Here is a 57,671-nt window from a genome sequence, read left to right as displayed (position 1 = left end):
TTTTCATCCAGTGACTCTTCTTTCAGTAATTCAGAAATTCGCTTTAAGTTTGCGGCACATTCCTTTCTTTTATCCTCAAATTCCTCAATTTCCTGTTTAACTGATTGACGTTCTGCCTGTTCCACTGAAACAGACTCAATGTCCTGCGGTATATGAAAAGGAGAGGATTCTGCTTCTTTTTCCCATGATGTTTCTGCTTCTTGTTTTCGCTTGTTCGCCTCTTGAAGCTGACGCTCACTGCTTGAAAAATGGCTTTGCGCCTCACTAAACAACTGCTGCGCGTGCTGCAATTGCTTGTACGATTGTTGCTCTTTTTCATTAAGAAGAGAAAGGGTGTGTTCAACCTCAATAAGTTCATCAGAAATAGAGGCAGCTTTTAATGGATATCGGCCTAAATCTGTTTCATATTGTTGGATAAGTTGCTGCTGACTTTCTAGCTGATGCGCTAGTTTATCAAGTTCTTTCTCGACATTGTATATCGCTGTCTGCAGCTGCTCTTTTGCTAGCTGTTTTTCTTCCAAAAATGAAATGCTTTTCTCAATACGTTCTTTATAGCCTTCCGCTTGTTGGTCCTTTTCATCGATTTGCTTTTGCATGTCTTGTACTTGATTCAATGTAAGGTGCGGGAAGGTCTGTTCAAATTGAGTCGTTTGCTCTGATAGCTCAGCATGTAGCTCTTTGATCAGCACCTCTAATTCTTTGATGCGCTGCTGTTCAAAAGTCATTTGCTCTTTGATCTTGTTCATCTCTGTTGCTTGATTATGCGTTTCATCCATTAAACGAGCTCGTTTCTGTTCAACTTCTTGAATATCTTGCTTTACGCCTTTCCATTCTTGCATCAAACCCTGCAAAGAGTGCGAATTTTGTACCGTTTCTACTGCTGCAGCGACTTCCGCCCCAGGGGCTTTTTGAGATAAGAAAGAAAATTGTTTCACTAATTGATTGGCATGCGTTTCGAGGAGCTGCTTTGCGGCATATATATCTCTTCCATACGCCTCTGCCTGCTTCAGCTCTTGGTCCATCCGTTGAATGATTTCATCGACTTGTGCCACGGTTTCGTCATGGTTATTGGATTCCAAAGCCTTTGGATCGTGATGAATCGACCCACAAACCGGACATGGCTCACCATCTACTAGCTCTGCCGCTAATTCTTTTCTTAATTCTGCCGCCCTTACCGCATCACGCTGTTTTAATTTTTCAAGTTTCTGATGTTGTACTTTTTGATTCCATTCTGTTAGAGCTCGTTCGAGTTCACATACATAAAAATAGAGGTGTTCAATTGCTTGAAACGACTGGTCTATTTTTTCATGATGGTCGTTTTGCTGCTTTTGAAGCTTTTCATATGCTTCTGAAGTCTGTAAGGCTTGCTTGTTCAGCTCGTCCAGCTTTTGCTTTTCCTTTTGAACGCTGAGGTTTATTCTTTCCACATTTTCACTTAAACGTAAAGCATCCTGTACACTTTTGCGTTCTTTCACTGAAACTTGTAACTGCTCCAGCTCATGCTTCAGCTGTGTTTGTTTCGTTAGTGCACGCTCTAATAGAGATTGGAGATTCTCCGCTTCTTTCTTCTTTTGGAGGAGCTGCTGCGATTTTTCATTTTTTTGGCGCTCTATGCCCGTCTTTTCATGAAGAACTGCCTCTTTTTTACGTTCAATTTCTTTTAGCTGAATCAACTGTTCTTTCTTTTGGAGAAGGTCTGGCTCTGTCTCTATTTTCTTTTGCCGGGCTTGCTCATACTCCCGAGCCATTTGATCATAGATCGTTCGTTGATGCAGCAGCTGCTTTTCTGCTTCCTGTTTCTCTTGCGATGCTTGTGAAAGCTGTTTTTCAGCTTTTGTCAATGCATCCGCATAGGGCTTTAGCGTCTCTACCTGCTCTGCGATATGGAGCTTCTTCTTTTTCTCTTCTATTGAAGGTGCCAGTAAATTCAGCTTGTTTTGTTCAGTCTCGTAAGCTTCTTGTTCCTTTTGATACTGCCAGATCGCTTGCGCCTTTGTAAAAGCAGTGAACGCTTCGTCCCGCGCTTGTTTTTTCTCATGAAAAATGGCCTTGGCCTGCTCAGCTGCTTCCTTTGCTTTCGCCAGCGCCTCTGGACCAGCTTCTCCTAAACCATTCAGTTCAGCCAGCAGTTCATTTTTTTGCCCATAATGTTTTTGAGCCTTTGCACGTAAACGCTTGACGAGTTGATCCCCATACTTTTCCAAATTGAACAAACGCTGAAGCATTTGACGTCTGTCTGCCCCTTTTAAGGAGAGAAATTCTGCAAACTTCCCTTGTGGTAAAACAACCGCACGGGTAAAATCATCAATGGTTAATCCAAGTAGTTCTTCTACTTTACGATTCACCTCACTCGCTTTATCTGCGAGAACTGTCTGCGTATCACCGATTTCAATTAGGCGGCATAAAGTCGTTCTGACTTTCATTTCATCCGCTCGTTTGAAAGCACGTTCGACTTTATAAGAAATGTGGTGTTCCTTTTGCAAAGCAAATGTAAAGGAAACCGACAGCTTTTCTTCCGCTTGGTTCAAAATACCATGTGTATTATTTAACGCACGCTCCACTTTTCCATAGAGTGCTAGGGTCATGGCGTCTAAAATGGACGACTTTCCACTTCCAGTCGGTCCAAATATACCAAACACACCCGCATCACATAAAGAGCTAAAATCGATTGTTTGTTCTTCTCTGAAGCTATGAAGTCCTTTAATGGTCAGCGTAATCGGCTTCAAGTCGCTTCCTCCTCTTGCATATCATTGGCTAGCTCTAAAAACAGTTTGACTGTTTTTTCATCAGGCAAACCGCCACCTGTCTGGCGCTCATAAAACTTCACGAACCTCTCTTCGATCGAGAGTTTTTCCACTTGCTTTTGCTCTTCTATTTGCTGTAGTTCTTTGAATTTTGGACGAATATGAACAAACCCACTATGCTGCTTTCGGAGCTGATGGATTTCTTCAATAGAGAGCTGATCTGTTAAATGAATCTCTAGATCAATCCATGCCTGAAGATCCCGTTTTTCATCCAACCACTCGTACACTTGACTCAGTCCCTCAGTCGCCTTCCATTTCATAAGTGGCTTTCCGCTCGATAAAAACACTTCTTTCCAGCTTGCTTTTTCATTCGGTTTTGCCTCTACAATTGTGACTGATTTGGCATAGCCTGATTCAGAAAAGCTATAAGCAAGTGGTGATCCAGAATAACGAGCAATCGTTTTGGCACGTTTGATCGTTTGCGGCCTGTGCAAATGACCAAGTGCAACATAGCAAGCGGATTCTGGCAGACTTTCAGCCGCAACGGTATATGCGCCGCCTACTTCAATCGGTCTTTCTGAATCTGTTTGACTTCCTCCAGCCACATAAATGTGGCTTGTTGCGATATTCACCGTATCCGGTTGAAATTGAGTACTTAAATGTTGAAACGCTTGTTGAATCTTTAAATTGTAATGATCACGAAGCAATTTCTCTTCAAATGTTTCAGCCAGTACCTCATTCAGCCTCGCCTCAGACGGATAAGCGAGTGCCGCAATGGATAAACGTTCATCCGCAGAAGGAACATCGACTCGAATGATGTCATTAGTCGGATATCCAATTAAATGAATCCCTTGATCATTTGTTAAAGGCGATGCAGCTGATAAGCGATCCGGATTATCGTGGTTTCCTGAAATGACTACTACCTGTCGTTTTCCTTTATCAGATAAGGCAGATAGGCTTTCATAAAAAAGCTGCTCTGCTCTAGCAGGCGGATTCACTGTATCAAAGGCATCACCAGCCATCACAATGACATCAATGTGCTCGTCTTTCACGATTTGATACAGTTCATCTAAAAACTGTGCTTGCTCATCAAGCCGGCTTCGGCCTTCAAGGGTTTTCCCTAAATGCCAATCCGCTGTATGCAGAATCCTCATGTGATTCACCTCTCATTCCGATACATTTATAAAGATATCTCTACATTTCCATCGAAGAAATAAAGAATTTTCTCCTCTAATGTTCTGTTTGTCAAACGCTCTACCGCTTTTGCATATAACGCGATTTGGGTTTCATAACGCTTTTTCAAGATTGGTACAGCAGCGTCAATTCCACCTGTATATCTGCCTTGAACTCTATCAGTTTTATAATCTAGTAAATATAGCTTTCCATCTGTTTCAAATAAACAGTCAATCATTCCTTGAATTAAAACAGGCTCTCCCTCAGTATCAATATGACTGTATACCTCTTTAACAGGTAAGACCATACTAAATGACACCTCTCGTTTCACCCAGTCCGCTTTTAGCAGTTTTTGACCAATTGAAGTAGAGAAGAAAGCAGCGATTCCCTCTTGATTAATTGACTGAACCTGCTCATCTGTTAGCAAGTCTCGCTGTTGTAAAGATTCGAGCAAGTGACCTATACGTGACTCATCATAGGGCTCCTCAGAAGGAAGCGGGATATGCTGCATCACTGTATGCATGGCGGTGCCTTGTTCTGCGGCAGTGAGTGTTTTTTTCTTCATGAAAGCCGGCCGGTCATACAACGTTGCACGAGCTTTTCGAATAGAAGAAGGAACACTGTACTCATCCTGTATTTCTCTCATTCTTTTTATCTCGGAAACAGACTGCTTTGTGCCGACTTGTGAGGCCGCTAGATACGGATATTTCCACGAGAGCCTCTCTGCCACCTTCTCATCAGCATCGCCATATCCTTCAACAGGTAGACCAACCATCAATGCTTGTACAATCTCGTCTTGCTCCTTCTTTTCAAGTGACAGATCTTCCTTTAAAAGATCAGAAGCTTGCGTAAATGAGATAGTGAATGTAGACGGATGCGAAAGAACAACATCTCCTGTTTCTTCTAGAACAGATGACATCGCTTGATGACGTATGAGGGCAGGTCCAATGAAATCTAAGTATGTTTTCGATTGATACCGTTCAAAATCTGGGAGCAGCCACTCTTCTCCGGTTGCGGCATTTTGCCATTTGCTTAATGCTTTTACCTGATTTTTGACAGAGCCGACGAGAAATAATTTTTCTTTAGCCCTTGTGAGTGCCACATATAGAACCCTCAACTCTTCAGATAACAACTCTTTTCTCATCTTTTTTTTCATCGCCACAAGCGGTAATGTCGCATAACTAATTCTCAGCTCAGGATGGATATACTTACTTCCAAAGCCTAGCTCTTTATCAAGTAAATAAGACTGGTTTAAGTCCATCATATTAAAGTTCCTGCCAAGTCCTGCGGTAAAGACGACTGGGAATTCTAATCCTTTACTACTATGAATCGTCATCATGCGCACAACGTCCTCTGTTTCACTGAACGTTTTTGCCGCACCAAGATCGTCCCCACGCTCCTGCATTCTTTCAATAAAACGAAGGAATCGGAATAGCCCTCTAAAGGCAGCTTTTTCGTACTGCTTGGCCCGGTCATAAAGGGCACGAAGATTCGCTTGCCGCTGCTTACCTCCAGGCATTCCCCCAACATAATCAAGATACTGTGTATCGCGGTAGACTTCCCAAATTAATTCTGCCACCGAATGATTGATGGAGAAATCACGCCATTTGCGCAGTAATTGGAAAAATCGCTCTAGTTTTTTGCATGTAGGATGATCAGAATGAGTCACACTCATAAAGGCCTTTACAGCATCATAATACGTGCCCTTTTTATCACTCGTCCGAATCAGCGCCAACTCATTTTCATCTAAATGAACAAGAGGTGATCTTAAAACAGCAGCAAGCGGAATATCCTGATATGGATTATCAATGACTTTTAACAAAGAAAGGATGACAGACACCTCTGTTGCTTCAAAATAACCAGAGGAAAGATTCGCATATACGGGGATTCCCTGCTTCTTTAATTCCTCCATCATTTGCGGAGCCCACGGCATAGACCGAAGTAAAATGACAATGTCTCGATACTGCAAGTTCCGGGTCATTTGCTGCTTTGCATCGTACACTTGAAATGGCTGCTCCACTAATTCTTTTATTTTTTTAGCAATGATTCTCGCTTCAAATTGGACGGTCTCGAGCTCTTCTCGCTCTTCGTCAGTTTCCGTTTCCTGCTGATTTAAGTGGACAAGAAGCATTTCTGTCGTTGTATCTTTGCTTTCTGGATAACTCGCTCCAAGCTTTAATTCAGCTTGTTCATCATATTCAATTTCTCCAACTGTTTCCCCCATCAGCTGCTTGAACAAAAAGTTCGTACTATCTAAAACATCTGAACGGCTGCGGAAGTTTTTATTTAAATCGATTCTCTTCCCTGTTTCTTTGCCGTCTGGTTGAAAGTGTTTATATTTGTTTAAAAAGAGCATGGGCTCAGCCAGTCTAAAACGATAAATAGACTGCTTGACATCACCAACCATAAACAGATTACCCTCTGAAGAATGTTCTCCTTTAGATACAAGTTTTAAAATTGTTTCTTGTACAAGGTTTGTATCCTGGTATTCATCAACGAGCACTTCTTCAAACTGCTGTTGATAGTACTTAGCAGCTTCTGTTTCGATCAAATGTCCTTCTGCATCCTGCTCAGCTAAAATACGTAAGCAATAGTGCTCTAAATCGGAAAAGTCGACAATAGACTTTTCCTGCTTCGCTCTTTCGAAACGCTCACCAAATTGGATCACAAGCTCTACAAGCGTCTCGACAACTGGCTTCATTTCAGCTAAGCTTTTTAAATGCTGGGCAGGACTGCGCATGAAGTATTCATCTTTTAGTTTTTCTAATTGTTTTTTTGCTTGATTACGTGCATCAGTGGCTTTCTCTAATAAAGCAGGATCATATTCGTCCCCTTTGCACGTTTTGAGCCTTTTAAAATTGACGTTCGGCAAAAGCTCATAAAGTTTCTCAAAATCATCTTGATGACGGATTAATTCATTGACTTGCTCTAAATCGTCTATAAAATTCTCTGCTCTCGGTGCTGGACCGCCGGGCTCTTTTGATAGCGAAAGAGCTCGTTCAAGCAGCTCCTGGCAGCTCCGGAGAACGAGCGAAAGATCTTCTTTGATATAGGGGTAAAATGGTAATTCTTCCACTTTTGTTTGCGCATCTACATCATATAGTGAAAGGAACGCCCGCATCCATTGCTCCGGAGATGGATGCGATCTTGAAAACTCATAGATTCTCTTCACGAGCCATTGCAAATCTAAGTCATGACGGTCAGATGTGTAACGATCAACTAGTTCAAAGAATGATGGCTTTCCAGCCTTATATTCATCCTCAAACAGTTCATCTAACACTTCATCTCCTAATAGTTCTCCTTCTGTTTGATCAGCCAAACGGAAGCCTGGATCAAGATCAATTTCATAGTAAAAGGTGCGTAAAACCTGTAAGCAAAAGGAGTGCAAGGTTGAAATATTGGCTCGATTCATGAGGGACAGCTGCCTTCTCATATGAAGAGACCCAGGATTTTTGGCTAATTCTTTTTCAAGTGCTTCTGTGATCCGATGCTTCATCTCTGCTGCAGATGCGTTTGTGAAAGTCACAACGAGCAGACGATCGACATCAACTGGATGTTCAGACCGGGTCATCTTTCGAATCAGGCGTTCAACCAAAACAGCTGTTTTACCTGAACCTGCCGCCGCCGCAACTAAGATATCTTGTCCTTCTGAAACGATGGCTTCCCACTGGTCATCCGTCCACGTACTGTTATTCGGTTTTGGTATTTGCATACTGATCCCCTTCTTTTTTGATCCGTTCTATCACAACATCATCCTTTTCAGAGGTGAGCACCCTAAAATCATTATCTTCTATCGATTCATCGAATTGGCAAATAGACTTGAAAGAACAAAAGCGGCAAGGTGTTTGATCCTTTAATTTATATGGATTAATTGCGACCTCTCCATTTGTAATTCTTTCACCTGCTTCTTCAAATGTGCGCCGAACGTGTTGTGTGAGTATATGGAAATGATCTTCACTTAAAACCGCCGAATCAGAACGGAAAGACCCATCCTTTTTCAAGCCGGCTTGAATGACTTGTGATCTACCTGACTCAAGCGTTTGATCCATTAGCTTGACTGCTTCCACATCTTCAAGTAATAAGCCCTTCATTTTAAATTTCTTGAATATTTCCTGCTCAATTTCATCCTCTGCAAGTGGAATCGGTGCTTGAATGAGCGGGTCATGAATATGGAAATATAAAATGCCAGCAGGCGTTGCTTCTATGCCTAGCCACTCCTTCGAATACGTAATGGTGAGGTCTAAGTATGTGAGCATTTGCAAGGCAAGACCATAGTATACTTCTGCTAGGTCAAGACCTTTCTCACTGGATTTGTAATCGACGATTCTTAAAAGCAGCCCTTTTGAACCTTCTGCTTTATCTACCCTGTCAATTCTTCCGACTAGCTCCATCGTGCAGCCATTCTTTAATTGAAAAGTAAACGGCGGCAAAGGTCCTTGACCTCCAAAACCTAACTCAAGCCCTACTGGAGAAAATCCACTCACTTTGGCATGTTCACTTAATATAGAAGAGACTCGAATTAAGATTTTCTGAAGCTTTTCTTTAATATAAGCATGCCGATTAGAGCTTAATAGAATTTCCTTTTGAAGACGCGGCGCAAGCTGTTCGATTGCATGTCTTGAATAGGTGACACAATCTTCCTTCGTTAAGTTTTTCCAATCCTTTTTTTGTTCAACTAGCGTATCTGAAATATGCTTCAAAGCCGAGTGAAACAACTGGCCGATATCAGGTGCTTCCAATTTGTAAAATTGCCGATCCTTTAGTTTTAAACCGTGGGAAGCAAAGTGAGAAAATGCACACGCATTGAACTTCTCCATTCTTGAAACACTGCCCTGAATATGATCACCGTAAAGCTCTTTTGTGACATTAGGCTTTAATGGCTTCGCTCGATTTGTAAAGAACAAACTTGACATGATATTTTTTGATACATCCCGATTAGGAGATGTCATTAAGTAGTTATAGACACTCCACCATACACCGCTAATGGGATATTGATTGAGCCATTGCTGGAGCTGTGAGACGGTATAAGACAACGAAACATGCTCATTCGCTACAAATTTTAATTGCTCATCGTCTTCCAGCAGTTCTGGATCTAACACATAAAGAGCCTGCTGATGATTTGGCATAAGCTCTTGGCAATACTTGATAAGTGGCGAAGGCAATAGAGAACGTCCTTCTGCATCAGAAGCCGCATAGGATAGATATAAATGATGGGATGGACTTGATAACGCTTGGTAAATTAAAAATTGCTCATCTAGCAGCCGTTCCTTTCCTGTCTCTGCCAGCTCTGCTCCTGCTCGCTTTAACCATTCTCGGTCATCTTCAGACAATACACTCTCATCAGAAGGACGTGCGGGAATAACGCCATCATTTACACCAATGATAAACATACACTTCACTTGATACATTCTGGATAAATCCATACTTCCGATAAATACTTGGTCGAGTGATGGCGGAATTAAAGCGAATTTTAGAGAAGCTAACCCTGTATCTATCATCTGTTGAAATAAAGGAAATGAGAGCTCTTCGTCACCTAGCATGTCAACAAATTCATCCATTAATTGAATGACCGCATCCCATACTTGCCCGTGCTGCATTGCTTCAGCTAATCGACCTGCTTCTTCAGCTTCTAGCCTCGCTTTTTCAAGCTTATCTGGTACTTGTATCTCTTCTAAAAAGACATAGACAGCCTCTACCATATCTCTTACCTTTTGCGTCTTTTTGAGCCTTTTCTGCAACTGGTAAAGCGGAGGCGCGATCCATTCTTTGACGTCATTCAGCATTTGTTCCATTTCAATTTCTTGATCCGTTTGTCTGAAATCCTCATCTAATGATTGGAAGCGCCTGTAATGAAACCGGGAACCGTTTGTCCAGCGCTCTCCTTTTACACCGTAAGCAATACAATAGTTTTCGAGCTGATCTGCCTGCTCTCGTGCTTTGTTCTTAGTGATTTCAAGCGGAAATAAGAACTCTGTTTTTACGCAGCGAAATACCGCTTCATACCGCCAATTTCCTTTTATGACATCCAAGCTCGAACGAATCAATTCGATGAGCGGATGATACTGCATCGATTCATTTCCATCAATAAAAAATGGAATATCGTAATCTCGAAAAACCTCTTTTAACGTATCTTTATAGTCGTCTACATGCCGCGCTACAATCGAGATATCTCGCAGTCTAAGTCCTTTTTCTCTCACTAAATCAAGGATGTCTCTCGCTACTCCTTCAATTTCAGCTCGTTTACTTGCACTTTTAGACACTGTGAGATGAGGGGTATTTTCCTGGTATGGTTGCACTGGCCGCTGCTCATATTGGTGTTCTAAATAAGCAAGATCTGGTGTATAAAGGTGCCGATGATTTCTTTCAAAAATGGTTTCAGAAATGTCAGCTCCGCACTCTTTAGCAAGCTGATAGAGTTGGAAATACGTTTTACCTGTCATACGAAATAAATCAAGTTCATTTGGCTGCCTATCATGATAGGATTGATCTACTGTAAAAGCCGCCGTTACTCTTGCTGCATGCAGCAAGAGCTGTTCGATGACAAGAAGCTGCTGCGGTGTAAATTGATAAAAACCATCGATATAAATATGTGCTCCTTTTATTTCTTCTGCTGAAGGAATTTGCTGGGCAAGTAGATTCAAATAGTCTTCTGAGTGCACATATTCATCTTGTAAATGCTCCTCCATCTGCTGATAAAGAACATGGAGGTCATGCAATTTTTCGGCTGCCCGTCTTTCTTCTGTATACTCTGAAAGCATGCTCTCCACTGAAATTTTCTCAATTTCCTCAGGCAGCATACAGTATCTTTTGAATTCAGCCATCGTTTTTTCGATTTGCTCTACAAACCCCGGCTTATCACTCGCTTTTTTGAATACTTTAAACTTGTCTTTCTGCTCTTCAATCACTTTTCTTAAAAGCATTTGAATTCCTGTGCTTGTCACAAATTGCCGGTTCGCTCCACCAGTCTGCTGTAAAATAGACCAAGCAAGACGAGTGAAACTAAATACTTTAGCTCTGATCATTCCACCAGCTTCAGACGTTTTCGCAAGCTCATATTCCATTAAAAATGTCATTTGATCCGGGACTAAAAAAATGATTGGCGGACCCAACGGATCAAGCCGAAGCTGTTCTTTGATTTCCTCTAAGATTGCAGTCGTTTTTCCACTCCCCGATCTGCCTGCTAAAAACTGAATCTCCACGTTCCACAACACCTTTCTTATGTACTCATATTCTAGCGAAAATAAAGGGAAATAGCTATTTTCCTATCACATTCCTATTCTCCTTTCTGAAAAAGACATAGGCACCTTTCCTCACTCTTTTCATATCATAAACCATCATGAACTAAAAGGAGGCTGGCAATATCATGTATTATGGTTACTATGACTACTCGCCTTATGACATACGACAAAATACAAGGATCATTTCAGATCTTGAGAAAGCGATCAATGGTGAGTATTCTGCGATTCAATGCTACGAAAAACTTGCCCAAAAGGCAAAAAATCCTGAAGCAAAGAAGATCATTCAAGAAATACGCCAGGATGAAGTCAGACACTATCAACTATTTTCAAAGCTATATTATTCTTTAACAGGTAAAAACCACAAACCAAGCGTAACAGAACCTTGTCCAGATCAATTCAGAGAAGGGCTTCTTTTCGCATTTAAAGATGAACAAAAAACGGTCGATTTTTACTTAACGGTATCAGATTATGTCCGGGATCAAGGAACAAAAGAGATGATGAAACGTATTGCTCAAGATGAACAGCAGCATGCTGTATGGTTTTTATATCTTTTAACGCACCATGTGTCTTAGATAGTCCTATTTTAATAGGAGATCGTATGTTCCGTCAAAAAATGAAATCGTCTTTTTGTTCATTCAATCTATAAAATAAAGGACTATTTTCAGCAAACCTCTCACCTCTTTCCCTTTTTCAAACGCGAAAACGACAATTTGATAAATAAAAAAACTCCTCTGCCACAAATAGCAGAAGGAGTTTTTTCATGATCATTTAATGAAATTTTGCTTCATTGCTTTGCTGCTGATGTTTCAGCATCCCATCAATGGACAGCATCTTACTGCCGCTAAGTGTTAAATAAAGCGCCATGACGAGCAGCGATAGTTCAAATTCATAACCGCCAACAAATCCTTTAGAAAAACCAACCGTAATAATCGCCACAGCCATAATTGGTACAAATAATGCTGCGAAAATACGTGTTCCTAGACCTAAAATCAAGGCGATACCACCGACCAGCTCAATCGTCTTCACAATATAGGCCATAAATTCCGGTATACCGATTTGTCCAAAGAATGCCGCTGTTCCTCCCAGACCTCCTTGATATGCCTGAAGTCCGTGTAGAAAGAAGATAATACCTAAAATAACACGTACGAAAAGTGTTCCTATTTCTTGATTTGTTTTCATATAGTGATTTCCTCCTGTTTTTACACTACACAATGTAATGTTAATAAGTAAAAAAATTAGTAATTAAGGTTGAGCATAATCATTAAAGCTACCATCAGAATGGCTGAAGTGACGATTGGAATCATTGGCACATTAAAAGGAATATTGTAAGTTGGATTTAAAATTTTTTGTATTCTTAAATTCAATGCCCGATCCCCAAAGGACACCGCAAACTTTGTTTGTTTTTGAAACTGGGTTCTCTTTTTAATCAGCTTCAAAAGGGCCTGCCCTACTCCAAGCTCAGTGCCTGTCTGCTGAATGGCATAGTCATCTGCAATCACTTCACGAAAAACAGAGTAGCTTTGTCTCATATGCTTTAACACTGGAATGTACCAAATGACTTTTGTAAGCATTGAGAACATGAAAGCCTTTAAAGGATCATAGCTGTATTTGTGATGCAATTCGTGATGAACAACAGCATCAATCTCTTCTTCATCCAGCATGTCCATGAGAGCTGTTGATAAATAAACCTTTGGGTGAAACATCCCCATTGCAAAAGCAAGTGGTTCAAGGCAATGAAACACAATGATATCATTTTGATATGTCTCTGACAGAGATTCGGTTGACGGCTGATCGACTGCCAACATCAAATGCCGTTTGAATTGAATATACTTTCTGATTTGCTTTGCCATATAGAAAATCGCAAAACCCAATGTGTAAAGGACCAAGGCATCCAAAAAGTATTTTAAAGGAGTGAATCCATAGAATTCGAGCACAGACTGGCATACATGGATCAGGTTATATGCTTGATTCCAGCCAAAAAAGCTTGAAAGCACGTAATACCCCATCTGATAAAAAATGGCTAAACCAATCAATATACCGCCTGAAAACAGCATACTCGACTTCATTTTATTCATTTTGCTGCTCCTCTTTTTTAGATGCTAGCCGTGCTTCTAGCACTTTGAGTAATTCAGGATCAGCACTTTCAATCGCATCCACCATATGGTTCACTGCCAGTGGACCGAAATCGTCCATCAGTCCTTGTGTAATCCATTTTGTTTGCTCATTGAGAAATTCTTCTTTTGTTAAAACAGGATTATAAATAGATGAGCGCCCTTTTATTTTTTTCTCCACAATTCCTTTTTCGGTTAAGCGGTTCAGCACAGTCATCACTGTGTTGAAATTAATCGGCTTCTCATCTGACAGCTTTTGCTGCACCTCTTTAATCGGCATATCCTCACCTTCATAAAGGATCTCCATAATTCTTCCCTCTAAAGGACCAAAAAAACGATTCAATCCCTTTTCATTATATTTAAAAGAAGGAATTTTCATGTTATCACCTCACACTAAGCATTGTAGTGTAATTGAAAATGATAGTCAACTGATAACAAAAATAGGGGAAAATCGTTGTATATTGATTTTGTTTTTGGTAAAAATGGTATCTTTCTTTATAAAAATGTACCAATCATTTAGTGATAAGATAATCTTATGAAAATGGTGAAAAAATTCGTATTTTATTTATAGAGACTTTTGTATTATAGTGAAGTTAACAACATTTCACTTACTGAACAAACATATAGGAAGAAGGTTTACATGTGATGAAACAAGGAAACAGCCTTCGAACCGATCTCATTCTCATTGCGATAAGCGGTTTAGGTGGATTTCTTTTGTCTTTAACAGGTATGTCTATTGGCTGGATGGTAGGTACATTAATGACAGCAGCTTTTATTGCGATGCGCCGCCCCACCCTGTTTCAGCGTAAAGGAACCAGCACCTTACGTATTCACAGCAGATGGCTGCTCCTTGGGCAATTCATTCTCGGAATCGAACTCGGACAGAAAATGAATATGAAGGTCCTTCACATCTTCACTGAAAATTGGCTCCCTGTGAGTTTCATGCTCGTCTTTTCTATTCTACTGGCGATGCTCTCAGGCTTTGTCTTATGGAAGCTGAGCAAAACAGATATGCTGACAAGCTTTGTCGGAACTGCCCCCGGCGGTTTATCCGCTATGCCGGGGATTGCCCAAGAGGTGGGAGCCAATACAGCTGTTGTGAGTCTCGTGCAAACGATACGCGTATTAATGGTTGTACTCACTATCCCATTTACAGTGTTTTACTTAAATACAAAAAACCAAGCAGATGCGGCTGTCGTTACACAAGGGAGCGCTTTTTCTTCAGGCGTTTTCACCCTTTCAAACATCTCTTGGACCGCTGCGCTTATTTTAGGTGCCTGGCTTATGTCACGCCTAGCAGTTCGTCTTCATTTCCCTGCTCCTTGGCTGATCGGCAGCATGCTAGGCGTCGCAGCTCTTCAAGTTAGTGCGGGGGCACTCATAGGGTATGATTTGATTCCTTATTGGCCAGCACAAGCGAACATTGCGTCTCAAATATTTCTAGGTGCAACCATCGGTTCTAAAATGAATAAAGAGATGTTTGTCGGACTAAAAAACACTCTCATTGTAGCTGTCGTCAGTTCAGCTGGGCTAATTGCTGCCACTGTCCTCAGCTCAATTGCGATTGCTGAAATCACTGGTATTTCTGTCATTACAGCCATCCTTGCTTTTTCGCCTGGCGGTATTGCAGAGATGGCAACAACAGCGGTCACACTGCACGAGGATTCTACCTTTGTTGTAGCTGTACAAGTCGTCAGAATTATTCTCGTCATTGCAATGCTGCCACCGTTTTTCCGGTTCTTACATCATGTATGGGCAAAAAGGCATCCTGATTATAAAGCCGCAAAATAAAAAATAGACGCTTTGCATGTGCAGAGCGCCTTTTTTTATTCGCTGGTATTTCTTTTGACACCGACAACTTGATCCTTTGAGATGGTGCCAAAATGCCGGCTGTCGAAACTATGTATTCGGTTATCTCCGACCACAAAGTAATGATTGTTTTTGATTTTATCGTCTCCTGTGATGGCTTTCAGCTGAAAATCCCCTGTTAGGACGTTCCCCATTTTATGTTGTTTCTGCTCTTTTAAATAAGGTTCTTTCTTTTTTTCACCATCGACAAATAACTGATCATCTTCATACTTGATCGTTTCTCCTGGGAGTCCAATGACCCGCTTGATCAAGATTTGATTTTTAGGTCCGTGAAATAACACATAATCAAACCGGCTAATTTTCGTGAGTTTTGGCGAGAACTTATTGATTAATAATTCTGTCCCATCTGTAAAAGTTGGGTCCATACTGACCCCTTCTACTTTGTACGTGACAAACATGAAATTCTTTACTTGGAACAATAAGACGATGCCTGTAATAATCATCAACCATAGCAATGGCTTCTTTTTCATTAAGAGCCTCCTTTGTCCTCACGTTTACTCATTCGAATGTTTAACCTATTTTCTACTCTCTTTCCAACATACCATAATATCGCAATAACTAGAACCGCAAAAATACTTCTTAACGGATTCTTAACTAAAGCAGAAAGATCATAACCAATAAAACTAATGATAAAGAGCATGACACACTTACCAGATAAAGTAGCTAATGAGAATTGCCAAAAGCTAATTCTTGATAAACCTGCTACAACATTGACGGCAGCAGAGGGTGTGAAAGGAAAACAAAGTAAAATAAATAATGGACCGAAACCCCGTTTCTCCACCCAAAGCATCAATTTTTTTATAGAAGGATGCCTGCTGATAAAGTTGAGCATTCTCATCTGTCCAAATTTTCTGATCAGTAAAAAGACAAGAATAGACCCTGCACTTGCACCAATCCAGGTCAATAAAAAGCCTTCCCAAAGGCCGAATGCATTTGCATTCGCTACAGCAAACGCAACAAGTGGTAAAAACGGAAGAAATGCTTCTATTAAAGGGAGCAATATCGCCACAATCGGTCCAAAGGCCTTGTAGCTCTCAAAAAATGATGTGATATTTTCATGAGTAAATAGGGAAAGAAATGATGTCAACTTGTTTGACTCCTTCAACATTTGTCTACTTTTCATTTTACATGGAAAACATAAAAATATACAAATGAATCCCTCCCCTTGAGATTATTAGATCCATTCGATATAATAAATAAGAACATGTGTTCTATCAAGAGAGAAAGCAGGCTTGGACATGACGAGACTATCAAGAATACAGCTTCAAATGATGGAACAGGCCATCTTTCTTCCAATGGTCGTCTCCATCCTCAATCGTGATTTGACTCACTTAAAACAACATCAAACATTTAAACTAAATGAACCATACATTCAGCTAGTGACCTCTGTCTTAAAGGAAGCACAAAAGGCACTTTATGAACTAAAGCAGCATTTACGTAAAGAAAAAATGAAGGTGCAGCAAATTGAACACGATGAAGGATTTACAACGTATCTATTTATCATGGATGGCTATGAAGAAAAACATAAATACTTTAATCCACGTATACGTCACCGGGTAGAGGAACTGCTGACTCGTTATTTTCTTCATCAAGCGAATTGAATTGGCTTCATTGTCGCGCTTCTCCATTCAAAACAAAAAGCCTGCCACAGCGGCAGGCTAATGCTTTTTTATGATAATTCAAGCTGTTCTCTCAGCTCTGTTCTCACTTCTTCTAATCCAGCGCCATCTAACTCAAAGTAATACACATTCCCAGGCTGATAATCATGGCCCTTTAGCTGAATGGTATCCACTGATTTCAATGAGCTCAATAACGGGAAAAGGCCGATAAACTGCTTCATGGACAAATTGGTTGAAACATTATCACCAAGTGTATCAATGATGTTGTCATAGGATGGGATCGAAGAAATGGATTTAGATTTTTCAAAGATGGCTTGAAGTGCTTCCATTTGGCGCTTCCCGCGCATAAGGTCACTGTCTGCCTTTCTTGTTCTTACAAAGGCTAATGCTTCTTCACCATTTAACGTATGAGTTCCTGTTTGCACATGAACCTTCCCTTTTGAATCCTTTTCCATTTGTTTTGCGATACCTTCATCTTTTATCGTTACGTCAATTCCGTTTAGCTCATCTACAATGTCTTGAAACGCCTTAAAGTTCCCTGAAATCACATAGTCTACAGGGATATTCAACAAATTTTCGACCGTTTTGACTGACAAATCTGCACTCCCAAATGCATGGGCGTGGGCGATTTTATCATATCCTCTTCCCGGTATATCAACATAAGAATCACGAGGAATACTAAGGAGCTTTATCGTTTTCTCTGTTCGGTTCACCGCCGCCAGTAAGACCGCATCACTTCTTGCTTCGTCTACCGTTTCACCTGGACGACTGTCAATTCCGAGCAAGAGCACCGAGAAGCTGTCCTTTCCTGGATCAAAAGCTTTCACACGCTTTTGCGAGGTCTCTCCTCTTTCTAATGACACTTGCGCCTTATCCGACGCTTTTGAAATTTTATAGTAAGCATATCCTGTGACGGATACTGCCATCACCATGACAAAAGCCATGATAAACAGCACAGCTTTCACCCAAGGTCTCAGCCTTCTTTTGGATCTTGTTTTTGATCTCGTTTTTTCCTTCATCCTTTCCGAACCCTCACTCTATCTTAGTCTATCAATGTAGATTCCACTATAACATATTTTGATGAAAGTTTCCTGCATGCAACATATTTTTATGAATCCACAATAAAAAAGCCGCTCAAGATGAGCAGCTTTTCGTCCATTATTTTTGGTCAATCCCTTGTTTTACTTCATCAATCATGGCAGTCAATGATTCAAGGCCACCGCCAGATAAATACCACATGTCAGAGTTCAAATACACTACATGGTTGTTTTTGACCGCTTTGACTGATTTCACATAATCATTTTCAACAAGCTGTTTCGCAGAAGTTTCTTCTCCGATCGCTGCGCCTCGATCAACGACAAATAGATAATCTGGGTTCGTTTTGACCATGTATTCATACGAAATGCTTTGACCGTGTTTATCAGATGGCTCAAGCTTTTGATCTGCTGGTATGATCCCAAACACATCGTGGATAAGACCGTATCTTGACTTAGGACCAAAGGCTGTCATTTTGCTGTCGTTCGCCATGATCACCAGCCCATTTTTCTTTATTTCTTTTGCTTGTTTCTTTAAAGCATCCACTTTTTGATCAATAGCTGCAAGCTCTTCTTTGACTTTGTCTTCTTTATCAAAAATTTTGCCTAATGTCGTAGCATTCTTTTTAAATGATTCCATGTAGTTGGCATTGTCTACATCCATATAAATCGTCGGGGCAATTTCGGAAAATTCATCGAATGCATCTGCTTGACGATGCTGGATAATGATTAGATCCGGCTTGATTTCTGCAATTTTTTCAAAGTTCGGCTCTTTTAATCCACCGACATTTTCATATTTGTCCCCTTCATATTTCGATAAATATTTAGGTACGACTTGTTTCGGTAGAGCTGTCACGTTCACACCTAGTTTGTCTAGCGTATCAAGACTTCCCATATCAAACACGACTACTTTTTTCGGGTTTTTCTTAACCTTCACACCATCTTTATTGAGCATATCTTTTACCGTGACGGTTTCCTCTTTTGTTCCTTCTGTTTTCCCTTGGTGCCCGCAAGCAGCGAGTACGACGATTGCGGTTAACACAGTCATCATCCAAATCCATTTTTTCATATGTCATCACCTCTTCATTTTTTTAAGAAAAATATAAGCAAATGCGCTCACCGCGAATGACTTCAATCGGTATACGCATGTCATAAATTTGTTCAAGTGCTTCTGTTTGAATCACTTCATCCACTCCGCCTTCTGTGATGACCTTTCCATCTTTTAAAGCGACGATATGATCGGAATACACAGAAGCAAAGTTAATATCATGGAGCACTACAACAATGGTTTTCCCAAGATCTTTGACGAGCTGCTGAAAGAGCTTCATCATCTCGACAGAATGGTTCATATCCAAATTGTTTAAAGGCTCATCTAAGAAAATATAATCTGTATCCTGCGCCAGCACCATTGCAATAAAGGCTCTTTGTCTTTGTCCGCCGCTCAGTTCATCAACATATTGATGCTGGATATTGATTAGCTTCATGTACTGAAGGGACACATCGATCATTTTCTCATCCTCTTTTGTCAAATGGCCCTGTGAGTAAGGAAAACGGCCAAAGCTGACAAGCTCCCGAACGGTCAGACGCACACTCATATGATTGGCCTGCTTTAAAATGCTCATCTTTTTCGCTAGTTCCTGTGGTGGGTACGCGCTATATGGCTTGTCTTCTAAATAAGCTGCACCTGAGTCTGGCTGAATCAGGCGGCTCATGATGGATAAAAGTGTGCTTTTTCCCGCACCATTCGGACCAATGAGAGAGGTCAGCTGTCCTTTTTTCACACTGATTGTTGTGTCGTGAAGCACTGTTTTTCCGTTATACGCCTTACTGACGCCCTTCATCAAGACCATGAACGACTCTCCTTTAACAGTAAATAAATAAAATACAGTCCGCCGACTAAATCAATTAATACACTAAGCGGCGTTTGAAAAGTAAATACCTTTTCTACAAGAAACTCTCCGCCTACAAGGGCAATCACACTGATGAAAAAAGAGCCAAGTAGCAAGTATGTATGCCGGTATGTCCGAAAAAGCTCTCGTGCAACATTTACGACGAGTAAGCCGAGGAACGTAATCGGTCCGACAAGTGCTGTTGCGATAGACACAAGGACAGCAATCACGATCAGCATCTTTTTTGTGATGCTGTCATAGTCAATCCCTAGATTCACCGCATGCTCTTTCCCAAGTGACATGACATCTAATTTGGAGCGGAATGTCCAAATGTAAAGGCACAGCGCCGCAAATAAAATAGAAGCAATGAGTAAGATATCTGTGTTCATGTGATTAAAGCTCGCAAAGGATTTGTCTTGTACGACCTGATATTCATTTGGATCAATTAGCATTTCCATAAAAGAAGAAAGGCTTTTGAACAATGTCCCAAACACAATTCCGACAAGCAGAAGCAAGAAAATGTGCTTATTTTTGCGTTTGAACATGACTGTATATAGCAGGACAGAAAATAGAATCATCAGCCCAACACAAAGGAAAAAATTCAGGTTTTTATTGACGATCATGAAATTGGTCGAACCAAATAGATAAATAATCGCTGTTTGCAAAAACAAGTAAAGTGCATCTAAACCTAGTATGCTCGGCGTTAAGATTCGATTGTTGGTCAAGGTTTGGAAGACAACAGATGAAAAGGCAATCGCGCCTCCTGTCAATGTCATCGCCAGCACTTTCTTTAATCGACTTGGTACTGTGTACGGCCAGTACCCCATTTGATAGGTAATGAAAATCACGATCAGCACTGCTGCAATGGCTGCAATCAGGTATAATGTCCGTTTCTTATGCAAAGCGTTTCCTCCTTAATAACATGTACAGGAAGATCGCACTCCCGATGATGCCGACCATAAGCCCAACTGAAATTTCATATGGATAAATGATCACCCTTCCGAGCACATCACAAATTAGAACAAAAATGGCTCCTAGTAAGGCTGTATGCGGAAGGCTCTTTTTCAAGTGATCACCGCGGTAGATCGATACAATATTCGGAATGATTAAGCCTAGGAATGGCAGCATTCCAACAGTTAATATGGTGACAGATGTAATCATCGAAACAATCACCAAACCAACCGCCATCACACGTTTATACGTTAAACCTAAGTTAACAGCAAAGCTCTCGCCCATACCTGCTACTGTAAAGCGGTCAGCATATAAATACGCAATGATCAATAGTGGAACACTCAGATAGAGCAGTTCATAACGTCCCTGAACAATAAGAGAAAAATCCCCTTGAAGCCATGCGGATACGTTTTGGATCAGATCATATTTATAGGCTATAAACGTAGATATTGAACTGACAATCCCGCCAAACATTAAGCCGACTAACGGTACATAGATCGTATCGTTCACCTTAATATGACGCAAAATTTTTAAGAATAGAAGGTTCCCAGCTAAAGTAAATAGAAACGCGATTCCCATTTTCATGAGCGGGCTCGCATTCGTAAAAACAAGCATTGCGACTAAAATACCAAGCTTCGCCCAATCCATCGTTCCTGCAGTGGTGGGGGAAACAAATTTATTCCTCGTCATGCTTTGCATGATAAAGCCGCATAAACTAAGGCTCATGCCAGCAAGCACAATACTCATGAGACGCGGGATGCGACTTGAAACTAACGTATGCACTTGTTCATCTGTTAAATGAAACAGCTGTAAAATGGACACATCCTGTACACCAACAAACAGTGATACACATGCCAAACATACAAATAATAAACTTAATTGATACAACTTCATCCTAGTTTCTCACTTTCTATCAAACTCTTTCCGCTACAAATGATTATCATTATCAATTAAACGACAGTTCATATATTATCACATTTAGTGAAATATTCAATACCAGAATGGGAAAGACAGAAATTCATAAAAAAACAGCCTGCGGCAGCGGCTGCTTTTTCAACGTTATTGAATACTCACTTGGAATTGTCCCTTTAATTCCTCTTCTGCTTCTTTAAATAATTGCTTTACGCTTTCAGCATACTCTCCAAGAGCGTCCTTACTCGTGTCAAAATTCACCCATGTCAGCTCTACTGGCAGATTTACTTCTCCTGTCAAACAGTCCCATAGAGCATCAAGATTTTTCCCGTAATAGTCAGGAAGGTGTAAAACTGCTTTTAGTTGGTCATGAAGCTCTTCTTGCGATCTGCATAATGAGCCATCCAGCTGCACTTTTTTCATGTCATCTTCCCCTCTCCTGCCTTTATTTTAAACGAATGGAAGAAAAAAGAGAAAGCAAGACTTCTTCACTTTTGTTTCTGTCTGACACTTGACGTCAAAAGGATGAGACAAGCTGCCAAAACGACCAAGAAAAAGACGGTTAACACCATCTGGGTTCCGTACAGATCAGCGAAAAGCCCGACGAAAACACTTGGAAGTCCCAGACCTAAGTAGGCAAACAAATAAAAACCTGCGACAGCTCTAGCTGCCTCCTTTTTACCCCGCTCGACAATAAGCTGCAGACCACCTAAATAAGTGAATCCATAGCAGGCAGTACCCGCAATCATCGTTCCGGCAAGCACAAGAAAGATGGACCCGCTATTTGCTCCAAATAGCAAGAGGCCATATCCGCATGGAAGGCAGATAAACCCGGTAAGGAGGGCGGCTGTACTATTCATTTTGCGAACAAAAGGCTGCATCAGGACACCTGCCATATTAATCAAAAATAGTGCCGGCCCTACCCATAATTCATATCCATTCAATTTAAGCTGTGCTGGCAAAACTGAAATCACAAGACCGCACACCGACCATGCGACAGCAATCGCTGCATTCACTGGCATGGTTCCTTTTGGAAATGTTGGCATGTTCATCATCGGTTTACCTGTATCTCCTTGTACAGGCGGAACGAAAAAGAAGACACCCACGATCGTTAGGATTAAAAAGCCCAGCACAATCCAATAGCTAAGCGGCGCAAGCGACACATGCTCAAAAGAAAGAAGTGCTGTAAAAAGAGCACCGCCCCCAAAGCCAACCGAACTGCATAGCGCAATAAAAGTTGGAATCCAGCTTGATTTTTCTGGATATAAAGCAATCAAATAAGCGGTGCATGTGCCAACACTCAGGCCAAGCCCCACCCCTTGCAGCAGCCGCGCCAAAAAGAGCATCTGAATGGTAGGATGTACGATCATCAATAAGGTAGCACACAACGAAAAACCAAGTGCGACCAATAAAACCGGTTTGCGTCCAGCCCGGTCAGATATTCCGCCAAGAAAAAGCAAGACTGGAATCAGTCCGAAGACATATGCAGCAAATACAAGGGCTGTCGCCGCTTTTCCGTACCCTGCTTGTTCGGCATACAACGTATAAAGGGGCACCTGCAGATTCACTGCGGTTGTAATCATAAAAAGACCAAATAAAACGAATATAAATGGAATGATGGATAGGTGTTCGGTTTCTTCTTTAGATGCAGGAATCATTTCACTCTCTCCTCTAGTCATAAGCATATGAGAACAGTGTACACACCTTTTGGCTTACTTCCCACATCCAAAAATGATACTATTGACCACTCCATATTTCCATGTCATCATCATGTTATATGTGACAATGAGAGAAGGTGCCTGATGTATATTTATTTAGACCGCTCAAGTACGACCCCGCTTTGGCAGCAAATCGTGACTGGGATCATTCAACAAATTCATTCCAAAAAACTGAATCCTCATGATCAGTTAACACCGACACGCGTATTAGCACAGGAGCTCAATGTATCAAGATCCACAATACAGCTTGCTTATGATGAACTGCTGGCAAGAGGATATGTCAGCACATCTAGAAGAGGCGGTACGAGGGTCATTTCGAGTGACCACTATGCGGCCTCCGCTCCCCATCAAGGTGAGCCACCTTTTCCTCTTCCGGTAAGACCACACTTTCAAGAGGCAGAGAAACAAATGAACCACTGGCTGTCGGCCAATCAATTTCATGAGAAGCTTGATATTGATTTTCGTCATCAGGAACCAGCCATCGACGAACATTTCCAAAACATATGGAAACGCTCGCTTATGAAAGCTTTACAGCGATTAGAGATGAAAGATTGGGGCTATTCCTCCCCGCATGGTTTATGGGAAGTACGTTCAGAAATACGCCAATACTTATCTGTAGAACGCGGCATCGATGTAGAAGAGGATCAAATCGTGTTAACAGGAGGTACGCAGCAAGCCATTGATTTGATTTCACAGGTATTGCTTAAAAAAGGCGATACAGTAGCTGTTGAAGATCCAGGCTTTCCTGGAGCAAGACTTTCATTTATGCATCGTGAAATGAACATTTATCCCGCGCCTGTCGATGAAGAAGGGATTATGGTGGATACATTACCACGAAGAACAAAGCTGATTGCGGTGACGCCCTCCCATCAGCGTCCAACCGGTGTATGTATGAGCGTGAGCAGAAGGCAGCAACTGCTAAAATTTGCTGTCAGTCATCAGTCTTATATACTAGAGGATGATTTTGATGGAGATTATCGTTATCATGGCGGACCGCTTCCTTCCTTATTTTCAGAAGCAGCAGGCCATGTGATTTATATCTTAAGCTTCTCCAAAGTGCTGGCACCCGGCATCCGCCTTGCTGCCATAATCGGCTCCAAAGCCGTCATAAAAGAAATCGCTTCCTTGCAATCACTCATTCAAAGACAGCTGCCCATTATGGAACAGATCACACTCGCCTCTTTTTTCAGAGAAGGAGAATTCACGCGATATGTCAGGCGAATGAGACAGCTATATAAAAAAAGACAGGCTACCATGATGGATGCCCTTTTAACACATCAATTTGACAAGCACTTTCATATTTATGGAACAGATACAGGTCTTCATGTCTTTTTAGAAGGTGCACCAGACTTTGACGAAAAAGGCAGTATTGAGGCAGCAAAAGCAGCAGGTATTGGCATTTATCCATTAAGTCCTTATTGTTTTGAGAGCAATCGAAAAGGATTACTACTAGGCTTCGCCTGTACGGATGAAGACATGATCCAAGAAGGTGTGCGCCGCTTAAAGCAAATACTTTATATGTAAAAAGATTGGAAGTCCGCCTTCCAAGCTTTTTTACGTTGATTGCTGAATGCGGCCTACTTCTTCAATGAATGCAGCTGTCCTCTGCAATCCATCTTGCAGATGATGTGTAGCGGAAATAAACAGCTTTTCTTGATCTGGACGCTTTAATAGCTGCTCCACCTGACTAATTCCTTTTTCAAATGAATGAAGACCTGTCTTTAATTGTTTATCCGCCTTTTGATAAGCGGCTGGAACTTCTTGATGAGTAAGCCCCTTTTGAATCACACGATCAAAGGCTTTCGTCGCCTTTTTCAGTTTTTTATTTGCTTGGATCTTTCCCTGTCCATCTGAAATAAATTGGTCGGTCATGTTCTCATAAGCTTCATTTAACTCATCCATATAACGCTGAACCCATTGTTCATACTCAGCTTCTTTAGTGTCTTGTTTTGAAGGCGATTGACCTGCTTGCTGACAGGCTGCTAGTAAGGTCACTATCAAGGTGAATAGTAGCAGCAATTGCGATTGTTTTTTCATACAGAGCCTCCATTTCTTATTCCCATTCGTTCATATCGGTCAAAATAGGAGGATCCTTTACCACATACGAACACTTTGCAAGAAATGATTTCTTTTATTGTAACAGACGGCTCGTGTCACTTCTGTGATTTATGAGGAATTGCTTGAAAATACGTCTAAGGATCCACATTTCCCTGTCATTTGGAGGGCAAGTCTACCAATACACTCTTTAGACGACTGGATATATAGATTTAGTTTCAACAAATTCATGTTCATGGTGAATGTTTTCGTATCATCATGATGATAGCAAACGAAGTCGCCTTGTCCTGTTGGTTTATTGAAGTTTACCTTTACAAGCAATATCAAGCTCTTCAACTACTTCATCACCTTGGATGAGATAAGCCTTTTCATGAAGATTGACAGCGGGACAAATATGATTTGGAATGATTTGAACCTTCTCACCGATCTGGACAGTCTGACGGAAACCTTCGTGATAAATGATGGCATGCTCATCAAATACACTGGAAACAAATACATCTTCATAGTCTTTTACCTTGCCTAGTCCTTTTGTTTGTGTCAGCCCTTTTGTACGGGTTTGAGCCGTGAGCCCTTTGGCTCCAACATCTGTAATGACACGAGTCTTTGTTGGCTTACTAATTACTGTCGTCAGCACTGTTGCTGCGCAATGTGAAAAAGTGCCGATCACATTGGACTGAGAGGCATCCATGAAGATGTAAGTGCCAGGGCGAATTTCGGTCACTCCCTTTGGAATATCAAATTGAAATAAAAACGGCGGTGTTGATCCTATGCTCACTACGTCTAGCATCATGCCTGCTTCTGTTGCAATCTGTGCAAATCGAAGCGTTCGATTCACAGCGTCTTCATATAATGTCTGACAATGCGCTTTGCTTTCCGCCTTGTAAGTATGACCATCATGAGAAAAAATCCCCTTTAAATGAACGAAGTCACATGTCTTTATCGCCTGCAAGATTTGACGGAAATCACTCTCTTCAATGACACCAGACCTCTCTTCTCCAACCTCTATCTCAATTAAAACCTCTGCTTTTTTCTCTGCTCCACGAAAGACATCTTCAATTTGATGCACATGCTCTACACAATCTATTCCAAATGAAATGTGTATCGACTCTGCCAGCTTTCGAATTCGCTTCAGCTTTGTCTCACCTACAATTTGATTGGCAATAAAGATATCTGTCAGCCCATGCGCTGCCATTACTTCCGCTTCCCCTACTTTCGCTACGGTTAAGCCAGATGCGCCCATCTCTTCCTGCATTTTCGCAAGACCAGGTGTCTTATGTGTTTTCGTATGAGGACGCAGTTTGACTTGCTGACGGTCCGCATATTGCTGCATAGCAATTAGATTCTCCATCATCACCTGTTTATCAATTAATAGCGCCGGTGTATCTAGTTCATCATAAGTCATCATCAAATCCCCCTTCTCTGCCATTCATTATATAAAATTTTATACATTATATTTAAATTATATAATTTATTATACAATTATCAATCTTTTTTTCTTCGAGAAAGGAAGGCGATATGCGAAACATAAGGAGTCCAGCGGCTGTACTGCCGCTGGTTTTCGTTAATATCTGTTCCGTAGCTCCCTTAATATAAAATCGTATACAAGGTTGAGCTGTTGTTCCTTTGGATACAGCATAAATTCTTGTTTTTTAGGAAGACCACCATCAAGACGATCTTGAAATTTTGTTCGGAGATACGCTGTTCTGTGCACCTGACTCTCAAATGATTTATATGAGACATCAAGTTTGACGGTTTGCTCATTTGTAAAGATGACCACCGTGTCTCCGAGGGATGATTCCTGGAAGGTATGAATGTATTTGTGGGAGATCCAGCCGCACTGAGGACGATTGGATGAATAGGTTGGGAAGAAATACAGATGATTGGATGAGTCAATCACAATGGGAGGCTTGTGAGAAATACCTGTTACTTCATATGTTCCCGCTTTTCTGCCTGCATAGCTTGAGCCGAAGAATCGGCAGCTGCGTTCAATAATTTGCAGAGGTTTTAATTCAACATAAAAGCTTGTCTCTCTTTCTATGACTTTTGAATATACTCTTTTTCCTTCTTCAACCGGAAGGACCGCCATTGTTGCTTGATTAATGACGTATGAATCTAAAGGTGTTTCACTAATTCCTGACACTTCATTTCCTCCTGTGTTAATTTTTGGTTATTTTAGATACTATTAATCTATCACCAACATATAAGAAACGACAGGATTTTTTCAAAATTTATTAAAAATCATTTTTTTATCGTATTATTTAGTCCATTCGATCTATCGAAAAGCCTTTTTTTCAGATATATCACATCATGTCGATTGGACAAGAGGTGTCGATTTCGCTCAAAAATAAATTGTCTAAAAATTATAAATTCTTGTTGATTTTTTCTTCGCCAATCCATATACTATAAAAAAGGCATCGGGGGGATTCTTTATGAAAGAGAAAAAAACGTATGCTGAGCTCATGAAGTCCCGCAACACCCAAAAAACCGAAGAAAACGGCGTGACGATTTTAGACATCTATATTCAAATGGTTTTAGATGAGGCGCTTTATAAACAGCGCTTAACCTTCCTTAGAGAAGAGATTGATAAGGCACTGGATCAGCGTGATGAAAAGCGATTCAACGACCTGTCAGCTCAATATGCAGAACACTGCTTACATTAATCATGATGATTTTACTTGCGGCAAAGAGACAGCAACTCGTCTCTTTACCGCAAGTTTTTTGTTTATCCATTTAAAATGGTTCCGCCATTTACATGAAGCATTTGTCCATTTATATAAGAGGAGTCTTCGCTCGCTAAAAATAAATAACTCGGCGCAAGCTCTACTGGCTCACCAGGACGCTCCATTGGAACATCTCCGCCAAATTCAGAGACCTCCTTTTCCGTAAAGGTCGACGGAATAAGCGGTGTCCAAATGGGGCCTGGTGCTACCCCATTTACTCTGATTCCCTGTTTAATGAGCGATAAAGATAATGATCTCGTAAATGTCACGACTGCCCCTTTTGTAGATGAATAGTCGATCAAGGTTTCATGCCCTTTATAGGCTGTGACAGATGCGGTATTAATGATACTACTTCCTTTCTTCAAATGAGGAAGTACCGCTTTTGTTAAATAAAACATGGCAAAAATATTCGTTTGAAATGTTCGAAGAAGCTGATGTGAGGTAATCTGTTCAATGCCTTTTTGCGGATGCTGTTCCCCGGCATTGTTCACCAAAATATCAATGGAACCGAAAGCATCTTTCGTTTTTTTAACAACCTCATTCGAAAATGCCTCATCTCCTAAATCACCTGCAATTAAAATGACTTGGCCTCCCGCCCTTTCAATATAGTCCTTCGTTTCCTCTGCATCTCGGTGCTCACTCAAGTAAACAATGGCGACATTGGCGCCTTCCTTCGCAAATAAAACCGACACCGCTCTTCCAATCCCGCTGTCTCCACCTGTCACTATGGCTGTTTTTCCTGCTAACTTTTTATCCGGCACCTCTCGATCAAAAACAGGCCTTGGATTCATTTTATATTCAAGACCTGGACGCTCACTTTGATGCTGAGGCGGCAATGTTTTCTTCGGCTGCTTTGTTGACACGTCTGATCACTCCTTCCTTTTATCTTGTTTATTTTTATGTGTTGGCTATTTTTTTATGTATGTCGAACTAGTTTCCTTTCGAATGTATGATTTTCTTCATTGTGGAAAAATTATACACAACAAGTGACTAACTGGAGGCGACAATATGGAACAAGAACATAAAGGATTGGAACAGGCAAAATCGTTATGGATAGCGGATAGTCAAAAGCATTCTTTTCCTGCTGTTCATGAGGATCTCACAGCAGATGTCATCATTGTTGGCGGCGGTATTACCGGTATCGCTACCGCGTTTGAAATGACAGAACGCGGGCTGGATGTCATCATCATTGATGCTGATCAACTGCTACAAGGTACGACTGGACATACGACAGCTAAGATTACCTCACAGCACGATGTGTACTACCATGAGCTGATCCAGCAAATTGGTATGCCCAAAGCCCGGTTGTATGTAGAAGCGAATGAGAATGCAAAAGAGCTGATTCAAGCTCGCGTCAAAAAGTACGACATTGATTGTCAGCTAGAAGTCAAAGATGCATACCTCTATACAAAGGAAGAAAGTGGTGTCAAAAAATTAAAAAAGGAATTAGATGCCTACAAACAGCTTGGGATTGATCGGGAATGGAAAACATCGCTTCCTTTTGCTGCTGACATCAAGGCTGCCCTAGCAATGACGCAGCAGGCACAGTTCCATCCCCTTCATTACCTCAATGCACTCATTGACCAGCTTGTAGAGCGAGGTGTACGTATTTATGAACAGACGACTGCTGTTGACGTGAAAGAAGGAAACCGCCCTGCTGTCATCACAAAAGACGGCCATCATCTGACAGGCCGCTATATCATCTCCTGTTCACACTTTCCTTTTTATGATGGAAAAGGACTTTATTTCACGCGTATTCACCCAGAGCAATCGTATGTAGTAGCAGCCAAAACAACAAAACCACTCCCAGACGGAATGTACTTAGGGATCGATCAGCCTGCTCATTCTTTAAGAACGGCAGAATGGCATGGTGAGGAAGTGGTGCTTATCGGAGGAGAAGGTCATAAAACTGGACAAGGTGGGGATGAATCGGCTCACTATGAAGGATTAGAACGTTTTGGAGACGCTACCCTTGGAATTGAAGAGGTGCTGTATCGCTGGTCGACACACGATATGGTCACAATGGATCAAATCCCTTACATTGGCCGCCTAACCAAACACCATCAAAATATCTTTGGTGCGACCGGTTTTAGAAAATGGGGCATGACGACAAGCCATGTCGCAGCTACTCTTATCGGGGATTTGATTGAAGGAAAATCGAATCCATACGAATCCATTTTCACGCCATCAAGACCTGTTTCTGATTCTTTCGTCAAAGATTTCGTTAAAGAAAACAGCAATGTCGCTGCCAATCTGATCAGTGGTAAATTAAAACGAACCGATCAAACCATTGATGATTTAAAGCCAGGAGAAGGCGGCATTGTTTCTTATGAACATAAAAAATGTGGCGCCTTTAAATCAGAGGACGGGAACATCTTTCTTGTTGATACAACGTGTACTCACCTAGGCTGTGAAGTCGCATGGAATAATAGTGACCGCACTTGGGATTGTCCTTGTCACGGTTCACGGTTCTCCATTACTGGAGAAGTAGTAGAAGGTCCAGCAAAGAAACCACTAAAAAGGTCTTATAAAGAACAGTAAAATTTTACTGATTCCCTTTAAAAAATCCAATATTATCCGATAAATAATATAAAGTCTGATAATTTGTGATGATTATGGGGGGACAAAAACATTGTTATTTAAAAAAGAGACGAAAAGAAAAAACACTGCTTTTTTCACTAAGCAGGATGATGGAATAAAACGTATCAATTTTTCTGACAATACGGATATCGCTAAACAAATCAAAATGATTGACCTGACGCAGAATGACTTATTGATTCTAAATCAGCTCAATTCAATTGTTCAGGAAGATATTGCACATATCGTTGATAAATTTTATAAAAATTTAGAAGTCGAGTCTTCTTTGATGCATATCATTCAAGATAATAGTTCTGTCGAGCGTCTGAAAAAAACACTTCGCATCCATATTAGTGAAATGTTTGCAGGTGTGGTTGATGAAGCCTATGTGGCAAAACGAATTAAAATTGCACAAGTTCATCTGCGGATTGGCCTCCAGCCTAAGTGGTATATGGCCGCATTCCAGGATCTTCTGCTATCGATTATGGACTTATTTGCTCAGCATATCCAAGATTTCAAAGAATATCAGACAGCAGTGAAAGCGACGACGAAAATTTTAAATTTAGAGCAGCAGCTTGTTTTGGATACATTCCAAAATGAATATTCTAAAATTCGTGATGAAGCAGAACTGCAGCAACAGGAGCTTCATACAAAAATCACAGAAACATCAAACTCGCTTGCTTCGCTCTTCTCAAACACAACAAATGCTGTGGACAAGCTTGTATCAAAATCTGATGAAATGGCAGATATGTCGCAAGCTGGCACACAAATTTCAGCACAAGTCGAGGAAAAATCAATCGGTGGTAAAAAAGAATTAGAGATTCAACAAACTCAAATGAACCAAATTGATGGCAGCATGACAAAGATTGAAACAGAAATTAAGCGTTTAGAAGAAATCGCCAAACAGATTGAACAAATCTTTGGGATTGTCACAGGCATTGCAGAACAGACGAATTTATTATCTTTAAACGCGTCAATCGAATCTGCACGAGCAGGTGAACACGGAAAAGGCTTTGCTGTCGTCGCAAATGAGGTTCGTAAATTATCAGAGGACACAAAGAAAACGGTTTCAACCGTGTCTGAACTCGTCAACAATACCAATTCCCAAATCTCCATTGTGTCTCAGCACATTGGGGACGTGAATTTACTCGTGACAGATAGTAAAGAAAAAATGACACAAATCAATTCACTCTTCGATGATATCGTCAGCAGCATGAACTTAAGCAAAAATCAAAATGGAAAAATTGAAATAGACCTTCAAACCTTCCTGAACGAATTGAAGGAAGTCAAACAAACGGTCTCCCAAGTTGCCAGCTCAGTCGAATCCTTAACAAATCTCACAAATCGCTAATCCAGTCTTTTTTCTTCTGCTTTAGTATAATAGAAGAAAAGAGAGAAAAGGCGGGATTTGATTGACAACAATTTGCCTAGTCAGACACGGAGAAACAGATTGGAATGCAGCGAAACGAATTCAAGGACGAACAGATATCCCTTTAAATAATACTGGTAAATGGCAGGCTGAACAAACGGGCCTTTATTTAAAAGATGCCCATTGGGATGTTGTCATTTCCAGTCCACTTACAAGGGCAAAAGAAACAGCACACTTGATTTTAAAACATATAGATGCGCCACTTGTCATCATGGACGATTTCATTGAGCGTGATTTTGGCGATGCTGAAGGCATGTCATTTGAGGAGCGCCAAAAGCTGTTTCCAAATAAACAGTATCCAAATATGGAGCCGCTGGAAACAATTCAAGATCGAATGGTAGAAGGCATTGAGAAAGTGAGAGTAGCCTATCCAAATCAACAAGTCCTGATTGTAGCACACGGCGCTGCCATCCATGCTTTGCTCACTACCTTAGCTGATGAACATTTGGGTCTTGAGAACACGAGACTCGTCAATGCTTGCTTAAATTATGTGGAATGGAAAGATTGTAAATGGAAGGTGCTTGATTACAATGTGGTCAGCCATTTAACTCAATCCTCCCCTTCTTAAAGAACCTGTTATAGAAACAGGTTCTTTTTAAATGGCAAAAACAATGATAAAATAATATTTTTTTATATCGAAATTCGAAATAGCTGCTAGACGTTTCTACCTATTTTAAGGCTTTTCGGGTATCGAATATTTCTCCGATAATGGATCATAAGAAAAATAGCATACTTCCTTTTTAATAGATAATCGCTGAAACAGCAGAATAAACATATTTTACCACTATTTCCAAGTGACTTAATTCCCCAATTTTCGCTAGGACTTTCACAAAAATTCAGGTCTACTCTTATTTGCCTACTTCCCTTAAACTGAATATACAGAATAATCAAACGTCTCATTCTTATAGACTACGGATGATTATTCTGAAATAAGAAAAAAGGGATGTGGATTGTGCGTGAAAAAGAAAAATGTGATGACAAGTGTTTTATTGGCTGTCCCTCTTCTGTTTTCAGCAGGTTTTGGAGGCTCCATGGCAAATGCCGAGACGGTCTCAAAGTCAGATAGTGAAAAGAGCTATATTGTTGGCTTTAAAGCCTCCGCCACCACAAACAGCTCTAAGAAACAAGCCGTCACTCAAAATGGTGGAAAACTAGAAAAGCAATATCGTCTCATTAATGCCGCACAAGTAAAGATGTCAGAACAAGCCGCGAAAAAACTTGAACATGACCCTAGCATTGCTTACGTAGAAGAAGACCACAAAGCAGAAGCATATGCACAAACCGTCCCTTATGGAATCCCTCAAATCAAAGCTCCAGCTGTACACGCTCAAGGTTATAAAGGTGCTAATGTCAAAGTAGCTGTCCTTGATACTGGCATCCACGCTGCACACCCTGACTTAAATGTTGCAGGCGGTGCCAGCTTCGTCCCTTCAGAGCCAAATGCCACCCAAGACTTTCAATCACATGGAACTCACGTAGCCGGAACGATCGCTGCCCTTGATAACACAATTGGTGTTCTTGGGGTCGCTCCAAGTGCCTCCCTATATGCTGTGAAAGTATTAGACCGCTATGGCGACGGACAATATAGCTGGATCATTAGCGGTATTGAATGGGCAGTAGCCAATAATATGGATGTCATCAACATGAGCTTAGGCGGACCAAACGGTTCAACAGCACTTAAAAATGCCGTTGATACAGCGAATAACCGCGGAGTCGTTGTTGTGGCGGCTGCAGGTAACTCAGGTTCTACTGGTTCTACAAGTACAGTTGGCTATCCAGCAAAATATGATTCTACCATTGCCGTTGCTAATGTGAACAGCAGTAATGTCAGAAACTCGTCTTCCAGCGCAGGTCCTGAATTAGATGTTTCTGCACCTGGTACTTCTATTTTAAGTACAGTACCAAGCAGTGGATACACATCTTATACTGGAACATCTATGGCGTCTCCTCATGTAGCAGGAGCAGCAGCGCTTATTCTTTCTAAGTACCCGAATCTATCAACTACTCAGGTTCGCCAGCGCTTAGAAAACACAGCAACACCGCTTGGTAACTCCTTCTATTACGGAAAAGGGTTAATCAACGTTCAAGCGGCTTCTAACTAAACAAGAACAAAAAAATCCGGCTGATGCAGCCGGATTTTATTTATTGCTTCATCGACGTTTCCTCTTTTTCCGCAGCTTCCATCTCCATGATTCTCTCCATCATCGTTGGGTGCCCGTAGCGGAAGACCTTCACTAAAAGTGGTGGATTCACCTGAGATAGCCCTGATTTTGCAAGCTTTTTAAAAGACGTCACCCCTGCCTCTCCGTCTTTTGTCAGGTTTATCGCATACTCATCAGCTGCACGTTCTTGATGTCTTGAAACTGCATTTGTAAAAGGTGAAGCTGTAAATGAAAGCACTGATACAATCATGAGAAGAAGCGGAAGAGCAGCGATGTCGCGCGGCTCCCTCAGCCGAAATAAAACTGCTCCCTTACGATAGAAATAAAAATAGAGACGGTCGATCGCAAAAAATCCCGCAAGCGACAATACTAGATATCCTGCTAATCCTATATAGACATGCTTCATGACGTAATGTCCCATTTCATGTGCCATGATAAATAAAATTTCGCGATCTTTCAGCTTTTGCAGTGTCGTATCCCATAACACAATACGCTTATTCTCACCAATCCCTGTGACATAAGCATTCATCGTGTTCGTTTTTTCAGACATATTGACCTCATATACATGATCCGCTGGGATATGAGCTTTGTCTGCAAGTGTTAAGATCTTGTTCTCAAGAGCTTGATCCTTTAGTGGATAAAAATGATTATATAACGGATCAATGACGACCGGCTGTATAAAGAAGAGAAATAGTGTGAATGGGACTGTCAGACACCAAGCATACAGCCACCAGCGTTTTCTTCTTTTTTGAATAAGCCAAAAGAATACAATTGCACATAGGGCAAGAAGCGGATATTGAATCCAGAAATCTAGAATTTGATCTTTCAACCAGCTTGCCGTACTTTGAGCAGATACTCCGTAGTGCAAAGACAGCTGATAGCCAATCCATTTAATAGGAAATGAAATCAGCATTGTCAAAAATGACAGCACAAACACATATACAAGTTTGCTTAAAAATGTGAAGCGAGCTGCTGTCAGGCTCCAGTCTGCTAATTTTCGTGAGAACCCTGAAATGAGCAGAAGAAAAAAGACATACCAATCTAAGGGAATTGTCATGAAAAACAGCAAGTTACGTATGTTCGAGAAATGCTCGCTGATGACAAGCTCATGGCTTGTCATAAAGGTATGCGGATCTGCACTTGTTCCTTTTACACTGTCAGGAACCGATGCATCCCCAAATAGAAACAAATAAGAATAAATAAAAAGACCGTACAATATGTATGCTACCGTTGCAAGAGCTACCCATTTACGTACTCGCACAGGTCAGCCTCCTTTCCATCCCTCTCTCTATTCTAATCATCCAGTATTTTGTTTAGAACCTGTCTCATGTGGCTCCATCATAGCATGCCCTAACTGAAAAAGCTTTCTCGAAAAAAATGATTATGCTACTCGAAAATCGGAGATGCTACATATAAAATAGAGTGTTGGAGGATCGAAATGAAGAAAATCCTTGCAGGAATTGTGATCTTTGGACTTTTACTTATTACCTTCTTTTATGTATTCAGTCGGACAGGCGAAATCTTTGATGAGAATCGAGCAGAAAAATTACTCCTTTCATCTAAAAGAGAATCCATTTCTTATGAAATAGACGATAAGGACACAGCAGAAGATTTAATAGAAGAATTAAATAAATGCAAACAAACAAGTAATCATCTCAAGAAAAATCTAAAAGAACCAGATTATATCGCCAAGGTGATGTACGGCCGAACAAACGGCACCACCTTTCAGCTTTGGACAAACCGTTCGCAGGTTGTTTTTTTAGTAGATGGGACTTATTATGAGCTGAATCAAAAACAGTCTCAATCTTTTCAGAAACAGTTAAAAGAAGCCATTCAAAAGAGCTGAAATTTTATCTCATTGTCTTTTTAACAGCGTGATATACCTCAACAAACTAAGGGAGCCTCTTCATAAGAGACTCCCTTTTCTTATTTACTTTCCTCTGCTTGATACTTTTCCTTTAGTGCTCTTCTTAAAATTTTACCTGTTGTGTTCTTTGGAATATCATCTATGAAATGGATCGTTTGGGGCTGCTTATATTTCGCTAAAAAGCGTGAACAATGTGTGATGATGTCTTCTTGATCGATGTGAGCATGTTTCTTAGGGGAAATGTAACAGACGACAGCCTCTCCGGTGTTCTGATCTGGCACACCGATGACAACAGCTTCTGCTACAGCTTCATGTTGATAAAGCACTTCTTCTACTTCTCTTGGATACACATTATAACCGCCAACAAGAATCATATCCTTTTTCCGATCGACAATATAAATGTATCCTTCTTCATCTCTTCTCGCTAAATCGCCAGTGTACAGCCACCCGTCTCTTAGTGCAACTTCAGTATCTTCTGGCATTTGATAATAGCCTTTCATAATGTTGGGTCCTTTTGCTATGAGCTCTCCGACTTCATTTGGACCGACTTCTTCTCCTAGTTCATTCACAATCTTATTCTTCACATTCATAATGTCGGTCCCGACTGAACCGGGTTTTCTTTTTCCATCAAGAGGATTGAATGCAGTTACTGGAGAAGCTTCTGATAATCCGTAACCCTCCAGCACCGTAACACCAAATTTTTTCTCAAAACCGTGAAGTAAAGCAACAGGCATTGAGGCACCGCCTGATATACAAATCCTCACAGAGGACATCGCATCCTCATGCCCTTCCTGGCGGTACAAATAGTTATACATGGTCGGAACACCAACAAATAACGTTGGTTTCTCTTTTTCCATCATACGCAAAAGCTCTGATGGGCTGAAATGCGGCAGAACATAGATGGTCGCGCCATGAATCAATGGTGCATTCATACAAACCGTTAAACAAAATACGTGGAACATCGGCAATGCAGCAATGACCTTGTCCTTTTCATCAATGGATAGATACTCAGCAACATCTCTCGCATTTGAATACAGGTTGAAATGAGTCAGCATCGCACCCTTTGGTTTTCCTGTCGTGCCAGATGTAAATAATATAACTGCCGTATCGTCCTGATGAATAGATGGATGCACGTTCTCTTTCGCATGACCAGACACAAGCTTTCCAAAGAAGACAAGTTGATCTGCTACTTCCTTAAAACTTGATCTGCACGCAGATTCATTTTCTGCACAAATAATCACCCGTTCAATAGACGGAAGTTGTTCGTACACCTGCTCGTACACTGGCAGTAGCTGTGCAGGGGCAACAATCCCTTTTACATCACCTGTAATCAACATATACCCAATTTCACTAGGCGTGTATGTTGGATTGATTGGTACTACGACAAGCCCTGCCTTTAAGGCACCAAAAAAAGAAATGACAAAATGCGGTGAATTTCCTAAAATAAGCGCAAGATGATCCCCAGCTTGAAACCCTTCGCTCACTAAACCATCTGCAAAGCGCTCGATACTTGTCATGAGCTCTCGATAGGTCATCTGATTTCCTTCAAAGATCAGCGCGATATCTTCTCCCTTCGTCATCGCCGTCTGCTCTAGGTTTTTGATCAAATCCATTCTCCCACCCCTTACATGTCATCAATGAATGAATGACCATTCATTTTATGGCCAAACATTCCTCCTTTCTATTATAATAGACAATCGAAAAAATTCACAAGATCAAATGTAAATCGCTTTCATTTCTTTCAATCAAAAAAAGCACCGCTATCTCTAGCAGTGCTTGTCTCTCTTAATAAATCAAATCAAGAAAATCCTCTTTTGATACGTTGCCAAAGTAGTGGCGCATGTCCATATCTTCTAATACGTCGCTGATCGTTTTGCGATCGTATTGCTGCCCAATGAGTCTTTTTTCAATATCAGCAATATCCCCTACACCAAAGAAATCACCAAAGATTTTACAATCCTGGATCATCCCTTTTTTCACTTCTAATCGAAGATCAATGGAGCCTGCTGAAAATCTCTTAGAATGCTGCAAATTAAATTTCGGTGAACGGCCGTAGTTCCATTCCCATTTTTGATATCGTTCCAGGGAAATCTCGTGAATCTTTTCCCAATCTTTCTCAGTCAATTGATATTGAGGGACATCCCCATTTGTGTCGAAAATGTAGCTTAACAGAATTTTTCTAAATTCTTCTGTTGTCATTTTTTGATCCATTAATTCACTAATATTGGCAACCCTGCTTCTAATGGATTTAATACCTTTTGATTCAATCTTTTCCTTTTTCACATTTAAAGCCGAAACAACATGTTCAATTTCTGAATCAAATAGCAGTGTACCATGGCTGAAAATACGTCCTCTTGTCGCGAACTGGGCATTTCCTGAAATTTTCCGACCATCTGCCATGATGTCATTTCTACCACTTAATTCAGCTTTGACGCCTAGTTTTTCTAGCGCCTGAATGACTGGCTCCGTGAACTTTTTAAAATTATGGAAGCTGTCCCCATCGTCTTTTGTGATAAAACTGAAGTTTAAGTTTCCTTTGTCATGGTAAACTGCGCCACCACCGGACAGGCGGCGGACAACTTTGATGCCGTTGTCTTCCACATACTTTGTGTTGATTTCTTCTATTGTATTTTGGTTCTTTCCAATGATAATCGACGGCTGGTTAATATAGAACAGCAAGTACGTTTCTTCTGGGTCTAAATATTTTAAGCAATATTCTTCAATTGCCAAATTAATCATTGGATCATAATGTTGTTCGTTATCGATAAACAGCATCTCTATCTTCCTTCCTTGTTCCATCTAAGCCCTGAATGGGCAAGCTGTATATTGCCAGTATATAACGCCTGTGCTTCATTGACTAGGTCTTTATGACGGCCAAAATGGGGCAGGTGGGTGATGATCAGTTCCCCAACATTTACTTCCATTGCAAGCTTGCCAACCTCTGTACTATTCATATGTCCTGCACTCGATCCGTCCTGTCCAGCGTAGAAGTTACTTTCAGCAATGAGTAAATCTGCATCCTTGCTAAAAGGGACAAATGCCTCCTGATAACTTGAGTCTGCTGTATACACCACCACAGCATCCTTTGCCTGAATTCTCATCGCATAGCAATCTGCTGGATGAACCGTTTTCAAAAAATTGATTTGAAATGGACCAATTTGAATACCCTCTTCTGGCTGATAAGCCTTGGCCTTAGTATGTACATCATCCGCAATCCGCCCAAATGCTTCTTGATTACCCGTATGTCCATAGATCGGAAGCGGACCGCTGCTTTTTCCTAAATGATATCCCACTAGCTTCGCATATTGGAGTGGTCCGATATCTGCAATATGATCGTGGTGATAATGAGAAAGGAGAACAGCATCAAGTTCTTCTATATCAATGTATTGCTGCAGTTTGGAAAGAACACCGCTTCCGCAGTCTACAAGCAGACGAAAGCCATCTGAATCAAAAAGATACCCTGACGTTGCTTCACCAGCGGCAGGAAACCCTCCGTAGCATCCAATGACAGTTAATTTCATCGTCATTTTTCCCTCCTTTTCTAAAAGTCCCCATCTTACAATATACCCATTTTTCATGGAAAAAGCATTCTTCTTGCCTATTGTTACAAAACAGATTGACAATTATTAATCTGTTATAATACAATGATAACAACAAAACGTATTGGAGGATGACAAATGCTAGGAAAAATCACAGAGTTTTTTAGAAATTTGCCCTCAAAAAAATGCACAAAATGTGGAAATGATTTAATGGAACAACATGAGTGTTACGGTAATGAATGTGAGGAATGCTCACAAGTAAGTTATCTTAAATAAGGTAAAAAATTGAATTAAAAAGCACTTTTTTCCTCCTTCATCAGTTGGAGTCAAAAGTGCTTTTTTATTTTTTCTGAAAAATAGGTAAAAAGGTAAAACCCTTGTCACAAAAGGGTTTTTTAGTATTTTCATCTGATGAGTTTTAGTTCTGAAGGCACTTTTTATTGACTTGAATCAATAATGGAGGTTCTAAGTGTTCATTTTTTCAAACAATTTTGTATTTTCTCAATATAATTTAATCGTGGACGAAACTCTTTAATTTTAGTTATACTTTAATTCATATATTAAAACTTAATATAATGGGAATATTCCTTTAATGAATATGTTAGGGAGGAAATCTATGAAAAAATTAAAATTTGGATTAGCTACACAAATCCTAATCGGTCTTATTCTCGGTGTCGTTGTTGGGGCAATCTTTTTCGGTAACCCAGGCGTTGAGACTTATTTAAAACCAATTGGAGACTTCTTCTTAAGACTCATTAAGATGATTGTGATACCAATTGTCGTATCTAGCTTAATTTTAGGTGTTGCAGGTGCCGGTGATGGTAAAAAGGTAGGGAAACTTGGTTTTAGAACCATTCTTTATTTTGAAATTATCACAACATTTGCGATTATTCTTGGTCTTGTGCTTGCAAACTTTGTTCAACCTGGTGCAGGCGTTGACTTTGGTCATACGGAAAAACAAGATATTAGCCAGTATGTTGAAACGGAAAAAGAACAAAGCGGCAAATCAATTGCTGATACGTTCCTACATATCGTTCCAACGAACTTCTTCCAATCATTGGCGGAAGGTGATTTGCTTGCGATTATTTTCTTTACTGTGTTATTTGCACTTGGCGTTTCAGCCATTGGTGAACGCGGCAAACCAGTGCTCGCCTTCTTTGAAGGTGTGTCACACGCCATGTTCCATGTCGTCAATGTTGTAATGAAAGCTGCACCATTTGGTGTCTTCGCACTCATTGGTGTGACTGTCTCAAAATTTGGTCTTGAATCTCTTATTTCATTAGGTAAGCTTGTGGGTCTTGTTTATTTTGCGCTCGCTCTCTTCCTTATCGTTGTATTCGGAATTATTGGAAAGATGATTGGCGTTAATATTTTCAGATTTCTTGCTTACATGAAAGACGAAATGCTTCTTGCCTTTAGTACATCCAGCTCTGAAACAGTTTTACCAAGAGTCATGGATAAAATGGAGCGCATTGGATGTCCGAAGGGAATTGTTTCTTTCGTTATCCCAATCGGTTATACATTTAACCTGGACGGCTCCGTCTTGTATCAAGCGATCGCTGCGCTTTTCCTTGCACAGGTATACGGCATTGACCTTACGATTGTCCAGCAGCTCACACTTATCCTTGTGCTGATGGTGACATCTAAAGGAATGGCTGCCGTTCCTGGTACGTCCTTTGTTGTATTACTTGCCACATTAGGCACAATCGGTGTACCTGCCGAAGGTCTAGCATTTATTGCAGGTGTAGATCGAATCATGGATATGGCACGTACAGTTGTTAACTTAACAGGAAATGCACTTGCAGCAGTTGTGATGTCTAAATGGGAAGGGCAATATGACCCTGAAAAAGGACATCGCGTGATGACTGGACAAGATGTACCTGAACCAACACAGCTTTCAAGCTAATGAAAAAGAACCCCGATAAATGGGGTTCTTTCAGATTGTGGACAAAGTGCTAAAATGATCTTGATTTTAGCACTTTGTCTCCTTTTCAGCGCGATAGAAAACCTTTGCAGTCTAGGAAGGACGAGTACTGGCGCGGAGCGAATTTGACATTCGTGAGCACCAGCACGCAGGACTGACAACGAATGCGAGGGTTTGTCTACACGCTGAAAGAACCCCGATAAATGGGGTTCTTTTTTTATGCTGTAATTAATGATGATTGCACGTAGTGATAAAGAAGATCCGCTGTATGGACAAGAGAATCTTCATGCGTTCGTTCAAATGCATGCGAGGAATCGATCCCAGGACCAATCAATCCATGGATGATATCATGCCCTGCTCGAATCGCTGCTGATGCATCAGAGCCGTAATAAGGGTAAATATCTAGACGATAATCAATGTTGTTCTCTTCAGCTAATGCGGCTAAATGCTTGCGTAATCCATAATGATAAGGACCGCTTGAGTCCTTCACACAAATAGACACGCTATATTCATCTGTTGATTGACCATCGCCGATCGCTCCCATATCAACAGCGAGGTATTCCACCGTTTCTTCTGGAATATTGGAGTTTCCACCGTAGCCAATCTCTTCATTATTAGAAATTAAGAAGTGCGTCGTATGCGGCAGTGTGATGTTTTCCTTTTGGATGCGATGGATGAGTCGCAGCAAAAGCGCTACACTTGCCTTGTCATCAAGGTGTCTGGATTTAATAAAACCTGATGACGTCACTTCCACTCTCGGATCAAATGAGATAAAGTCCCCTACTTGAATGCCAAGTGCTTTGACATCGTCTGCATTTTGCACCTTTTCATCAAGACGAACTTCCATATTCTCTTGGTTACGTTTTGCTTTTCCCGCATCTGCATAGACATGAACGGACGTTTGATGCATAAGAATGGTACCTGTGTATGTATGACCTGAAGCAGTTTCAATTTCACAGTACTCACCTTCGATTGAGTTATACTGAAAGCCTCCAATGAGTGCAAGACGAAGCCGTCCATTTGATTTAATTTCCTTTACCATCGCACCGAGCGTATCGACATGTGCTGTCAGCATGCGGTGTTCCTTGTCATCAGTTCCTTTAATAGTGGCAATTAAGCCGCCCTTACGATTTCGTTTTGTCTCAATATTTACATCTTGTAGAAAGCGTTCAACAAAGCCGATCACCTTTTCTGTATTCCCTGACGGACTTGGGATCGATACGAGCTTTTGAATCAGCTGAACGGTTTCGTTTACTTCCGTTGTCATTCGGCATTTCCTCCTTTGTGTGAAAGCAATTCCTTCCATGAATGCCTTTTATAGCATCTCTTCTTAAAATATATCGCTTCGGGTTCAAGATGTCTAATTTCAAATCAAAAATCCTTCCTCTATTAAGAGAAAGGATTCATTGATTAAGCTTCGTCTTGTTTCATTTTTCTTACGTTCCAAGCAAAGTATGCAGTTGTTGCGGCCATCATGATGATCGCAACTGTACCAAGAATCGCTGCTTGGTGCCATAAATAGCTATCATCACCGCTTGCAATGATCGTTCTAAATCCGTTGATCGTATACGTCATTGGAAGCAGACTATGAATGACTTGGAAGAATTTTGGTACAAGCTCAAGCGGGAATGTGCCAGCACTTGCTGCGAGCTGAAGAACTAAGATAATGACGGCAATGAAGCGTCCTGGGTTCCCCATTGTTGTCGCTAGCAGCTGAATAATCGCTAAGAATGTCAGACTGACGACGATCGCAAAGAGATAGAAGCGCCAGAGGCTTTCCACCTCAAGACCAAGCCCAAAGATGAGCATTGTACTTGCAATGACTGCTTGAAGGATACCAACAAGCAGAAGCACACTATATTTGCTGACAAACCATTCAAACGCATTTCTAGGGCGGCCAGCAGGGTCTTTCATTGGGAATACAACGGTGAGCATGAGAGCCCCAACAAAGAGTCCCATCGATAAAATATAAGGCGTGAGCCCTGTTCCATAATTATCAATCTTTTTCGCTGTATCGTTTTCTGTTTTAACAGGGCTTGCAATCATGTTGTAATTGTCTTGATTTGCATCAATTTCACCTGTTTCATCAGCAGCGCTTTTCAATTTATTGGATAATTTACCTGTACCGCTCTTTAAATCTCCTAATCCTTTATCAAGTGATTTTGAGCCTTCGGCAAGCTTAGATGTATTGCTTTGGATATTTGTTGAACCACTTTCTAGCTTATTTAACGCTGCGCTAAGCTGACTTGATCCATTGGCAAGCTTATCCGCTCCGCTTTTCGCCGTATCAAGTTTTCCATTTGCTGTTTCGAGACCATCTTGTAATTGACCTTGACCTGTTTGAAGCTTCAGTGCACCTTGATACAATTTATTCGTACCAGATGTCATTTGGTCGATCGCATTTTGTATCGCGACTGTAGACGTGTACAGCTGTTCTGTTTTCTCAGGCAGCTGTTTGACTTGCTGCAGCTGCGCTTTTGCAGATGCAACTGCTGATTGAACCTCACTTGCATCAGGCAGTTCCTGCAAGGCCGCTAAGCTTTGTTCGAGTCCAGACAGATCAGGCAGTTCGATTTTAGGCAGACTGTTTAGCTGATCGGTTGCCGCCTTTTTCTCTTCATCTGTCATAGAGCTGTTTTGGATAATGCTTTTTACTTTCGCATCTCGATTTGATAATGCTTCTTTTAATGAAGCAAGTTTTGTACTGAACGTTTTTGCGTCTTTTTTCACCTGATCGAGTTTAGGCGCCATCTTTTCAAGATTCGCTAATTCTGGTGACGATAAGACTTTTTCTACTGCTGCAATTTTTTCTGAAAAAGATTGTGCTTTGTTGTTCAGCTGCTCAATGCCTGCTGTGAATTGCGGCATTTTAGAAGCGAGCTGCTGATGTCCTTCTCGGCTCGTGTTTAACCCTTCGGTTAATGTATCAATTCCTGAACCAAGCTCTCCAAATTTCTGATCAATGGTTTGATAGCCTGTTAAAAGCTGACCAAGCCCACTGTCTAGAGACTGTATGCCTGTGTTCAGTTCACCCATTTTCCCTGCGAACTGATGAACCCCTTCGCTATAGGTTAGTGTACCCTCAGCTAATTTGGCTAAGTTGTCTTTTAACTTCGTACTGCCATCTTTTGCGCTTTTTGTTCCGTCATCAATTTTCTTCGCGCCATCGCTTGCTTGATCTAATCCTTTTGCAATGGTTTTGAAGTTATCAAAGATGACCTCGGCGTAATTTTTTGTGACTTCCTTTGAAACCGAATCTTTTAATTTGATAATGGCATTATTCGCAATTTGTGACGCCGCATAGTTGGCGCCCGGATTCGTATAATATTTCAGATTCGATTTTTTCGGATGTTTCTCTAGCACTGTACTTGCATTTTTCGAGAAGTCCTTTGGTATTTCCACAACGAGATAATAGTCCTCGTTATTTAATCCTTTTAACGCCTTGTCATGACTATCGACAAAATTCCATTTGAAATTGTCGTTTTTCTTTAATTCCTTTACTAAATCATCGCCGACTTGAAGGGTTTTCCCGTCGTAATGACTGCCTTCATCCAAGTTGACAACCGCCACAGGCAATTGATCAACTGTACCATAAGGGTCCCAGTACGCTTTTAAAAATACACCACTGTAAATCAGCGGAATAAATAAGACAGCTAAAATCGGGATCAGTAGTTTTTTGCTCGTTACAATGTCTTTCCATTGATTCCGAATTAAATTCATTGCTGTTTTCCTCCCATAGATGAATGACTAAATATACAATTTGGTCATTTGAACTCAAAAAAAATTATGTTGTTGCAGATAGTCCTTTTAAGACGTAAAGCTCCAGCGATTCAGCTACCTCTTCTTTTGTTAAAGGCTCGTATCGCTTTTCCCAATCAAAAATCAGTGCAATATATAGTTTCACCATCACAAATGCAGTCAGTTCAGGATCACAAGGCTTAATGTCGCCTTTATCCATCGCTTCTTGTACTTTCGTTTTGATATAGCGAATGATCATCTGCTCCATTTTCTCGATCATTTCCTTGACCGCTGACGTGCCAAGCTCCGCATTTTCCTGAAAAATCTTAATTGTGAGCTGGTGGTTTTTTCGAAATTCTAAAATTGCAAAGAGTGCTAAGTGAAGGTTTTCTGAGAAACTATTCTTCTCATCAATTGCTTCATCCGCAATTTTCCTCATCTCTAGTAAAAGGGATGTGAAAATTTCATCGAACAACTCTTCTTTGTTTTTGAAAAATGTATAAATGGTTCCTTTTCCGACATTGGCAAGCTTTGCCACAAGGTCCATTGTGGTCGCTTTATACCCGAATTGAGTAAATGCTTTCGTCGCACCATCTAAAATCATTTGTCTCCTATCAACACTCATGATCTCACTCCCGAAATGACTATTTGAACGTTTTGGTCATTAAGTACAGAAAGTAATATACCATATCCCTTTACCTCGATGCAACAACTTTGTTCACATTTATGATTCCCAACTCTTTTTGAATGATCCGCACATGAAAAACTCCCTTTCCATGACAGAAAAGGGAGTTGTTTTTTATGAAAATAGATACGATACAGCCTCTGAGATGGCGGCTTTTCCTTGATCAATACAATCGGGAATTCCGACACCTTCAAAAGCAGCACCTGTAATATAAACACCAGGATATGATTGCTTAAACGTTTCTCGCATGTTCGAAATAGCTTTCTGATGACCGACGTGATATTGCGGCATACTTGTCTTCCAGCGAGTCACTGTCGTCAATTCTGGATCTGCTTTAATATCCATGATTTTCTTTAAATCTTCAAGCACAATGCTGACGATTTGACTGTCTGACTGCTCGACAATTGATTCGTCGCCAGCCTTCCCTACATACGCACGCAATAGCGTTTTTCCTTTCGGAGCAGTATGCGGCCATTTTTTGTTTGTCCATGTACAGGCCGTAATAGAGAAATCACTGTTTCTTGAGATGACAAAACCAGTGCCATCATATTCATTATGAACATCCTCATCTTTAAAACCGAGTGCTACTGTTGCAACAGAAGTTGAGGTCATGTCATGCAAATACTCTAGCCCTGCTTCTTTAGGAAACATGGAATAAATCGATTGATGCGGAGTCGTGACAATGGCTGAATCGGCAAAAAGCGTTTGACCGCTGTCTAATTGCAACCCATAGCCTCCATCCGTTTTTTCAATTTGTTTGACTTTTGTCCCTTTATAGACCGTTGTCAGCTTGAGCTTACTTTCTACTGCTTCCACAAGCGACTGCAATCCTTGATTGATCGTTTGGAACTGTCCTTGTTTTTTCGCAGTCACTTGCTGCGCTTTCGCATGCTGCTGTGATTTTTTCATCCCAAGAATCAAACTTCGATGCTGCTGTTCTGTTTGATAAAATTGCGGGAAGGTCGACATTAAGCTCAGACGGTCAATATCCCCTGCATAAATGCCTGATAGAAGCGGCTCAATTAAATTCTCAACGACCTCATCACCCACACGTCTTCTAAAAAATTCACCAAGCGACTGGTCTTCCGTCTGCTTGCTTTTTGGCAACACGAAATCCATCGCCGCTCTTGCTTTTCCCGCAACTGAAAAAAGACCAGTTGTAATAAATGGGCTGATTTGAGTTGGAATCCCCATAACAGCACCTTTTGGCATCGGGTGAAGCTTTTCATTGACCAGTACATACGCTTGCCCAGTTTCATTATTGACGAGCTGATCGGACAGACCGACATCTTTTGCAAGCTGCGGCCCACTGACCTTTCTTTCTAAAAATGAATCAGGTCCACGTTCAATGATGTAGCCGTCTTTATATAATGTTTGTATTTTTCCACCTAGCCTAGGGCTCGCTTCAATAAGTGATATTTGAATCGGAAGACCTTTTTCCTCGACTTCCTTTTCCAAATAGAAGGCGGCGGCTAAACCAGTGATGCCACCGCCAATGATGACAAGGTGTTTTTGATTGTCATGCATAGGATCGCCTTCTTTTATATGATTACTTGCTTTCGTCAAGCTTCTTTAATACGACGGTTGCCAGAGCATCAATAAATGCTGGTTTCGCATTTGGCATTTCTGGACGATAGTAGGCTGCACCGATTTCATCTGTCACGACTTTACATTCATAATCGTTGTCATATAAGACTTCAAGATGATCAGCGACAAACCCAACAGGCACATACACGAATGTTTGATAGCCTTTTTGTTCAAATAAGTCCCGCGTTAAGTCTTGTACGTCTGGTCCAAGCCATGGGTCCGGTGTATTGCCTTCACTTTGCCAGCCAATTTCATAGTGTTCAATTCCTGCGCCTTCTGCAATCATTTTGGCAGATTGTGCGAGCTGATCAGGATATGGATCTCCTGCTGCAATAATTTTTTCAGGCAGGCTGTGTGCAGATACAATAAGTACTGCGGAATCTCTTTCCTCTTGACTCATTGATGCATACGTATCCTTCACTTGCTTCACCCAATAATCCACAAACTTAGGCTCATCGTACCAGCTTTCAACAGATGTAATCTGTAGATTGCCGAGCTTGTCTGCCTCATCTTGTGCACGTTTGTTATATGATTTCACACTAAATGTGGAGAAATGCGGCGCTAAAACGATACTCACAGCTTCTGTAATGCCGTCCTTGTGCATGTCAGCAACTGCATCCTCGATGAAAGGCTCGATATGTTTTAAGCCAATGTAAACATGAAATTCAATGTCGTCTTGAATATCATTCAAGTGCTCACATAAACCATGTGCCTGCTGCTCTGTAATTTTTGATAAAGGAGAAATACCGCCGATTGCCTTGTAGCGATCCTTTAAATCTTGCAGCATTTCCGGCTCCGGCTTTCTGCCTCTACGAATATGTGTATAATAACGCTCAATGTCTTCTTCTTTATACGGGGTGCCATATGCCATGACAAGAAGCCCCATTTTCTTTTTCTCCACAACCAACACTCCTTCAGATCATTCGAAATAGTTTAGATGGATGATTTTTTATGTTTAGCTGAATAATCGTGAATAAAATCGGTCAGCTTCTTTAACGTATCTGGTGAAACATCTGGAAATACCCCATGACCTAGGTTAAAGATGAAGTGATCTGATTTCATCCCTTGATCTAATATGTCTTTTGCTCTTTCTTCAATGACTTCCCAAGGAGAAAGTAAGATTGTTGGATCAAGATTTCCTTGTAACGTTTTTGTGAGCCCTTCTTTTCGTGCTTCATCTACACTCATACGCCAATCAAGTCCAACGACGTCTAGCGGCAAATCATGCCAATCTTTCACGAGATGGCTTGCACCAACTCCGTACATGATCATTGGTACATTTTCACTCTTCAACTCTGTGAAAATTCGCTGCATGACAGGTTTAATGAATGTCCGGTAGTCCGCTGCATTTAATGCGCCCACCCATGAGTCGAAGATTTGAAACGCACTGACCCCTGCTTTTACCTGGGCACGTATGTACGTGATCGTCATATCCGCTAATTTGTTCATGAGCAGCATCCATGTCTCTGGCTCACTGTACATGAGCGCTTTTGTTTTATGATAGTTTTTAGATGGACCGCCTTCAATCATATAGCTCGCCATCGTAAATGGTGCACCAGCAAAACCGATAAGCGGTACATTTAGCTGCTCCTTCGTTAAAAGCTGAATGGTGTCAAGCACATATGGCAGGTCTTCTTCTGGATGAAGTTCCCCAAGACGTTCGATATCTGCTTTTGTGCGAATCGGTGAATCGATGACAGGTCCAATGCCATTTTTAATTTCAACGTCCACTCCAATAGCTGGAAGCGGGGTCATAATATCTTTATATAAAATCGCGGCATCTACACCATATTGTTCTACAGGAAGTCGTGTTACATAAGCACATAGCTCTGGCTGATGCGTAATTTCAAATAGCCCGTACTTTTCTTTAAGGGCACGATATTCAGGCTGTGAGCGTCCTGCCTGCCTCATATACCAAGCTGGTACATGGTCTGTTTTTTCCCCTTTGCACGCCTTTAAGAACGTGTCATTAAAAGCCTTCGTTTTTCCCATTACCTTTCATTCCACCTTTCGCCTTACACTCTCTTTGTATAAGGCTCAAACACTGCTTTTACTATACCGCTTTTTCAAGGCACGGTATACTAAACCGGCTCATTGTTCAAAAAATCGCCGAATATTAACGTCCAAAAGCCTCTGGCTTGACATATGGACTGCCTTCTCCTTCTTCTTCCGTTTGGGTATTATATGGAACCACCTTATATTCCGCATCTGAAAACACATTAGCATACGGCATTGTGTAGTTATTTGCGCCTGTCACTGAATCGATCAGCGTCTCGTTTCCATTCCTCTTTTCATAAATACGGTATTCAACCCGTTTATCCTCTTGCTTCTCCCAAGACAGCTCTAATGTAAACAATCCTTTGATTTTAAACACATAGCGGGCTTCAAATCCAGAAAACCCTTCTAATTGAATTGGTGCTTGAAGTTCTTTAATGCCCTCTGGTTTTTTAAACGTTTCATTCGTCATTTGGGCTGCCGTTAATATATCCTTAAACAGCTGCACTGGGAATTGACTTCCGCCAGTTAAGTAGTGACTGTTATCGGTTTTGTCATACCCCATCCAGATCGCACCCGTTGTACTTGGTGTATAGCCGGCAAACCAAGCATCCTTTGTTGCACCCTTCACACCTGAATATGTGGTGGTGCCTGTTTTCCCTGCTAAGTCTCCAGCATATGAACCGCTCTGGGCTGTTCCGCCTTTGACAACTTGCTGCAGCATTCTTGTCATATTCCAAGCATTCTGCACGCTAAACACTCGTTCTGACTTACTGCGATTTTTCTCTACCGTTTCTCCTTCATCATTGGTGATTTTCTGAATGAAGAAAGGCTTTTTATATACACCTTCGTTTGCAAATGTGTGGTAAGCTCCCGCAATTTGAAGTGGAGAAACCCCTTTTTCTAAACCACCAAGGGCTATCGCAAGTCCTTGATCCGAAATATCGATTCCCATTTTCTCGAGATACGTTTTCGAAGTATCAATACCAAGCTGGCTTAATGTCCACACCGCTGCTGTATTTTTACTTTTCATGAGGGCCTCCACCATCGTGACCTTGCCTTCATACTGCCCATCGTAATTCTTTGGTGAATAGCCGTCATAGCTTTTTTCTTCGTCTTCAAGCAGGGAATAAGGTCGGAATTTTTTCTCCTGTAGCGCAGGTCCGTATACTGCGATCGGCTTGAAAACAGATCCAGGCTGCCTCACAGCTGTCACCCTGTTATAACCCCTCGCTTGATATTCTCGCCCTCCGATTGCAGCTTTTACTCCTCCAGACTCATTATCAATAAAGATAGCACTGCTTTCAGGAGAACCGCTTTTTCCCGGGAAATAACGATTGTTTTTCATCGCATCGTAAGCGACCTTTTGCAGATTCATATCGATCGGAACTGTTATGGTATAACCACCTTGAAGTAATTGTTCATGTGAAATGGAATACTCTGATTCTGCTTCCTTAATGATAAGATCGACATAGCTGTCCACCCAAGGCGTTTCTGATTTCTTTTTTAAATGAATGCCTAGTGTTCTTCCTTTTGCTTCTACTGTTTCTGTTGATGATAAATACCCTTGCTCATTCATTAAATTAAGGATCGTGTCCCGTCTTTGTTTATTTTTATCAGGGTGTAAAACAGGCGAGTAAGTAGACGGCGCCTTTGGCATCGCAGCAAGTGTCGCTCCTTCACTGACAGTTAAATCTTTCACATCTTTACTAAAGTAATAATTGGCTGCTGCCTGAATACCGTAGACGCCATGACCGAAGTAAAGCTGATTCAAATACATTTCGAGCAGCTTATCCTTTGAATAGTCTCTTTCTAAATTAATCGCAATGATGACTTCTTTTGTTTTTCGCAGAAAGGTTTTGTCATTTGTGAGAAAAATATTTTTTGCGAGCTGCTGAGTAATGGTACTGCCGCCCTCTACCTTTCCACCTGCTAATATATCTCGATAAACCGCCCTTGAAATTGACTGCGCATCAATTCCATGATGCTCATAAAACCGCTTGTCCTCGACAGCCACAAAAGCTTTTGCTACTTTATCGGGTACATCCTTTATTGACACAGGGTCCCGATTTTCTGAATACATACTTGTGAGTTCTTTTCCATTCTGATCAATGATTTGGGATGAAGCATGAAATACAAGCTTCTTTTCATCTATGACATAATGTCCTAAAAATAAAATGGTCAGATAGCCAATAAATGAAAGTACAATGGTACTTCCTACAATGACTAATGGAATGATTATCTTCTTTTTCTTCAAATTAGGTCACCTCATTCCTTTATACGGATAGTATGGGATGTATTGCTTCATAATATGTTTTATGGATTGACTACCAAAGAATTATATATCATTCTTTTGTTATACTATCAAGCAGGAGGCGGTTTAGATGAATGTCTATATGACTTATGGAACAGCAGATTTCTTACATAAAATCGCAAAAAAACACGATCAGGAAAATCTGCTTTATATGGTCGGAAAAGAACAAGCAGCTCTTTTCCATGAGACGGAGGGTGAGACTGTTTTTAAAGCCCCACATGCCTATGATGTGATTTATGCAAAAGGTGAACTTGCCCATTCCGGTTTCGTCACCTTGAATCATATCCCTGTGAAGCTTGAAAGTAGAGCACTGTTTGAATCTACTTTCAAGAAAAAGACGAATATCTCAGAACATCAGCGGGGCTTCAAGGCTCTTCGAGTGTTAAGACCGAAAAAAGATGAAGAAGTGTATTTAATTATGACACTTTGGGAATCAGAGGACTTATTTGAAGACTTTCAAGAATCAGAAGCATTCTTTCAGCCAAACGATGATACTGGCTCCATCTTCTCTCGTCCTGCTTATCTCACATCCTATCATGCCGTTACAGACAATTAAGGAAGTGCTGCTCTCAGCACTTCTCAGCGTGTAGACAAACCCTCGCATTCGTTGTCAGTCCTGCGTGCTGGTGCTCACGAATGTCAAATTCGCTCCGCGCCAGTACTCGTCCTTCCTAGACTTCAAAGGTTTTCTATCACGCTGAAAAGAAGACAAAGGGCTAAAATAAACTTCATTTTAGCCCTTTGTCAACAATCTGGGAAGTGCTGCTCTCAGCACTTCTTTTTTCATGAAAAAAAGCCCAATCAATGGGCTCTTTATTAGCGTCGTGATGTCAGCTCGTACCGATGAATGATCGGCTGAAGGACATAGAAATTCAATAGGATCCATCCTAATAAGATCGGCCACTTTAACATAGGTGAAGCCCCTTTCAATTGAATGAGCATCACCAATAGCGGAATCAAACAGATCAGGAAAAAACTCATTTTCGATATAAAGGTTTCTTTGATTTGATGCCGACAGCTTGGACACATCATCATTTTCGTATGTGATAAATGAAACTTTTCAACGAAAGAAAACACTTTCGAACAATTTGGACAGCTTCCCAATACAATTCCTCCCTTTCCCCGCTTCATAGACACTTCGACTTTTATGTAAAATGACCTTTGATGCGCATGTGACATCCTCTTCTGTTGAAAGATTCTAACAATTACCATACAATCAGTAAAAGAGCATGAAGGAGGTTTTCAAATCAATGACAATATCTACTTTACAAAAAAGCATCAATGAACGTCTTGATGAACATTATGAGGAAATGGTTGAAATTAGACGCCATCTCCACATGAATCCTGAACTTTCTTTCCAGGAAGAAGAAACAGCCGCTTTCATCGCCAGCTACTACGACAAATTACATATACCCACACGTACACAGGTAGGCGGCCATGGTGTACTCGCCTTTATTGAAGGAACTTCTCCGGGGCCGACGATTGCCCTCAGAGCTGATTTCGATGCACTCCCTATCCATGATGAAAAGGAAGTGCCTTACAAATCAACAAAACCTGGTGTGATGCATGCATGCGGGCACGATGGTCACACAGCGACACTGCTTGTCTTAGCGAAAATTTTGAATGAGCACCGTGATCAATTAAAAGGGAAAATCGTCCTCATCCATCAGCACGCAGAAGAATATGCGCCAGGCGGTGCAAAACCAATGATTGAAGACGGCTGCTTAGACAGTGTCGATGTCATATTCGGTACACACCTTTGGTCTCCAGAGCCCTGTGGCACAGTTCTTTATAAAAGCGGGAACTTTATGGCAGCTGCTGACCGCTTCTCTATTCGAGTTCAGGGGAAAGGCGGACACGGCGCCCAGCCTCACTTAACGAAAGATGCTGTCCTCATCGGTTCACAAATCGTGGCAAACTTGCAACAAGTCGTTGCCCGTAAAGTGAATCCAGTTGATTCTGCTGTTGTATCTGTTGGAGGTTTTGTAGCAGAGAATGCTTTTAACGTCATTGCAGATTCTGCCGTTTTGACTGGTACTGCACGGTCCTTTGAAGAAAGTGCACGACACACCATCGAACGAGAAATTGAACAGGTCGTGAAAGGGGTGTGCGCCATGCATGATGCAGGATACACATATGAATATGTGAGAGGATATCCTGCTGTCAAAAATCATCCAAAGCCGACTGAATTTATTGCTGACATCGCCAAGCAAACAGATGGTGTCATAGAAGTAAAAGAAGCGGAAACCCAAATGGGTGGAGAAGATTTTGCTTACTACCTTCAGCATGTCCCTGGTACCTTCTTTTACACAGGCGCCATGCCGGAAAACAGCGACGACGCATATCCCCATCACCATCCGAAGTTTGATATCAACGAAAAAGCAATGCCAGTCGCAGCGAAGGTACTCGCGAGTGCCGTCCTTTCCTACGATGAATAAAAAAAAGCCGCTGGCAAACAGCGGCTTTTCTATTTCTTTTCTTTCAACACCCGTAAGTGAAACACATGGCGAGCGACATCTCCTAGTTGTCCTGTCAGATGATGATTTGCTACACCACCAACAGCGGCTCCGACGACCGGCATTAATTGAAACAGCTTCACTAGGTCAATGTAATCTCGATATTCCTGCTGAAAGCTGTACCAATCCATTTCCTCGCGGCTTGTTTCCCAATCATCTATGATGCTCATCATTTTTTGACGATGAGCACTACCAGAAAAGGCAAGTTGAAATATACAGAGCAAAAAGAGTCTTTCCTCTTTTTGAGACAAATCAAAACCATAAATACACGCCAGCTCATAAAGACATTTCATCTTAATGCTAAGCAGTAGCGGAAAGTCCGCCATACCGAGCAAAATACCACCTGCACCTGTTCCAATTCCTTCAATCGCAGCTGCCTTTTGATAGTATTTCACTTTCTCTTTTGCCAGTTCATTTCGCTCAATGATGGATAATTGCTCATCCATGACTGTAAATGAAGTGAAGTGAGATCCTGATACGGTGGATTCAACCATTGTTTTGACCGCACTTGTGATGACTTGATGAAACCTGGCAGGGATTCGGCGGTTCACCTGCTGCTGAACTCCTTTTGAAAACCGTTCGATCTTTGAAGGTTTTCTTAAAAATCGCGTTTGAAAAAGAATGGCTTCTTCATATAACTCCCGTTCAGCTGCATTCATCCGGTCCCCTCCTTGATGTCATCATACGCTCGCTGTCTGTCACATATATCTGCCTATCTCATCTTTTTTAATCGACTGAGTACGTATGGCTTGAAGAGGACAAGCACAAATGCCAAAGAAATCAGAAGGGCAAGTCCACTTCCCTGCCATCCTCCTGCCGGTAGGACTGCACAGCTCAGCAATATCGATTGGATGATGAGCACGTTACGGACGAGAATAAAAAAGCTCCGATCCTTTTCTTGCTGAGCAACAGGATAAAGTGCCTGTAATGAAAGATGGGCAAAGTGCTTCGTTAATGGCACAAGCTGGACACCTGTGATAAACACGGTGAACAACACAAGCAATGCCCCCACCCAGCCTGCTGCACCTGTATACAAAATAATCAGCACAAAGACGGCAGTTAGCCTAAACACGAGACCGAAATAGTCATTTGATCGTAAAAATGCCCTCACATACATGTAAGAAAATGTTTTACGCTGATCATACGGAACAAACTGCAAAAGCCAGTCCATATAGACTCTTCTTTTCACCTGTTTCTTCAAATGAGGCACATCTGTAAATAAATTGGCCAAACGATAAAAACGCTGTTTTCGTTTTAATTCGTCAGATATGTGCAGTTCCCATTGAAAAGGCTGCTTTTTGACTGCATTGGTTAAGTAAACAAGATAGACACCATAGATGAGATAAAAAACGATTGCGATTGCATAGGATGCCTGTAAAACGGTATAGATTAAAATCATATTCAACAGAAAACGAAGGACTGCATCAAGCCATCTCATCTGTTTTCCCTGAAAATACGTCATTCTCCATTGAATCGCTGTATTCAGACCCTTGATCAAAATCATTTGCGCCAATATAAGTACATACATCTTGATGCCGCCTGAAGACACTGCCGAATAAAGCGGGAGTGCGACAATGGATACAGCAATGAGAGGAAACAGCTGAGAAATGAAGCTAAAGTTAAAGGCTTGTTTTAAATAAGGCTCCATCTTCCCTTCCAAAGGAAGCAAAAACACGAGATCTGCTTCTTTGATCAACGTCCGCACGTAAGAGCTTGTCAGCACCAATGAGAAAACAACTGCCATGACCCAGTAGGAAGGAAAATGAGCTGGAATATGTTTGAGCCAATTACTATACCAGCTCGCTCCGCCTGCAAGGAAAAAAATGAGCACAATGACAAGATGATCATTGAACATGTATTTTAAATATTTTCTTGTATCTTGTATGTGTTCCTCTAATCGTGATTTCCAAATGCTTTGCGTCGTTTTACTCATAGCTTTCTTCCTTTGTTAATTCCAAATAAAGATCATCGAGTGTCGCATCTCTCATATTGAACTGTTCTCTCAGCTCCGTCAGGGTTCCTTTCGCTCTAATTTCCCCTTCGTGCAAAATAATAAAAGAATCACAATAGCGTTCTGCTGTCGCCAAGATATGCGTCGACATCAGGACACTAGCGCCGTTTTTCTTCGCGGCATTCATCCGTTCAAGCAGTGCATTAATCGCAAGAGGATCGAGTCCTAAGAACGGTTCATCAATGATATACAGTTCTGGTTCAACAAGAAATGCACACATAATCATGACCTTCTGCTTCATTCCTTTTGAAAAATGAGCAGGGAACCACTTCAAACGTTTCTCCATTCGAAATTCTTTCAGCAATGACGGCAGCCGTTCATCTAATTGTTCCTTAGACAGTCCGTAAGCCATCGCTGTTAGCTCTAAATGCTCTTTTAAAGTTAATTCTTCATATAATACAGGTGTTTCTGGAATAAACGTAAATTGCGAACGATACGCCTCTTGATCATCTTGAAGGGTTCGCCCGTTCAATTCAATCATACCTTTGTGCGGTTTCATGAGTCCGATGATATGGCGAATGGTGGTGCTTTTCCCCGCCCCGTTTAAGCCGATGAGACCAACAATTTGATTTCTTTCTAATTCAAATGAGATATTTTTTAGAACGGGATTCTTCGTATATCCACCCGTTACATCTTTTACAGTGAGAAGGGACATGAATTCGTTCCTTTCTTTCGTTTTTCCTTTATAGTAACAAAAACGAAAGGTAATTTGAAATGTTTACCTTTAGACAAGTTATGAATAAAAAATAGGCATCTTGGTCATCATAATGTATGTAGAAGAAATGAACTTGATGACCAATAAGTAAATGAGGTGTTTGTTAAAGGCAAAGAACCGCATGACAAGTTGGTTTTTCATCTAAAAACCTTAGCTTCTGTTTTGCTTCACTGATTCTTGATTTTTGTGTCCTATACAATATGTATACGACAAACCAAAACGTCAAATGAGGTGTTTACGGCAGAAATAGCAGGCATATGAATTCTTTATTTCAGTAAATAGAGAATTCAAAAGGCATATCGAATGAAAGCATCAGCATTTCTTCTGCAGGAGCAGGATGAGCGACCAAAGGAGTTCGCTTGTCCTGTTTTCTTTTTTGCTCATTTTTGTGATACGATGAAGGAAAATGAATGAGGAGTGACATGACGTGAGCGATTGTATTTTTTGCAAGATCCTTGATGGAGACATTCCATGTGCAAAAGTATATGAAGACGAGCATGTATTGGCTTTTCTAGATATTAGCCAAGTAACAAAAGGGCATACCCTTGTAATCCCGAAAATACATAAAGAAAACATCTA

General features: G+C 41.1%; 49 protein-coding genes (2 of these 49 cut by a window edge). 15 read left to right on the top strand and 34 right to left on the bottom strand.

Annotated features, from left to right (window positions below; translation table 11 throughout):
* The 4 genes in view from MKX52_RS05090 to addB are tightly spaced (at most 26 nt apart) and all read right to left on the bottom strand, a layout consistent with a single transcriptional unit that may run on beyond the window.
* Positions 1–2,726 carry the 5' portion of an SMC family ATPase gene (locus MKX52_RS05090; protein ID WP_342491600.1) on the bottom strand. Its footprint begins 670 nt before the window's first position, so the window shows 2,726 of its 3,396 coding nt (coding positions 1–2,726); its start codon is at positions 2,724–2,726; the stop codon falls past the left edge of the window.
* Entirely contained in the window at positions 2,723–3,898 is a 1,176-nt protein-coding gene (gene sbcD / locus MKX52_RS05085) for an exonuclease subunit SbcD (RefSeq protein WP_012009496.1), read from the bottom strand. The genes MKX52_RS05090 and sbcD overlap by 4 nt, the downstream gene beginning before the upstream one ends.
* A 26-nt stretch (positions 3,899–3,924) precedes the next feature.
* Positions 3,925–7,629 (bottom strand): helicase-exonuclease AddAB subunit AddA, encoded by a 3,705-nt coding sequence (addA, locus tag MKX52_RS05080; protein WP_342491599.1) that lies wholly within the window; start codon positions 7,627–7,629, stop codon positions 3,925–3,927.
* Positions 7,607–11,116, bottom strand: coding sequence for a helicase-exonuclease AddAB subunit AddB (gene addB / locus MKX52_RS05075; RefSeq protein WP_342491598.1), 3,510 nt, complete (start codon positions 11,114–11,116; stop codon positions 7,607–7,609). Before addB ends, addA begins: the two co-directional genes overlap by 23 nt.
* A 164-nt stretch (positions 11,117–11,280) precedes the next feature.
* On the opposite strand from addB, the gene MKX52_RS05070 reads away from it, so the two are divergent.
* A complete protein-coding gene (locus MKX52_RS05070) occupies positions 11,281–11,727 on the top strand; it encodes a ferritin-like domain-containing protein (protein WP_342491597.1) in 447 nt (148 codons plus the stop codon).
* Positions 11,728–11,923: 196 nt separating this feature from the next.
* On the opposite strand, the gene MKX52_RS05065 is transcribed toward MKX52_RS05070, so the two are convergent.
* From MKX52_RS05065 to MKX52_RS05055, 3 genes are read right to left on the bottom strand one after another with little or no spacing between them, the layout of a single operon-like run.
* Positions 11,924–12,334, bottom strand: a complete 411-nt coding sequence (locus MKX52_RS05065) for a DoxX family protein (protein WP_025093362.1) — start codon at positions 12,332–12,334, stop codon at positions 11,924–11,926.
* Positions 12,335–12,390: 56 nt separating this feature from the next.
* Positions 12,391–13,230 carry a M56 family metallopeptidase gene (locus MKX52_RS05060; RefSeq protein ID WP_342491596.1) on the bottom strand — a complete coding sequence of 280 codons (840 nt, stop codon included), beginning with the start codon at positions 13,228–13,230 and terminating at the stop codon, positions 12,391–12,393.
* Positions 13,223–13,645: a BlaI/MecI/CopY family transcriptional regulator gene (locus tag MKX52_RS05055; protein ID WP_041815366.1), complete on the bottom strand. Its 423-nt coding sequence runs from the start codon at positions 13,643–13,645 to the stop codon at positions 13,223–13,225. Before MKX52_RS05055 ends, MKX52_RS05060 begins: the two co-directional genes overlap by 8 nt.
* Positions 13,646–13,911: 266 nt before the next feature.
* Here MKX52_RS05055 and MKX52_RS05050 point away from each other — a divergent pair, with 266 nt between their 5' ends.
* Positions 13,912–15,057, top strand: coding sequence for an AbrB family transcriptional regulator (locus tag MKX52_RS05050; RefSeq protein ID WP_342491871.1), 1,146 nt, complete (start codon positions 13,912–13,914; stop codon positions 15,055–15,057).
* A 35-nt stretch (positions 15,058–15,092) separates the two neighbouring features.
* Here the strand turns inward: MKX52_RS05050 and lepB are convergent, their stop codons facing one another.
* On the bottom strand, positions 15,093–15,605 hold the full coding sequence (lepB, locus tag MKX52_RS05045) for a signal peptidase I (protein ID WP_041815362.1): 513 nt from the start codon (positions 15,603–15,605) through the stop codon (positions 15,093–15,095).
* Positions 15,605–16,222 (bottom strand): TVP38/TMEM64 family protein, encoded by a 618-nt coding sequence (locus MKX52_RS05040; protein ID WP_144456106.1) that lies wholly within the window; start codon positions 16,220–16,222, stop codon positions 15,605–15,607. The genes lepB and MKX52_RS05040 overlap by 1 nt, the downstream gene beginning before the upstream one ends.
* Before the next feature lie 151 nt (positions 16,223–16,373).
* On the opposite strand from MKX52_RS05040, the gene MKX52_RS05035 reads away from it, so the two are divergent.
* On the top strand, positions 16,374–16,736 hold the full coding sequence (locus tag MKX52_RS05035; RefSeq protein ID WP_041815357.1) for a hypothetical protein: 363 nt from the start codon (positions 16,374–16,376) through the stop codon (positions 16,734–16,736).
* Positions 16,737–16,804: 68 nt separating this feature from the next.
* Here the strand turns inward: MKX52_RS05035 and MKX52_RS05030 are convergent, their stop codons facing one another.
* The 7 genes from MKX52_RS05030 to MKX52_RS05000 form a co-directional block, all read right to left on the bottom strand.
* Positions 16,805–17,773 (bottom strand): LCP family protein, encoded by a 969-nt coding sequence (locus MKX52_RS05030; RefSeq protein ID WP_012009489.1) that lies wholly within the window; start codon positions 17,771–17,773, stop codon positions 16,805–16,807.
* Positions 17,774–17,912: 139 nt separating this feature from the next.
* On the bottom strand, positions 17,913–18,857 hold the full coding sequence (locus MKX52_RS05025) for a siderophore ABC transporter substrate-binding protein (RefSeq protein WP_342491595.1): 945 nt from the start codon (positions 18,855–18,857) through the stop codon (positions 17,913–17,915).
* A gap of 22 nt (positions 18,858–18,879) precedes the next feature.
* Positions 18,880–19,638 (bottom strand): ATP-binding cassette domain-containing protein, encoded by a 759-nt coding sequence (locus MKX52_RS05020; protein ID WP_342491594.1) that lies wholly within the window; start codon positions 19,636–19,638, stop codon positions 18,880–18,882.
* Positions 19,629–20,579 carry an iron chelate uptake ABC transporter family permease subunit gene (locus MKX52_RS05015; protein ID WP_119124658.1) on the bottom strand — a complete coding sequence of 317 codons (951 nt, stop codon included), beginning with the start codon at positions 20,577–20,579 and terminating at the stop codon, positions 19,629–19,631. Before MKX52_RS05015 ends, MKX52_RS05020 begins: the two co-directional genes overlap by 10 nt.
* Entirely contained in the window at positions 20,572–21,522 is a 951-nt protein-coding gene (locus MKX52_RS05010; protein ID WP_251184144.1) for an ABC transporter permease, read from the bottom strand. The genes MKX52_RS05015 and MKX52_RS05010 overlap by 8 nt, the downstream gene beginning before the upstream one ends.
* A gap of 165 nt (positions 21,523–21,687) precedes the next feature.
* Positions 21,688–21,963: a barstar family protein gene (locus MKX52_RS05005; protein ID WP_119124656.1), complete on the bottom strand. Its 276-nt coding sequence runs from the start codon at positions 21,961–21,963 to the stop codon at positions 21,688–21,690.
* Positions 21,964–22,028: 65 nt separating this feature from the next.
* A complete protein-coding gene (locus tag MKX52_RS05000; protein ID WP_342491593.1) occupies positions 22,029–23,198 on the bottom strand; it encodes an MFS transporter in 1,170 nt (389 codons plus the stop codon).
* Positions 23,199–23,342: 144 nt separating this feature from the next.
* Here MKX52_RS05000 and MKX52_RS04995 point away from each other — a divergent pair, with 144 nt between their 5' ends.
* Positions 23,343–24,782, top strand: coding sequence for a PLP-dependent aminotransferase family protein (locus MKX52_RS04995; RefSeq protein WP_342491592.1), 1,440 nt, complete (start codon positions 23,343–23,345; stop codon positions 24,780–24,782).
* Between the two features lie 30 nt (positions 24,783–24,812).
* Here MKX52_RS04995 and MKX52_RS04990 read toward each other — a convergent pair whose 3' ends face one another.
* The 3 genes from MKX52_RS04990 to MKX52_RS04980 all read right to left on the bottom strand — a co-directional run bounded on the left by MKX52_RS04990 (position 24,813) and on the right by MKX52_RS04980 (position 27,453).
* Entirely contained in the window at positions 24,813–25,295 is a 483-nt protein-coding gene (locus tag MKX52_RS04990) for a hypothetical protein (protein ID WP_144503572.1), read from the bottom strand.
* A gap of 313 nt (positions 25,296–25,608) precedes the next feature.
* On the bottom strand, positions 25,609–26,715 hold the full coding sequence (locus MKX52_RS04985; RefSeq protein WP_342491870.1) for a D-TA family PLP-dependent enzyme: 1,107 nt from the start codon (positions 26,713–26,715) through the stop codon (positions 25,609–25,611).
* A gap of 159 nt (positions 26,716–26,874) precedes the next feature.
* Positions 26,875–27,453: a competence protein ComK gene (locus MKX52_RS04980; protein WP_012009479.1), complete on the bottom strand. Its 579-nt coding sequence runs from the start codon at positions 27,451–27,453 to the stop codon at positions 26,875–26,877.
* 289 nt (positions 27,454–27,742) lie between these two features.
* Here MKX52_RS04980 and MKX52_RS04975 point away from each other — a divergent pair, with 289 nt between their 5' ends.
* A complete protein-coding gene (locus tag MKX52_RS04975) occupies positions 27,743–27,973 on the top strand; it encodes an IDEAL domain-containing protein (protein WP_003210924.1) in 231 nt (76 codons plus the stop codon).
* Between the two features lie 62 nt (positions 27,974–28,035).
* On the opposite strand, the gene MKX52_RS04970 is transcribed toward MKX52_RS04975, so the two are convergent.
* Positions 28,036–28,896: an SDR family oxidoreductase gene (locus MKX52_RS04970; protein ID WP_151021781.1), complete on the bottom strand. Its 861-nt coding sequence runs from the start codon at positions 28,894–28,896 to the stop codon at positions 28,036–28,038.
* Positions 28,897–29,041: 145 nt separating this feature from the next.
* Between MKX52_RS04970 and MKX52_RS04965 the strand changes: the two genes are divergently transcribed.
* The 4 genes from MKX52_RS04965 (at position 29,042) to MKX52_RS04950 (ending at position 34,141) form a co-directional block, all read left to right on the top strand.
* Positions 29,042–30,574 carry an FAD-dependent oxidoreductase gene (locus MKX52_RS04965; RefSeq protein WP_342491591.1) on the top strand — a complete coding sequence of 511 codons (1,533 nt, stop codon included), beginning with the start codon at positions 29,042–29,044 and terminating at the stop codon, positions 30,572–30,574.
* A 91-nt stretch (positions 30,575–30,665) separates the two neighbouring features.
* Positions 30,666–31,961 (top strand): globin-coupled sensor protein, encoded by a 1,296-nt coding sequence (locus tag MKX52_RS04960; protein WP_012009476.1) that lies wholly within the window; start codon positions 30,666–30,668, stop codon positions 31,959–31,961.
* Between the two features lie 61 nt (positions 31,962–32,022).
* The gene (locus MKX52_RS04955) at positions 32,023–32,607 is read left to right on the top strand and encodes a histidine phosphatase family protein (RefSeq protein WP_151021779.1); all 585 of its coding nucleotides are present in this window, start codon (positions 32,023–32,025) and stop codon (positions 32,605–32,607) included.
* 388 nt (positions 32,608–32,995) lie between these two features.
* On the top strand, positions 32,996–34,141 hold the full coding sequence (locus MKX52_RS04950) for a S8 family peptidase (protein ID WP_012009474.1): 1,146 nt from the start codon (positions 32,996–32,998) through the stop codon (positions 34,139–34,141).
* Between the two features lie 40 nt (positions 34,142–34,181).
* Here the strand turns inward: MKX52_RS04950 and MKX52_RS04945 are convergent, their stop codons facing one another.
* Positions 34,182–35,462: a M48 family metallopeptidase gene (locus MKX52_RS04945; protein WP_342491590.1), complete on the bottom strand. Its 1,281-nt coding sequence runs from the start codon at positions 35,460–35,462 to the stop codon at positions 34,182–34,184.
* A 177-nt stretch (positions 35,463–35,639) separates the two neighbouring features.
* On the opposite strand from MKX52_RS04945, the gene MKX52_RS04940 reads away from it, so the two are divergent.
* Positions 35,640–36,047 (top strand): sporulation protein, encoded by a 408-nt coding sequence (locus MKX52_RS04940; RefSeq protein ID WP_342491589.1) that lies wholly within the window; start codon positions 35,640–35,642, stop codon positions 36,045–36,047.
* 80 nt (positions 36,048–36,127) lie between these two features.
* On the opposite strand, the gene MKX52_RS04935 is transcribed toward MKX52_RS04940, so the two are convergent.
* The 3 genes from MKX52_RS04935 to MKX52_RS04925 form a co-directional block, all read right to left on the bottom strand.
* Positions 36,128–37,681 carry a fatty acid--CoA ligase family protein gene (locus tag MKX52_RS04935; RefSeq protein ID WP_342491588.1) on the bottom strand — a complete coding sequence of 518 codons (1,554 nt, stop codon included), beginning with the start codon at positions 37,679–37,681 and terminating at the stop codon, positions 36,128–36,130.
* A 172-nt stretch (positions 37,682–37,853) separates the two neighbouring features.
* Positions 37,854–38,843 (bottom strand): lipoate--protein ligase, encoded by a 990-nt coding sequence (locus MKX52_RS04930; protein WP_342491587.1) that lies wholly within the window; start codon positions 38,841–38,843, stop codon positions 37,854–37,856.
* Between the two features lie 2 nt (positions 38,844–38,845).
* Entirely contained in the window at positions 38,846–39,589 is a 744-nt protein-coding gene (locus tag MKX52_RS04925) for an MBL fold metallo-hydrolase (protein ID WP_342491869.1), read from the bottom strand.
* Positions 39,590–39,745: 156 nt separating this feature from the next.
* Between MKX52_RS04925 and yhfH the strand changes: the two genes are divergently transcribed.
* Both yhfH and MKX52_RS04915 read left to right on the top strand, forming a co-directional pair.
* Complete coding sequence (gene yhfH, locus MKX52_RS04920; RefSeq protein ID WP_008359029.1) at positions 39,746–39,883, top strand: protein YhfH; 138 nt, start codon at positions 39,746–39,748, stop codon at positions 39,881–39,883.
* A 340-nt stretch (positions 39,884–40,223) separates the two neighbouring features.
* Positions 40,224–41,513 (top strand): cation:dicarboxylase symporter family transporter, encoded by a 1,290-nt coding sequence (locus MKX52_RS04915; RefSeq protein ID WP_012009468.1) that lies wholly within the window; start codon positions 40,224–40,226, stop codon positions 41,511–41,513.
* Between the two features lie 235 nt (positions 41,514–41,748).
* Here the strand turns inward: MKX52_RS04915 and MKX52_RS04910 are convergent, their stop codons facing one another.
* The 7 genes from MKX52_RS04910 to MKX52_RS04880 form a co-directional block, all read right to left on the bottom strand.
* Positions 41,749–42,798 carry a M42 family metallopeptidase gene (locus tag MKX52_RS04910; protein ID WP_217016516.1) on the bottom strand — a complete coding sequence of 350 codons (1,050 nt, stop codon included), beginning with the start codon at positions 42,796–42,798 and terminating at the stop codon, positions 41,749–41,751.
* A 143-nt stretch (positions 42,799–42,941) separates the two neighbouring features.
* Positions 42,942–45,251, bottom strand: coding sequence for a YhgE/Pip domain-containing protein (locus MKX52_RS04905; protein WP_216888428.1), 2,310 nt, complete (start codon positions 45,249–45,251; stop codon positions 42,942–42,944).
* Between the two features lie 64 nt (positions 45,252–45,315).
* On the bottom strand, positions 45,316–45,894 hold the full coding sequence (locus MKX52_RS04900; protein ID WP_012009464.1) for a TetR/AcrR family transcriptional regulator: 579 nt from the start codon (positions 45,892–45,894) through the stop codon (positions 45,316–45,318).
* Between the two features lie 174 nt (positions 45,895–46,068).
* Entirely contained in the window at positions 46,069–47,481 is a 1,413-nt protein-coding gene (gene hemY / locus MKX52_RS04895) for a protoporphyrinogen oxidase (RefSeq protein ID WP_088003652.1), read from the bottom strand.
* Positions 47,482–47,503: 22 nt separating this feature from the next.
* Positions 47,504–48,442, bottom strand: a complete 939-nt coding sequence (hemH, locus tag MKX52_RS04890) for a ferrochelatase (RefSeq protein ID WP_012009462.1) — start codon at positions 48,440–48,442, stop codon at positions 47,504–47,506.
* A gap of 32 nt (positions 48,443–48,474) precedes the next feature.
* Positions 48,475–49,533, bottom strand: coding sequence for a uroporphyrinogen decarboxylase (gene hemE, locus MKX52_RS04885; RefSeq protein ID WP_012009461.1), 1,059 nt, complete (start codon positions 49,531–49,533; stop codon positions 48,475–48,477).
* A 124-nt stretch (positions 49,534–49,657) separates the two neighbouring features.
* Positions 49,658–51,793: a PBP1A family penicillin-binding protein gene (locus tag MKX52_RS04880; RefSeq protein WP_342491586.1), complete on the bottom strand. Its 2,136-nt coding sequence runs from the start codon at positions 51,791–51,793 to the stop codon at positions 49,658–49,660.
* A 127-nt stretch (positions 51,794–51,920) separates the two neighbouring features.
* Between MKX52_RS04880 and MKX52_RS04875 the strand changes: the two genes are divergently transcribed.
* Both MKX52_RS04875 and MKX52_RS04870 read left to right on the top strand, forming a co-directional pair.
* On the top strand, positions 51,921–52,406 hold the full coding sequence (locus tag MKX52_RS04875) for an antibiotic biosynthesis monooxygenase (RefSeq protein ID WP_119124647.1): 486 nt from the start codon (positions 51,921–51,923) through the stop codon (positions 52,404–52,406).
* Between the two features lie 694 nt (positions 52,407–53,100).
* On the top strand, positions 53,101–54,288 hold the full coding sequence (locus MKX52_RS04870) for a M20 family metallopeptidase (RefSeq protein WP_342491585.1): 1,188 nt from the start codon (positions 53,101–53,103) through the stop codon (positions 54,286–54,288).
* 29 nt (positions 54,289–54,317) lie between these two features.
* Here the strand turns inward: MKX52_RS04870 and MKX52_RS04865 are convergent, their stop codons facing one another.
* Genes MKX52_RS04865 through MKX52_RS04855 form a run of 3 tightly spaced genes read right to left on the bottom strand, consistent with a single transcriptional unit; the run spans position 54,318 to position 57,032 of the window.
* Positions 54,318–55,025, bottom strand: a complete 708-nt coding sequence (locus MKX52_RS04865; protein WP_342491584.1) for an EcsC family protein — start codon at positions 55,023–55,025, stop codon at positions 54,318–54,320.
* Between the two features lie 53 nt (positions 55,026–55,078).
* The gene (locus tag MKX52_RS04860) at positions 55,079–56,299 is read right to left on the bottom strand and encodes an ABC transporter permease (protein WP_342491583.1); all 1,221 of its coding nucleotides are present in this window, start codon (positions 56,297–56,299) and stop codon (positions 55,079–55,081) included.
* Positions 56,292–57,032 (bottom strand): ABC transporter ATP-binding protein, encoded by a 741-nt coding sequence (locus tag MKX52_RS04855; RefSeq protein WP_342491582.1) that lies wholly within the window; start codon positions 57,030–57,032, stop codon positions 56,292–56,294. Before MKX52_RS04855 ends, MKX52_RS04860 begins: the two co-directional genes overlap by 8 nt.
* Positions 57,033–57,519: 487 nt before the next feature.
* On the opposite strand from MKX52_RS04855, the gene MKX52_RS04850 reads away from it, so the two are divergent.
* A protein-coding gene (locus MKX52_RS04850; RefSeq protein WP_342491581.1) for an HIT family protein crosses the window boundary here: on the top strand, positions 57,520–57,671 show its start. The gene runs 277 nt beyond the window's last position; the window shows 152 of its 429 coding nt (coding positions 1–152); its start codon is at positions 57,520–57,522; its stop codon lies beyond the right edge, outside the window.

The organism is Bacillus sp. FSL R5-0422 (genome assembly GCF_038610765.1).
In the GTDB taxonomy this organism is placed as follows: domain Bacteria; phylum Bacillota; class Bacilli; order Bacillales; family Bacillaceae; genus Bacillus; species Bacillus pumilus_O.
This window is presented reverse-complemented; position numbering and strand designations above follow the sequence as displayed.

What these genes read in the sequence shown, in the direction of transcription:
- sbcD (WP_012009496.1), bottom strand. Translation starts at nt 3,898, where the DNA reads ATGAGGATTCTGCATACAGCGGATTGGCATTTAGGGAAAACCCTTGAA.
- addA (WP_342491599.1), bottom strand. Translation starts at nt 7,629, where the DNA reads ATGCAAATACCAAAACCGAATAACAGTACGTGGACGGATGACCAGTGG.
- MKX52_RS05070 (WP_342491597.1), top strand. Translation starts at nt 11,281, where the DNA reads ATGTATTATGGTTACTATGACTACTCGCCTTATGACATACGACAAAAT.
- MKX52_RS05065 (WP_025093362.1), bottom strand. Translation starts at nt 12,334, where the DNA reads ATGAAAACAAATCAAGAAATAGGAACACTTTTCGTACGTGTTATTTTA.
- MKX52_RS05060 (WP_342491596.1), bottom strand. Translation starts at nt 13,230, where the DNA reads ATGAATAAAATGAAGTCGAGTATGCTGTTTTCAGGCGGTATATTGATT.
- MKX52_RS05055 (WP_041815366.1), bottom strand. Translation starts at nt 13,645, where the DNA reads ATGAAAATTCCTTCTTTTAAATATAATGAAAAGGGATTGAATCGTTTT.
- MKX52_RS05050 (WP_342491871.1), top strand. Translation starts at nt 13,912, where the DNA reads ATGAAACAAGGAAACAGCCTTCGAACCGATCTCATTCTCATTGCGATA.
- lepB (WP_041815362.1), bottom strand. Translation starts at nt 15,605, where the DNA reads ATGAAAAAGAAGCCATTGCTATGGTTGATGATTATTACAGGCATCGTC.
- MKX52_RS05035 (WP_041815357.1), top strand. Translation starts at nt 16,374, where the DNA reads ATGACGAGACTATCAAGAATACAGCTTCAAATGATGGAACAGGCCATC.
- MKX52_RS05030 (WP_012009489.1), bottom strand. Translation starts at nt 17,773, where the DNA reads ATGAAGGAAAAAACGAGATCAAAAACAAGATCCAAAAGAAGGCTGAGA.
- MKX52_RS05025 (WP_342491595.1), bottom strand. Translation starts at nt 18,857, where the DNA reads ATGAAAAAATGGATTTGGATGATGACTGTGTTAACCGCAATCGTCGTA.
- MKX52_RS05020 (WP_342491594.1), bottom strand. Translation starts at nt 19,638, where the DNA reads ATGGTCTTGATGAAGGGCGTCAGTAAGGCGTATAACGGAAAAACAGTG.
- MKX52_RS05010 (WP_251184144.1), bottom strand. Translation starts at nt 21,522, where the DNA reads ATGAAGTTGTATCAATTAAGTTTATTATTTGTATGTTTGGCATGTGTA.
- MKX52_RS05005 (WP_119124656.1), bottom strand. Translation starts at nt 21,963, where the DNA reads ATGAAAAAAGTGCAGCTGGATGGCTCATTATGCAGATCGCAAGAAGAG.
- MKX52_RS05000 (WP_342491593.1), bottom strand. Translation starts at nt 23,198, where the DNA reads ATGATTCCTGCATCTAAAGAAGAAACCGAACACCTATCCATCATTCCA.
- MKX52_RS04995 (WP_342491592.1), top strand. Translation starts at nt 23,343, where the DNA reads ATGTATATTTATTTAGACCGCTCAAGTACGACCCCGCTTTGGCAGCAA.
- MKX52_RS04990 (WP_144503572.1), bottom strand. Translation starts at nt 25,295, where the DNA reads ATGAAAAAACAATCGCAATTGCTGCTACTATTCACCTTGATAGTGACC.
- MKX52_RS04985 (WP_342491870.1), bottom strand. Translation starts at nt 26,715, where the DNA reads ATGACTTATGATGAACTAGATACACCGGCGCTATTAATTGATAAACAG.
- MKX52_RS04975 (WP_003210924.1), top strand. Translation starts at nt 27,743, where the DNA reads ATGAAAGAGAAAAAAACGTATGCTGAGCTCATGAAGTCCCGCAACACC.
- MKX52_RS04965 (WP_342491591.1), top strand. Translation starts at nt 29,042, where the DNA reads ATGGAACAAGAACATAAAGGATTGGAACAGGCAAAATCGTTATGGATA.
- MKX52_RS04940 (WP_342491589.1), top strand. Translation starts at nt 35,640, where the DNA reads ATGAAGAAAATCCTTGCAGGAATTGTGATCTTTGGACTTTTACTTATT.
- MKX52_RS04935 (WP_342491588.1), bottom strand. Translation starts at nt 37,681, where the DNA reads ATGGATTTGATCAAAAACCTAGAGCAGACGGCGATGACGAAGGGAGAA.
- MKX52_RS04930 (WP_342491587.1), bottom strand. Translation starts at nt 38,843, where the DNA reads ATGCTGTTTATCGATAACGAACAACATTATGATCCAATGATTAATTTG.
- MKX52_RS04925 (WP_342491869.1), bottom strand. Translation starts at nt 39,589, where the DNA reads ATGAAATTAACTGTCATTGGATGCTACGGAGGGTTTCCTGCCGCTGGT.
- yhfH (WP_008359029.1), top strand. Translation starts at nt 39,746, where the DNA reads ATGCTAGGAAAAATCACAGAGTTTTTTAGAAATTTGCCCTCAAAAAAA.
- MKX52_RS04915 (WP_012009468.1), top strand. Translation starts at nt 40,224, where the DNA reads ATGAAAAAATTAAAATTTGGATTAGCTACACAAATCCTAATCGGTCTT.
- MKX52_RS04910 (WP_217016516.1), bottom strand. Translation starts at nt 42,798, where the DNA reads ATGACAACGGAAGTAAACGAAACCGTTCAGCTGATTCAAAAGCTCGTA.
- MKX52_RS04905 (WP_216888428.1), bottom strand. Translation starts at nt 45,251, where the DNA reads ATGAATTTAATTCGGAATCAATGGAAAGACATTGTAACGAGCAAAAAA.
- MKX52_RS04900 (WP_012009464.1), bottom strand. Translation starts at nt 45,894, where the DNA reads ATGAGTGTTGATAGGAGACAAATGATTTTAGATGGTGCGACGAAAGCA.
- hemY (WP_088003652.1), bottom strand. Translation starts at nt 47,481, where the DNA reads ATGCATGACAATCAAAAACACCTTGTCATCATTGGCGGTGGCATCACT.
- hemE (WP_012009461.1), bottom strand. Translation starts at nt 49,533, where the DNA reads ATGGGAAAAACGAAGGCTTTTAATGACACGTTCTTAAAGGCGTGCAAA.
- MKX52_RS04875 (WP_119124647.1), top strand. Translation starts at nt 51,921, where the DNA reads ATGAATGTCTATATGACTTATGGAACAGCAGATTTCTTACATAAAATC.
- MKX52_RS04870 (WP_342491585.1), top strand. Translation starts at nt 53,101, where the DNA reads ATGACAATATCTACTTTACAAAAAAGCATCAATGAACGTCTTGATGAA.
- MKX52_RS04865 (WP_342491584.1), bottom strand. Translation starts at nt 55,025, where the DNA reads ATGAATGCAGCTGAACGGGAGTTATATGAAGAAGCCATTCTTTTTCAA.
- MKX52_RS04860 (WP_342491583.1), bottom strand. Translation starts at nt 56,299, where the DNA reads ATGAGTAAAACGACGCAAAGCATTTGGAAATCACGATTAGAGGAACAC.
- MKX52_RS04855 (WP_342491582.1), bottom strand. Translation starts at nt 57,032, where the DNA reads ATGTCCCTTCTCACTGTAAAAGATGTAACGGGTGGATATACGAAGAAT.